The organism is Alsobacter soli (genome assembly GCF_003004785.1).
Lineage (GTDB): Bacteria > Pseudomonadota > Alphaproteobacteria > Rhizobiales > Beijerinckiaceae > Alsobacter > Alsobacter soli.
In genome coordinates, this window is the sequence record NZ_PVZS01000025.1 from 1 (window position 1) to 56,053 (window position 56,053).

Annotated in this window: 53 protein-coding genes (1 of these 53 cut by a window edge); 23 read left to right on the forward strand and 30 right to left on the reverse strand. The window is 68.0% G+C overall.

Going from position 1 to position 56,053, the window contains the following annotated elements:
* Nucleotides 1-503: 503 nt before the first annotated feature.
* Nucleotides 504-1,892, forward strand: a complete 1,389-nt coding sequence (locus SLNSH_RS18690; protein WP_106338797.1) for a homospermidine synthase — start codon at nt 504-506, stop codon at nt 1,890-1,892.
* On the opposite strand, the gene SLNSH_RS18695 is transcribed toward SLNSH_RS18690, so the two are convergent.
* The 10 genes from SLNSH_RS18695 to SLNSH_RS18735 form a co-directional block, all read right to left on the reverse strand.
* Complete coding sequence (locus tag SLNSH_RS18695) at nt 1,889-2,389, reverse strand: DUF2937 family protein (protein WP_106338684.1); 501 nt, start codon at nt 2,387-2,389, stop codon at nt 1,889-1,891. The two genes, SLNSH_RS18690 and SLNSH_RS18695, sit on opposite strands and share 4 nt — an antisense overlap.
* Before the next feature lie 31 nt (nt 2,390-2,420).
* Nucleotides 2,421-2,699, reverse strand: coding sequence for a hypothetical protein (locus tag SLNSH_RS18700; RefSeq protein ID WP_425353020.1), 279 nt, complete (start codon nt 2,697-2,699; stop codon nt 2,421-2,423).
* 4 nt (nt 2,700-2,703) lie between these two features.
* Complete coding sequence (locus SLNSH_RS18705; protein WP_106338686.1) at nt 2,704-3,720, reverse strand: WD40 repeat domain-containing protein; 1,017 nt, start codon at nt 3,718-3,720, stop codon at nt 2,704-2,706.
* Nucleotides 3,721-3,878: 158 nt separating this feature from the next.
* Nucleotides 3,879-4,919, reverse strand: a complete 1,041-nt coding sequence (locus SLNSH_RS18710) for a CobW family GTP-binding protein (protein WP_106338688.1) — start codon at nt 4,917-4,919, stop codon at nt 3,879-3,881.
* A 65-nt stretch (nt 4,920-4,984) separates the two neighbouring features.
* Nucleotides 4,985-5,899, reverse strand: a complete 915-nt coding sequence (locus tag SLNSH_RS18715; RefSeq protein ID WP_106338690.1) for a metal ABC transporter substrate-binding protein — start codon at nt 5,897-5,899, stop codon at nt 4,985-4,987.
* A gap of 8 nt (nt 5,900-5,907) precedes the next feature.
* On the reverse strand, nt 5,908-6,732 hold the full coding sequence (locus tag SLNSH_RS18720) for a metal ABC transporter permease (RefSeq protein ID WP_106338802.1): 825 nt from the start codon (nt 6,730-6,732) through the stop codon (nt 5,908-5,910).
* 103 nt (nt 6,733-6,835) lie between these two features.
* Nucleotides 6,836-7,570 carry a zinc ABC transporter ATP-binding protein AztA gene (aztA, locus tag SLNSH_RS18725; protein WP_245422405.1) on the reverse strand — a complete coding sequence of 245 codons (735 nt, stop codon included), beginning with the start codon at nt 7,568-7,570 and terminating at the stop codon, nt 6,836-6,838.
* Complete coding sequence (locus tag SLNSH_RS24965) at nt 7,570-7,707, reverse strand: hypothetical protein (protein WP_158266822.1); 138 nt, start codon at nt 7,705-7,707, stop codon at nt 7,570-7,572. The genes aztA and SLNSH_RS24965 overlap by 1 nt, the downstream gene beginning before the upstream one ends.
* A 292-nt stretch (nt 7,708-7,999) precedes the next feature.
* Nucleotides 8,000-9,580, reverse strand: coding sequence for an OpgD/OpgG family glucan biosynthesis protein (locus SLNSH_RS18730; RefSeq protein WP_106338695.1), 1,581 nt, complete (start codon nt 9,578-9,580; stop codon nt 8,000-8,002).
* A 150-nt stretch (nt 9,581-9,730) separates the two neighbouring features.
* Entirely contained in the window at nt 9,731-11,305 is a 1,575-nt protein-coding gene (locus tag SLNSH_RS18735; protein ID WP_106338697.1) for an OpgD/OpgG family glucan biosynthesis protein, read from the reverse strand.
* Nucleotides 11,306-12,008: 703 nt separating this feature from the next.
* Between SLNSH_RS18735 and SLNSH_RS18740 the strand changes: the two genes are divergently transcribed.
* From SLNSH_RS18740 to SLNSH_RS18755, 4 genes are all read left to right on the forward strand, one after another.
* The gene (locus tag SLNSH_RS18740; RefSeq protein WP_106338699.1) at nt 12,009-13,139 is read left to right on the forward strand and encodes a type III PLP-dependent enzyme; all 1,131 of its coding nucleotides are present in this window, start codon (nt 12,009-12,011) and stop codon (nt 13,137-13,139) included.
* A gap of 173 nt (nt 13,140-13,312) precedes the next feature.
* On the forward strand, nt 13,313-13,906 hold the full coding sequence (locus SLNSH_RS18745) for a GNAT family N-acetyltransferase (protein ID WP_106338701.1): 594 nt from the start codon (nt 13,313-13,315) through the stop codon (nt 13,904-13,906).
* Between the two features lie 90 nt (nt 13,907-13,996).
* Complete coding sequence (locus tag SLNSH_RS18750) at nt 13,997-14,743, forward strand: ABC transporter ATP-binding protein (protein ID WP_106338703.1); 747 nt, start codon at nt 13,997-13,999, stop codon at nt 14,741-14,743.
* Nucleotides 14,744-14,858: 115 nt separating this feature from the next.
* A complete protein-coding gene (locus tag SLNSH_RS18755; RefSeq protein ID WP_106338705.1) occupies nt 14,859-15,749 on the forward strand; it encodes a DMT family transporter in 891 nt (296 codons plus the stop codon).
* A 233-nt stretch (nt 15,750-15,982) separates the two neighbouring features.
* Here the strand turns inward: SLNSH_RS18755 and denD are convergent, their stop codons facing one another.
* The 5 genes from denD to SLNSH_RS18775 all read right to left on the reverse strand — a co-directional run bounded on the left by denD (nt 15,983) and on the right by SLNSH_RS18775 (nt 21,164).
* Nucleotides 15,983-16,975 carry a D-erythronate dehydrogenase gene (denD, locus tag SLNSH_RS18760; RefSeq protein WP_106338804.1) on the reverse strand — a complete coding sequence of 331 codons (993 nt, stop codon included), beginning with the start codon at nt 16,973-16,975 and terminating at the stop codon, nt 15,983-15,985.
* Nucleotides 16,976-17,124: 149 nt separating this feature from the next.
* A complete protein-coding gene (locus SLNSH_RS18765; RefSeq protein ID WP_106338707.1) occupies nt 17,125-17,871 on the reverse strand; it encodes an SDR family oxidoreductase in 747 nt (248 codons plus the stop codon).
* A gap of 20 nt (nt 17,872-17,891) precedes the next feature.
* Nucleotides 17,892-18,350 carry a GNAT family N-acetyltransferase gene (locus SLNSH_RS25170; RefSeq protein ID WP_196240284.1) on the reverse strand — a complete coding sequence of 153 codons (459 nt, stop codon included), beginning with the start codon at nt 18,348-18,350 and terminating at the stop codon, nt 17,892-17,894.
* Nucleotides 18,347-19,084, reverse strand: coding sequence for a GNAT family N-acetyltransferase (locus SLNSH_RS25175; RefSeq protein ID WP_245422406.1), 738 nt, complete (start codon nt 19,082-19,084; stop codon nt 18,347-18,349). The genes SLNSH_RS25170 and SLNSH_RS25175 overlap by 4 nt, the downstream gene beginning before the upstream one ends.
* Before the next feature lie 157 nt (nt 19,085-19,241).
* Complete coding sequence (locus SLNSH_RS18775; RefSeq protein WP_106338709.1) at nt 19,242-21,164, reverse strand: IlvD/Edd family dehydratase; 1,923 nt, start codon at nt 21,162-21,164, stop codon at nt 19,242-19,244.
* A gap of 219 nt (nt 21,165-21,383) precedes the next feature.
* On the opposite strand from SLNSH_RS18775, the gene SLNSH_RS18780 reads away from it, so the two are divergent.
* From SLNSH_RS18780 to SLNSH_RS18790, 3 genes are all read left to right on the forward strand, one after another.
* Nucleotides 21,384-22,568 (forward strand): pyridoxal phosphate-dependent aminotransferase, encoded by a 1,185-nt coding sequence (locus tag SLNSH_RS18780; protein ID WP_106338711.1) that lies wholly within the window; start codon nt 21,384-21,386, stop codon nt 22,566-22,568.
* 167 nt (nt 22,569-22,735) lie between these two features.
* Nucleotides 22,736-23,677, forward strand: coding sequence for a hypothetical protein (locus tag SLNSH_RS18785; protein WP_106338713.1), 942 nt, complete (start codon nt 22,736-22,738; stop codon nt 23,675-23,677).
* A 30-nt stretch (nt 23,678-23,707) separates the two neighbouring features.
* Entirely contained in the window at nt 23,708-23,938 is a 231-nt protein-coding gene (locus tag SLNSH_RS18790; protein WP_106338715.1) for an alkylphosphonate utilization protein, read from the forward strand.
* 15 nt (nt 23,939-23,953) lie between these two features.
* On the opposite strand, the gene SLNSH_RS18795 is transcribed toward SLNSH_RS18790, so the two are convergent.
* From SLNSH_RS18795 to SLNSH_RS18805, 3 genes are all read right to left on the reverse strand, one after another.
* Nucleotides 23,954-24,517, reverse strand: coding sequence for a cysteine hydrolase family protein (locus tag SLNSH_RS18795; RefSeq protein ID WP_106338806.1), 564 nt, complete (start codon nt 24,515-24,517; stop codon nt 23,954-23,956).
* A 44-nt stretch (nt 24,518-24,561) separates the two neighbouring features.
* Complete coding sequence (locus SLNSH_RS18800; protein WP_106338717.1) at nt 24,562-25,521, reverse strand: tellurite resistance TerB family protein; 960 nt, start codon at nt 25,519-25,521, stop codon at nt 24,562-24,564.
* A gap of 80 nt (nt 25,522-25,601) precedes the next feature.
* Nucleotides 25,602-26,243 (reverse strand): bifunctional 4-hydroxy-2-oxoglutarate aldolase/2-dehydro-3-deoxy-phosphogluconate aldolase, encoded by a 642-nt coding sequence (locus SLNSH_RS18805; protein ID WP_196240285.1) that lies wholly within the window; start codon nt 26,241-26,243, stop codon nt 25,602-25,604.
* Between the two features lie 144 nt (nt 26,244-26,387).
* Here SLNSH_RS18805 and SLNSH_RS18810 point away from each other — a divergent pair, with 144 nt between their 5' ends.
* The gene (locus SLNSH_RS18810) at nt 26,388-27,125 is read left to right on the forward strand and encodes a fumarylacetoacetate hydrolase family protein (RefSeq protein ID WP_106338719.1); all 738 of its coding nucleotides are present in this window, start codon (nt 26,388-26,390) and stop codon (nt 27,123-27,125) included.
* On the opposite strand, the gene SLNSH_RS18815 is transcribed toward SLNSH_RS18810, so the two are convergent.
* Nucleotides 27,122-28,576 (reverse strand): UdgX family uracil-DNA binding protein, encoded by a 1,455-nt coding sequence (locus SLNSH_RS18815; RefSeq protein WP_106338810.1) that lies wholly within the window; start codon nt 28,574-28,576, stop codon nt 27,122-27,124. The two genes, SLNSH_RS18810 and SLNSH_RS18815, sit on opposite strands and share 4 nt — an antisense overlap.
* Before the next feature lie 36 nt (nt 28,577-28,612).
* A complete protein-coding gene (locus SLNSH_RS18820; protein ID WP_106338721.1) occupies nt 28,613-29,833 on the reverse strand; it encodes a putative DNA modification/repair radical SAM protein in 1,221 nt (406 codons plus the stop codon).
* Between the two features lie 141 nt (nt 29,834-29,974).
* Between SLNSH_RS18820 and SLNSH_RS18825 the strand changes: the two genes are divergently transcribed.
* A complete protein-coding gene (locus tag SLNSH_RS18825) occupies nt 29,975-30,493 on the forward strand; it encodes a DUF5872 domain-containing protein (protein ID WP_106338723.1) in 519 nt (172 codons plus the stop codon).
* 7 nt (nt 30,494-30,500) lie between these two features.
* Here the strand turns inward: SLNSH_RS18825 and SLNSH_RS18830 are convergent, their stop codons facing one another.
* Entirely contained in the window at nt 30,501-31,541 is a 1,041-nt protein-coding gene (locus tag SLNSH_RS18830; RefSeq protein WP_106338725.1) for a LacI family DNA-binding transcriptional regulator, read from the reverse strand.
* Between the two features lie 119 nt (nt 31,542-31,660).
* On the opposite strand from SLNSH_RS18830, the gene SLNSH_RS18835 reads away from it, so the two are divergent.
* A complete protein-coding gene (locus SLNSH_RS18835) occupies nt 31,661-32,572 on the forward strand; it encodes an NAD(P)-dependent oxidoreductase (protein WP_280954485.1) in 912 nt (303 codons plus the stop codon).
* Nucleotides 32,573-32,741: 169 nt separating this feature from the next.
* Entirely contained in the window at nt 32,742-34,091 is a 1,350-nt protein-coding gene (gene hemN, locus SLNSH_RS18840; protein ID WP_106338729.1) for an oxygen-independent coproporphyrinogen III oxidase, read from the forward strand.
* 3 nt (nt 34,092-34,094) lie between these two features.
* Here the strand turns inward: hemN and SLNSH_RS18845 are convergent, their stop codons facing one another.
* Together SLNSH_RS18845 and SLNSH_RS18850 are read right to left on the reverse strand one after the other, a co-directional pair.
* On the reverse strand, nt 34,095-34,793 hold the full coding sequence (locus tag SLNSH_RS18845; protein ID WP_245422412.1) for an AprI/Inh family metalloprotease inhibitor: 699 nt from the start codon (nt 34,791-34,793) through the stop codon (nt 34,095-34,097).
* 238 nt (nt 34,794-35,031) lie between these two features.
* On the reverse strand, nt 35,032-36,003 hold the full coding sequence (locus SLNSH_RS18850) for a 2-hydroxyacid dehydrogenase (RefSeq protein ID WP_245422408.1): 972 nt from the start codon (nt 36,001-36,003) through the stop codon (nt 35,032-35,034).
* A 262-nt stretch (nt 36,004-36,265) separates the two neighbouring features.
* On the opposite strand from SLNSH_RS18850, the gene SLNSH_RS18855 reads away from it, so the two are divergent.
* From SLNSH_RS18855 to SLNSH_RS18875, 5 genes are all read left to right on the forward strand, one after another.
* Nucleotides 36,266-37,330 carry an ABC transporter ATP-binding protein gene (locus tag SLNSH_RS18855; protein WP_106338733.1) on the forward strand — a complete coding sequence of 355 codons (1,065 nt, stop codon included), beginning with the start codon at nt 36,266-36,268 and terminating at the stop codon, nt 37,328-37,330.
* Nucleotides 37,331-37,492: 162 nt separating this feature from the next.
* Entirely contained in the window at nt 37,493-38,803 is a 1,311-nt protein-coding gene (locus SLNSH_RS18860) for an ABC transporter substrate-binding protein (protein ID WP_106338735.1), read from the forward strand.
* Between the two features lie 127 nt (nt 38,804-38,930).
* Nucleotides 38,931-39,905, forward strand: coding sequence for a carbohydrate ABC transporter permease (locus tag SLNSH_RS18865; protein WP_106338737.1), 975 nt, complete (start codon nt 38,931-38,933; stop codon nt 39,903-39,905).
* Complete coding sequence (locus SLNSH_RS18870) at nt 39,898-40,803, forward strand: carbohydrate ABC transporter permease (RefSeq protein ID WP_106338739.1); 906 nt, start codon at nt 39,898-39,900, stop codon at nt 40,801-40,803. The genes SLNSH_RS18865 and SLNSH_RS18870 overlap by 8 nt, the downstream gene beginning before the upstream one ends.
* 4 nt (nt 40,804-40,807) lie before the next feature.
* Nucleotides 40,808-41,683, forward strand: a complete 876-nt coding sequence (locus tag SLNSH_RS18875; RefSeq protein ID WP_106338741.1) for an NAD(P)-dependent oxidoreductase — start codon at nt 40,808-40,810, stop codon at nt 41,681-41,683.
* Between the two features lie 116 nt (nt 41,684-41,799).
* Here SLNSH_RS18875 and SLNSH_RS18880 read toward each other — a convergent pair whose 3' ends face one another.
* The 6 genes from SLNSH_RS18880 to SLNSH_RS18905 all read right to left on the reverse strand — a co-directional run bounded on the left by SLNSH_RS18880 (nt 41,800) and on the right by SLNSH_RS18905 (nt 47,739).
* Entirely contained in the window at nt 41,800-42,651 is an 852-nt protein-coding gene (locus tag SLNSH_RS18880; RefSeq protein ID WP_196240286.1) for a GNAT family N-acetyltransferase, read from the reverse strand.
* A 62-nt stretch (nt 42,652-42,713) separates the two neighbouring features.
* Nucleotides 42,714-43,454: an aspartate/glutamate racemase family protein gene (locus SLNSH_RS18885; RefSeq protein WP_106338743.1), complete on the reverse strand. Its 741-nt coding sequence runs from the start codon at nt 43,452-43,454 to the stop codon at nt 42,714-42,716.
* Nucleotides 43,454-44,344 carry an ABC transporter permease gene (locus SLNSH_RS18890; protein WP_106338745.1) on the reverse strand — a complete coding sequence of 297 codons (891 nt, stop codon included), beginning with the start codon at nt 44,342-44,344 and terminating at the stop codon, nt 43,454-43,456. The genes SLNSH_RS18885 and SLNSH_RS18890 overlap by 1 nt, the downstream gene beginning before the upstream one ends.
* Nucleotide 44,345: 1 nt before the next feature.
* Nucleotides 44,346-45,233, reverse strand: a complete 888-nt coding sequence (locus tag SLNSH_RS18895) for an ABC transporter permease (protein WP_106338747.1) — start codon at nt 45,231-45,233, stop codon at nt 44,346-44,348.
* A gap of 175 nt (nt 45,234-45,408) precedes the next feature.
* Nucleotides 45,409-46,704, reverse strand: a complete 1,296-nt coding sequence (locus tag SLNSH_RS18900) for an ABC transporter substrate-binding protein (RefSeq protein WP_210202541.1) — start codon at nt 46,702-46,704, stop codon at nt 45,409-45,411.
* Nucleotides 46,705-46,734: 30 nt separating this feature from the next.
* Nucleotides 46,735-47,739, reverse strand: coding sequence for an ABC transporter ATP-binding protein (locus SLNSH_RS18905; protein ID WP_106338749.1), 1,005 nt, complete (start codon nt 47,737-47,739; stop codon nt 46,735-46,737).
* A 294-nt stretch (nt 47,740-48,033) separates the two neighbouring features.
* Here SLNSH_RS18905 and pimC point away from each other — a divergent pair, with 294 nt between their 5' ends.
* Genes pimC through SLNSH_RS18920 form a run of 3 tightly spaced genes read left to right on the forward strand, consistent with a single transcriptional unit; the run spans nt 48,034 to nt 51,146 of the window.
* Entirely contained in the window at nt 48,034-49,230 is a 1,197-nt protein-coding gene (gene pimC / locus SLNSH_RS18910) for a pimeloyl-CoA dehydrogenase large subunit (RefSeq protein WP_106338751.1), read from the forward strand.
* Nucleotides 49,231-49,232: 2 nt separating this feature from the next.
* Entirely contained in the window at nt 49,233-50,381 is a 1,149-nt protein-coding gene (locus SLNSH_RS18915; protein WP_106338753.1) for an acyl-CoA dehydrogenase family protein, read from the forward strand.
* Nucleotides 50,382-50,396: 15 nt separating this feature from the next.
* Entirely contained in the window at nt 50,397-51,146 is a 750-nt protein-coding gene (locus tag SLNSH_RS18920) for an enoyl-CoA hydratase-related protein (RefSeq protein WP_106338755.1), read from the forward strand.
* A gap of 3 nt (nt 51,147-51,149) precedes the next feature.
* Here SLNSH_RS18920 and SLNSH_RS18925 read toward each other — a convergent pair whose 3' ends face one another.
* Nucleotides 51,150-52,859: an IlvD/Edd family dehydratase gene (locus SLNSH_RS18925; protein WP_106338757.1), complete on the reverse strand. Its 1,710-nt coding sequence runs from the start codon at nt 52,857-52,859 to the stop codon at nt 51,150-51,152.
* A 306-nt stretch (nt 52,860-53,165) separates the two neighbouring features.
* On the opposite strand from SLNSH_RS18925, the gene chvE reads away from it, so the two are divergent.
* The 3 genes from chvE to mmsB all read left to right on the forward strand — a co-directional run.
* A complete protein-coding gene (gene chvE / locus SLNSH_RS18930) occupies nt 53,166-54,230 on the forward strand; it encodes a multiple monosaccharide ABC transporter substrate-binding protein (RefSeq protein WP_106338759.1) in 1,065 nt (354 codons plus the stop codon).
* 97 nt (nt 54,231-54,327) lie between these two features.
* The gene (gene mmsA / locus SLNSH_RS18935) at nt 54,328-55,863 is read left to right on the forward strand and encodes a multiple monosaccharide ABC transporter ATP-binding protein (RefSeq protein ID WP_106338761.1); all 1,536 of its coding nucleotides are present in this window, start codon (nt 54,328-54,330) and stop codon (nt 55,861-55,863) included.
* Nucleotides 55,860-56,053, forward strand: partial view of a multiple monosaccharide ABC transporter permease gene (gene mmsB / locus SLNSH_RS18940; protein ID WP_106338763.1) — the beginning only. The gene runs 1,033 nt beyond the window's last position; 194 of the gene's 1,227 nt are visible here — the first part of the coding sequence; it begins with the start codon at nt 55,860-55,862; its stop codon lies off the right edge, out of view. Before mmsA ends, mmsB begins: the two co-directional genes overlap by 4 nt.

Sequence of the window (56,053 nt, forward strand, 5' to 3'; positions counted from 1 at the left end):
CGACATCTCCCCCGCTGCGCGGGAGAGAGTCCCCCGTCCTTGCGAGGAGCCCAAAGGGCGACGAAGCAATCCAGGGGGACCGGGCGCCATCCTGGTCACAACGGAGGGACACGCGCGCCTTGCCCCTGGATTGCTTCGTCGCTGCGCTCCTCGCAAGGACGGAGAGAAGGCGGCCCAACCCCACCGCCGTCATCCCCGGCCGGAGCGGCGAAGCCGCGCAGGGGAAGGGGATCCAGGGGCCATCCGCGCGAAAGTCGACCAGGAGTCAGCCCACGAAGGCTTGGCCGCCTCCGACAACCAATCCGCCCAGCGCCCCTGCCCGCCAACCCCGCCCCATTGACGCGGGGGCGTTCCCTTGATTTGAACAGCCGCTTCCGCCGGAAGGCGTCACACGCGTGTGGCGCCGACGCGCGACAAGCTGGCTTTCCCTCAAGGAGCCCACAAGGAGGTTCGCAATCGTGACCACGCACCCCGTGCACGGCCGCATCAACGGCCCCATCGTGATGATCGGCTTCGGGTCGATCGGCCGCGGCACGCTGCCGCTCATTGAGCGCCATTTCGAGTTCGACAAGTCGAAGCTCACCGTGATCGACCCGGTCGACACGGATCGCGCGCTGCTGGACAAGCACGGGGTGACCTTCATCCACCAGGCGGTCACGAAGGACAACTACAAGCACCTGCTCGGCCCGCTGCTGCAGGCCGGCCCCGGCCAGGGCTTCTGCGTCAACCTCTCGGTGGACACCTCCTCGCTGGACATCATGGAGTTCTGCCGCGAGATCGGCGCGCTCTACATCGACACGGTGGTCGAGCCCTGGGCCGGCTTCTACTTCGACAAGAGCAAGGGCCCGGAGAGCCGCTCCAACTACGCGCTCCGGGAGACCCTCCTGGAGGCGCGTCGCCGCAATCCGGGCGGAACCACCGCCGTGTCCACCTGCGGCGCCAACCCCGGCATGGTCTCCTGGTTCGTGAAGCAGGCGCTGCTGAACCTCAAGGCCGACATCGGCGTGCCCGGCGACGAGCCGACCACCAAGGCCGGGTGGGCGAAGCTCGCCCAGACGCTCGGCGTCAAGGGCATCCACATCGCCGAGCGCGACACCCAGCGCGCCAAGCAGCCGAAGCCGCGCGAGGTGTTCGTCAACACCTGGTCGGTGGAGGGCTTCGTGTCCGAGGGCCTGCAGCCGGCCGAGCTCGGCTGGGGCACCCACGAGCAATGGATGCCGGAGAACGGCCGCACCCACCAGACGGGCTGCGGCGCCGCCATCTACCTGCTGCAACCGGGCGCCAACACCCGCGTCCGCTCCTGGACGCCGACCGCCCAGGCCCAGTACGGATTCCTGGTGACGCATAACGAGTCGATTTCGATCGCCGACTACCTCACGGTTCGCGACGAAAGCGGCAAGGCCATCTACCGCCCGACCTGCCACTACGCCTACCACCCCTGCGACGACGCCGTGCTGTCCCTGCACGAGATGTTCGGCCAGGAGGGCGTGCGCCAGCCGGAGTGGAAGATCCTCGACGAGAACGAGATCGTGGACGGCGTCGACGAACTCGGCGTCCTGCTCTACGGCCACGCCCGCAACGCCTACTGGTACGGCTCGCAGCTCTCCATCGAGGAGACCCGCATGATCGCCCCCTACCAGAACGCCACGGGCCTGCAGGTGTCCTCCGCCGTGCTCGCCGGCATGGTCTGGGCGCTCGAGAACCCGAACGCCGGCATCGTCGAGGCGGACGACATGGACTTCCGCCGCTGCCTCGAGGTGCAGATGCCCTACCTGGGCCCGGTGGTCGGCGCCTACACGGACTGGAACCCGCTCACGAACCGCCCCGGGCTCTTCCCGGAGGACATCGACACGTCGGATCCCTGGCAGTTCCGCAACGTGCTCGTGCGCTAGACGCGGATCCCGCGCGCTCGCCGCCGCCTGAACGGCGCGGCGGCGAGCCGCACCAGGCCATAGCCGCCCAGGAAGCCGAGGCCCGCGGCCACCGCGCCTTCGCCCGTGGTCGGCACGGCCGGCTCGAAGCTCTGGAAAGCCCCGCGCATCACCAAAGTGTCCGTGTCTTGGACCATCGCCCCGATGCGTCCGAAAGGGCCCGCAGCCCTCATCCGGTCCCGCTGCCGCTCCAAGGCTTGCAGCCGCGCCGCGGAGCTCTCGGCATCGACTCCGCGCCGCCGCGCCAAGTCGTCCGGATTGCCCCGGAGCCGCGCGATCGCCTCCGCCCGGCCGAGCTGGGAGGCCCGCGCGTCGGCGTCGAAGCGCTCCATGGCGGATTGCAGCTCGTCGATGGCGCCGCCCAGCCGCTGCCGGTACTGCTGCCCGAACTCCGGCACCTGGGACGCCGCGACCGCGCCCAGGAGCCCCGTCGCGAAAGCCAGCGTGCGCGACAGCATCAGCGACCCTCCCTCCGGAGCGAACGCCCCCTCAGGAGCATTGTTCCTGGACCGCCTTCTCCACCAGAGGCCGGGTCAGGGCGACGAGGCTGCCGGCGATCTTCACCGCCCGGGTCTTCTCGCCGGCCCGCATCACCAGGATCACGGTCTCGAGCCCCGGGCAGGCCGGGTCCGTGCAGGCGATCTCGTTCACTGTGATCTGGTCGTCCTCGCCCAACCCGAGCGCCCCGGCGGCCCACGCCTTGACGCGGGCCACGTCCTCGGGATCGGGCCGCGGGGCCCGGAACCGGTCGAGGATCTCGCGCAGCACGGGCTCAGGCCGGCAGCGTGAGCACGCCGGCGGCCCCGCCTTCCGTGCCGAACACGAGGTGCTTGCCGCGCTTGTCCCAGGCCAGCGCCGTCACCGCCCCGCGCTCCGGATCGGCCTTGCGGACAAGCAGCTCGGCGCCGTCGTTCAGGCGCACCAGCAGAATGAAGCCGTCTTCGTAGCCCACGGCCAGCACCAGCGCGCCCGGGTGGAACGCCACCCGAGACACCTTCGCAGGCCGGATGCCGCACTCGCGCGGCGGTTTGCCCATCGGGCCTTCCTTGGACGAGAACGGCCACACGATGGCGGCGTCAGCGCCGGATGTGGCCAACCAGTTCCCGTCATGGGACCAGGAGAACGAGCGCGTCTTCGACGGGTAGCCCGTCATCCGCATGTCCGCCTTCTCGGGCAGCCGCCATCCGTGCAGCGAATTCTCCTGCATGGAGGTGACCACGAAGCGGCCATCCGCCGACCAGGTCACGTCGAGGTGGGAGCCCTTCCACTCGAGCTTCTCGGGCTCGGCCTCCGTGTTGGGGAACCACAAGCTCACGCCGTTGTAGTGGCTCACCGCCACCCGGTAGCCCTTGGGCGCGAAGCACAGGCCCTGCGGGGTGCTGGGCGCCTGCCAGGTGCGGAGCCGGCCCTTGTCGTCCCGCGCCGTCACGATTTTGCCCGCCGCCCAGGCCAATGCGCCGCTGGGGCTGACCGCGAGGGCGTCGATCCATCGCCCCTTGGAGTTCCCGACCTCCTCTGTGGCTCCGTCCGCGGTCGTGCGGACCACGCGGCCGTCGTCGCCGCCGGTCACCAGCGCAGCGCCGTCCGAGGCGGCCGTCAGGATGCCGGCGTCCGGATGGGCCTCCACCTTGCGGGCGGCGCCCTCGCCCACGATGAGCAGCACCGAACCATCGGCCAGCGCGAGCGTCGGCGTCTGCTTCAGGAACGCGGCCGCGACCACATGCTCGCCGGCGGCGTGCTCGACGACGAACTGGGTCAGGCTGGTGATGGAGGGAGTGGGCGAAGACATGCGGTGGTCTTAACGCTCGCAAAGGCGGAGGAGAAGAGCGGACAGGAAGGCGAAATCGGGATTCGATGCTCCTCGCCGTCATCCCCGGGCTGCCCCGGGGATCAACGTCCTGACCACGCCGTGGATGGCCGGGACAATCCCGGCCACGACGGAAGGCGTCAGGCCGCGCAGGCCTGGGCGCCGGCGCGGATCATCTCGGCGTCGAGGTCGCGGCCGATGAAAACGAGGCGCGACTGCCGCTCTTCGCCCGGCTTCCAGTCGCGCTGGAGGTCGCCATCCAGGATCATGTGCACGCCCTGGAAGACGAAGCGCTTCGGCTCGTTCTTGAACGCCAGGATGCCCTTGGAGCGCAGGATCTTCGGGCCCTCGCGCTGCGTCAGGTCGTTGATCCACGGCATGAACTTCTCGGGATCCACCTCGCCGAGCTTGATGGACACCGACTGCATGTGCTCGTCGTGATAGTGCTTCAGCCCGCCATGGTCGTGAGCGCAGCCCGGCCCGCACCCGTGATCATGGTCGTGATCATGATCATGGTGGTGGTGATGCCCCTCCCCTTCCTCCAGGAAGGCGGGCTCGATCGCCAGGATTCGGTCCAGGTCGAAGGCGTTCCGGCCGAGCACCGCGTCGAGCGGCACGGCCGCGCGCTGGGTCCTGTGCAGGGTGGCGTAGGGATTGATGGCGCGGATGCGCGCCTCCACCTCGGCCAGCTCCTCCGGCGACACCAGGTCGGTCTTGTTCAGGATGATCACGTCCGCAAAGGCGATCTGGTTCTTGGCCTCCGGCGCGTCCTTGAGGCGTTCGGTGAGCCACTTGGCGTCCGCCACCGTCACCACCGCGTCGAGGCGCGCCTTGTCGGAGACGTCCTGGTCCACGAAGAAGGTCTGCGCCACCGGAGCCGGGTCGGCAAGGCCGGTGGTCTCCACGATGATGGCGTCGAACTTGCCGCGCCGCTTCATTAGGCCCTCGATGATGCGGATCAGGTCGCCGCGCACGGTGCAGCAGATGCAGCCGTTGTTCATCTCGAACACTTCCTCGTCGGCCCCCACCACGAGGTCGTTGTCGATGCCGATCTCGCCGAACTCGTTGACGATCACGGCGTATTTCTTGCCGTGCTGCTCGGTGAGGATGCGATTGAGAAGCGTCGTCTTGCCGGCGCCGAGATAGCCGGTGAGCACCGTGACGGGGATCTTGTCGGACATTGGGTCTGTCTCTCGCGAACGGATGGCCTGGACTCGGACGAGCGAAGGCGTGGGCGGCCGGCAGGTCAGCTCGAAAGGGCCGCGCTCAGCTCTCTTATATTGTTGCGCATCATGTCGATGTAAGTCCCCGCGGGGCCGCCCTGCTCCGAGAGCGCATCGGAATAGAGCTTGCCGCCGATCTTCGCCCCGGTCTCCTTGGCGATCCGCTGCATGAGCCGCGGATCGGAGATGTTCTCAAGGAACACGGCAGGGGTCTTCTCAGCCCGCACCTGCCTGATGATGCGGGCCACGTCGGCGGCGGACGCCTCGGCCTCGGTCGAAACGCCCTGGGGCGCCACGAATGCGATGCCGTAGGCCCGGCCGAAATACCCGAAGGCGTCGTGGGTGGTGATCACGCGCCGCCGCTCCGGAGGAATCCGCTCCACCGCGGCCCGCACCTCGCGATCGAGAGCGTCCAGTCGGGCCAGGTAACCGGACGCGCGCGCCTCGTAGGCCGCCCGCTCGTCCGGATCCGCCGAGATCAGGGCGTCCCGAATGGCGGCCACGTAAAGCTTGGCGTTGGCGATGTCCTGCCACGCGTGCGGGTCGGCCCCGCCGTGGTCATGGCCATGGGGCTGTTGCCCTTGCCTCTCTCCGGGCGCGATCGGCTTGACGTCGGCGGCCGCCGTGACGACGGCGGCCTTGGAGCCGGACGACCTGATGAGCCGGTCGATCCAGCCTTCCAGGCCCAAGCCGTTGATGACGATGACCTTCGCCGCGCCGAGCGTCTTCGCGTCCGCCGGGGTCGGCTGGTAGACATGCGCGTCGCCGTTCGGCCCCACCAGGGCCGTCACTTGCACCCGATCCCCGCCGACCTCCCGGACGAAGTCGGCCAGGATCGAGAAGGTCGCCACGACCGGCAGCTTCGGTCCCTGCGCGAAACCGGGAACCAGGCTCGCTGCGAACAGGAGTGCGACCAGAAAGGCGCGGCCTTTGGGCATGGCTTCTCCTAGGCCTCCAGGTGCCGCCGCGGCAGGAGGCGCGTCAGCCATCCCCGCTCCGTACCGAACAGCAGCGAGGCCGCATACGCCCCGCCAGCCGTCAGGATGATCGCCGGCCCGCTGGGCAGCCCGGCATGGTAGGACAGCAGCAGCCCCGCAACGCTGGAACCGATCCCAATCCCGGTTGCTATTCCGATCAGGGCTGTGAGGTCCTTGGCCCAGAAGCGCGCGGCGATGGCAGGCAACATCATGATCCCGACCGCCAGCAAGGTCCCGAGGGCGTGGAATCCGGCGACGAGGTTCAGCACCACGAGGCCCAGGAACGCCAGATGGGTGGGGCCGCCCATGCGGCTGACGGACCGGAGAAACCCAGGGTCCACGCTCTCCATCACCAAGGGCCGGAACAGCACGGCCAGCGCGAGCACGGTGACGGAGGAAATGCCGGCCAGGAGCAGCAGGGTGGCGTCGTCCAGAGCCAGCACGCTGCCGAAAAGGACGTGGAGCAGGTCGATGCTGGACCCGCGGACCGAGACGAGCGTCACCCCGAGAGCCAGCGAGAGCAGGTAGAAAGCCGCCAGCGAGGCGTCCTCCTCCAACGCCGTGGTGCGCGCTACCGCGCCGGCGAGAAGCGCTACAGCCAATCCAGCGGCCAGGCCCCCCACCGTCATCCATCCGAGCGACAGGCCTGTGAGCAGGTAAGCCGTGGCGGCGCCCGGCAGGATGGCGTGCGCCATGGCGTCCCCAACGAGGCTCATGCGGCGCAACATCAGGAACACTCCAAGAGGACCGGCGCCCAGCGACAAGGCGATGGAGCCGGCCAGCGCGCGGCGCATGAACTCGAATTCCGCAAAGGGACCGATCACGGCGTCGTAAGGGGACACGGTCGCTCCTGGGGGCGGGCCTTGTGGATCGGGGGCCGCAAGCGGTGCAGTGCGCCTAGGCGGCCCGGCGGCAATCGGCGGCGGCCGGGTCCGGCGCCTCGATCATGCGGCGCGCCTTCAGCAGGTTTTCGGGCGTCAGCACGTCCGCAGTAGGCCCCCAGGCGATCGCTTCGCGCGCCACCAGCAGAGTTTCGGGGAAGACGGCCTTCACGATCTCGAAGTCGTGCAGCACGGCCACCACGGTGCGCTCCTCCGCGTTCCACCGGCGTACCAAGTCCAGCAGGTCGGCGGCCGTCTTGGCGTCGATCGCGGTCAGCGGCTCGTCCAGCAGGATCACCTTCGCATCCTGCAGCAGCAAGCGGGCGAACAGCGCTCTCTGCATCTGCCCGCCGGAAAGCGCGCCGATCGGCCGATCCTCGAATCCGGTCAGTCCGACCGCCGCAATGGCGTGCTCGATGGCGTCGCGGTCCTTGCGCCCGACGCCGCCTAGCCACCCGGTACGCCGCCACAGGCCCATGGAGACGAGGTCGAGAACGCTGATGGGAAAGCGCCGGTCCACGTCGGCCGCCTGGGGCAGATAGGCGATCCGGGTCGCTCCACGGTCCAGCCCGACGGAGCCGGACAGCGGCTCGATAGCCCCCGCGATGCCCTTGAGCAGGGTGGATTTGCCGGCGCCGTTGGGGCCCACGACGGCAAGCAGCGCGCCGGGGCGCACCTCGCCTTGGAGGTGGTGCACCACTGGGCGCCGGTCGTAGCCGAGCGTGAGGTCGTTGAAGCGGATCGCAGCCATCAGCGCATCGCCCATCCGACGAGGGCCCAGATCGCCATCACCACGCCGGCGGCGCCGAAAAGCCTCTGCGCAGCCGACAGCCGCAAGAGGGAGAACGGCGCGCGTGCGGCGATGGCGTGGGAACGACTGTGAGCCACAGGGAGAAACTCCAGCGGGCCCGGAGGCCAGCCAGGAAGTGTTACAACATAACAGTCCCACCGCCAAGCGGAACGTTATGTTGTAACGTTTCGGTCGGTGCAGCGGCCGGCTCGATTCTTCACGCGGTCATCCCCGGCCGGAGCCAGGCAGGGTCGGAAGGGAAGGCCAGGGCAGCGCGCGCCGAGCCTGCCGGTTCGCGCGCTGGAACAAAAGCGGGCACAGATCCCCTGCATCCCCTTGGCGCTTCGCGCCGGATGACGGCGATCGTGGAGAGAGGCCCAGCCTCTCGCCTCAGAATGGGTGATACTGGTAGAGCCAGGTCTCGCTCAGCACCTCGTCCCCGTGCTTGAGGTAGAGGCGCATCTCCACCGGATCCTTGCCATCCACCGTGAAGTCGAACTGCGCGCGCCAATGGCCGGGCACCTCGTTCGGCACCGCCTCAGCGTAGATGTAGGAGAACTGGCCGCGCGAGGCGGACAGCACCGGCTCGGGCTTCACGCCGAAGGGCAGCTTGGCCAGTACGTCGCCCTTGAACTCCACCATGAACTTGCGAACGCCCTTGGGGCGCGGCTGCCCCGGCTGCCCGCCGTTCCCGAGCCGGGTGGCCATGCAGCGCGCCAGCGGCGACGGATAGGGCTCGTCCGCCAGCCAGTGGAGGCGGTACCTGTAGTCGTAGGTCTTACCCGCCGCGGTGGGGTCCTTGGGCACCCACATGGCCACGATATTGTCGTGGATCTCGTCGTCGGTCGGGATCTCGGTGAGCTGGATGGCGCCTTCGCCCCAGTCGCTGAGCGGCTCGACCCAGGCGGTCGGCCGGAGCTGGTACTTCACGCCGTCCTGGTAGTTGTTGAAGTCCCGGTCGCGCTGGCACAGGCCGAAACCGCGGGGCGTCTGGTCCACGAAGCTCGACACCATGATGCGGCTCGGGTTGTTGAGCGGGCGCCAGATGTGTTCGCCCTTGCCGTTCCACATCGCGAGGCCATCCGAGTCATGAACCTCGGGCCGCCAGTCGACCGCCGTCGCCTTCACGGTTTCGGAGAACCAGAACATGGAGGTCAGGGGCGCGAGCCCCATGCGCTCGATCGGCTTGCGCAGGTTGAGGCTCGCCTCGATGTCCATCACCACGCCCTTGCCCCGCCGCATGGCGAAGCGGTACGCGCCAGCTACGCTCGGGCTGTCCAGCAGCGCGTTGACGATCACGGGGTCCGCTTCGGTCAGCGCCGGCTCGAACCAGAAGGCCACGAAATCCGGGAACTCCTCCGGGTTGGCCGTGCCCGGCCCGATCGCGAGGCCGCGGGACGACAGGCCCACCTGGCCGAGTTCGCCCACCGCCCGGAAATAGGAGGCGCCCAGGAAGGTGGCCCAGGGCTCCGCCTTCTTCCAATCGGGCCGGTTGCGGCTCTCATGGACCCAGAACCCCGCGAACGCGGACGGCTCCGGCCCGAGCTTCTTGGCCACGTGGCCCGGCCCGCCCATGAACAGGTTTGGATTGTAGAGGATCTCGCGGGCCGCGCCCTTCTCGATGAGGTGCATCCGCACCGTCTTGGGGAAATAGCGCCCAACGTGCTGGAAGCTGATCGGGTAGACGCTGCCGCCCTCGCCCCAGAGCGCGTTCTCAAGCTTGTAGCGGAGCTTGCCGTGCGCGTCATAGTCGATCTGCTGCACGATCTCCGGGTTCGGCCGGGGCGGGCTCTCATAGGGCTTGCCGGCCAGCTCCCTGGCGTGGCGCTTCAGGCCCTCCCAGCTGAAGGGCTCGGCGGGGCCGAAGGTGAGGCCCTCCGCCTTCTCGGCCATGGCGGGACCGATCCCGAGGGCGGAGGCGGCTTGGAAGGCGGCGGCGAGTTGCAGGAAGGTGCGACGATCGAGGCTCATGGGGCAGCCATATTGGGCGGGACCGGGAGTTCCGCAACGGGCCGGCGCCGCTCAGGGCGAGGAAAGGCGGGAGGCTTCATCCTCCACGAAGATGGCCGAATCGGGCCGGCGGAGGCGGCGTCCGGCGGAAGCCGCCTCAAGGGTCCGGGATCATTCGGCCTTCCACGGGAAGGTCCAGGTCTCAGTCAGCGCCCGGCTCCCGGCGCGGAGGAACGCGCGCAGGTCGGCGGTCTGGCCCTTGTCCAGCTGGACGTCGATGCCGGCACGGAACCCGTCCGTCTTCGGGTTCGGGACCAGGAAGGTGCGCACGATGCGCCCGGCCGAAGTGGTCGGCACGATCTGCACCTTCTCCGGGTCGTTCAGGTAGTAGGCCAGGTCGCCGCCCGCGAAGTCGATGATGAAGCGGCGCGAGCCCGGGGCCGGCGGCTCCGGCGCGCCGAGCGCCCGTGCCGAGGTCTGCCACGTGTTAAAGGCGGCCCCGCCGGCGTGAAGCTTGAAGTCGTCCGTCACCGCGGTGATGCGGTAGCCCCAAGCGAGCGTCTGCCCCGGCTCGGGCGCCGCATTGGGTGTCCAGTAGGCCACGACGTTGTCGTTGGTCTCGTCCCCGGTCGGGATCTCGATGAGTTCGATCCGCCCCTCGCCCCAGGAGCCGCGCGGCTCCACCCAGTAGCTGGGCCGCGCCTCGTAGCCGAGGTCGATGTCCTGGTAGTGTTCGAAGGTGCGGTCCCGCTGCATCAGGCCGAACCCGCGCGGGTTCGTGTCCATGAAGGCCGAGAAGCTGATCTCCTTGGGGTTGCGCAGCGGCCTCCACAGCCACTCGCCCGAGCCCGTCTGCATCAGCAGGCCGTCCGAATCGTGCAGCTCCGGCCGGAAATCGTCGTTGAAGCGGCGGTCGTTCTCGCCGACGAAGAACATGGAGGTGAGCGGCGCGATTCCCATGCGCTCGATCCGCTTGCGCGGGAAGAGCTGCAGGGAGACGTCCACCACGGTCTCGTTCGCCGGATAGACGTAGAACTGGTAGGCGCCGGTCAGCGAGGGGCCGTCGAGCAGGGCGTAGATCACGGCCCGGTCTGCGTCCGGGCCGGGCTGCTCCACCCAGAACTCGCGGAAGAACGGAAACTCCTCGGTCTCCTTCGCGCCAACCCCGATCGCGAGCCCACGGGCCGAGAGACCGTAGCGCTGCCGCCGGCCCAGGAATCGGAAATAGCTCGCGCCCAGGAAGGAGATCAGCTCGTCCTGCACGCGTGGATCGTTGAGCGGATAGTGCAGCCGGAACCCGGCGAAGCCGAGGTTCACCGGGAGATTCCCGAGCTTGTTGCGGCCGTAGTCGAACAGTGACGCCGAATAGGGCACCGGGGCGCTGACCCCGTCCCGAATCACGTTCACCACCACCGGCCGGGTGAACAGGAAGCCCGGATGGAACATGTGCATGCGGTACTGCCCGCCATTGCCCCCCAGCAGCGCCTTGTCCGGCCGGAAGCGGATGTCCCGGTAGGCGTCGTAGTCCAGCTTGGCGAGCGCCTCGGGCAGCGCTGGCGGATTGGCGTCGAAAGGCGCGCCCGAAAGGTCCCGCGCCTTGCGGATCACGTCGTCGAAGCCGAATCGCGGCTGGTTCGGTTGCGCCTGGGCGCCTGGCGCGGTCTGGGCGAAGGAGGGCCTGGCCGCGAGCAGGGCGGCCGCAAGGCCTCCAAGCCGCTCGATGAAGTGGCGACGGGAAAGAGACATCGGAGTGGGACTCTGAGGACCGGAGAGGCGTGCGAAGCGAGGGCTCGACGAGGGCGGAGGAGCGCCTCATGGCCCGGGGGTTTGGCCATTCGTGGGCGCCGGTCGCGCCAGCCTCTCCGGCCAGCTCTCCGGCGTCGCCCTCCAGGTCGTCTTCCCTCCTCAATATCAGAGACTTAATCCCCCTGTCAGCAATTTGCGGAAAGCGCAAAAAAACTATTGAAGAGGGGGGCGAACGCCCCTATGTATCGCCTCGCCCAATTTCGCACGTGCCTGTGGCCGCGTGCTGGTCGGTGGGCATCCGGACAAGAGGCCGGACAGCCGCCCGGGACATGGATCGGGACCAAACGGGGTGGGAACCCCAGTTGGCGATGATCCCGGCAGAAATGCCGCGTTCCGAACCCTGACCAGCAGCCGGAGGCGAAACCGGCGTACCCCGCTCTCCCCGGGGGACGTGGCTTAAAGCAACGACGGAACGGGCTTTTTTGGTCTCGTCCGGCCCTCCAAAGGTCGGGTCACCGAAGAGGCTTGTCCTTCTTGCCAGGCGTGCGGATCGGGGTCTCCCCAATCCAATCCAAGGCAGCATCATCGGGTGTCCTCACCCGACGTCGGCGTCTCCACAGCGCCGCGTCGTGGGACCGTCATCCGGGGTTCTCACCTTTCGAGCGCCTGACCGGCGTTCGGCAGACCTTGGGGAGATCGTGCCATGACTGCACGCATCCGCGAGTTCCTTCGTACGCGCCGCGAAGACGGGCCCTGCATGGTGCTCGACCTCGACGTCGTGCGGGACAACTACAACGCCTTCGCGCGCGCCCTGCCGGACACCCGGGTGTTCTACGCCGTCAAGGCGAACCCGTCGCCCGAGGTGCTGCACCTGCTCGCCACGCTGGGCTCCTGCTTCGACACCGCTTCGGTCGCCGAGATCGAGATGGCGCTCGCGGCCGGCGCGACGGCGGACCGGATCTCCTTCGGCAACACGATCAAGAAGGAGCGTGACGTCGCGCGCGCCTATGCGCTCGGCATCCGCCTCTTCGCCGTCGACTGCCTCGCCGAGGTGGAGAAGATCGCGCGCGCCGCGCCCGGCTCCAAGGTGTTCTGCCGCATCCTCTGCGACGGCGCAGGCGCCGAGTGGCCCCTGTCGCGCAAGTTCGGCTGCGTGCCGGAGATGGCGGCCGACGTGCTCGAGCATGCGCACCGCAACGGGCTGGAGGCCTATGGGGTCTCCTTCCACGTCGGTTCGCAGCAGCGCAACACGGAGGCCTGGGACCAGGCGCTCGCCTCGTCCGCGGCCATCTTCCGCGAGTGCGCCGAGCGCGGCATCACGCTCTCGATGGTCAACCTCGGCGGCGGCTTCCCGACGAAGTACCTGAAGGAGGTTCCGGCGGTGGAGCGCTACGGCGACTCCATCTTCCAGGCCCTCTCGAAGCACTTCGGCAACCGCCTGCCCGAGACCATCATCGAGCCCGGTCGCGGCATGGTCGGCAACGCCGGCCTGATCGAGGCCGAGGTCGTGCTGATCTCGAAGAAGTCGGAAGACGACGACGTGCGCTGGGTCTACCTGGACATCGGCAAGTTCGGCGGTCTCGCCGAAACGATGGACGAGTCGATCCGCTACCCCATCCGGACCCGTCACGACGGGGACGAGATGACCCCGTGCGTGCTCGCCGGGCCGACCTGCGACTCGGCCGACGTGATGTACGAGAAGGAGCCGTACCCGCTCCCGGTGAGCCTCTCGATCGGCGACAAGGTGCTGATCGAAGGCGCGGGCGCTTATACGACCACCTACTCGGCCGTCGCGTTCAACGGCTTCCCTCCGCTCCGATCCTACGTGATCTGAGCCTGCCGCCGGCCTCGCGCCGGCGGCTCCGGCTGGCCTGAACACACCAGGCCTCGGCGCGCACGTTCCCGCGCCCGCGTCCCGGGTCCGAACATCGGGCCCGGCTTCCCCACGAACCTTCACTGGATTCGGATCCGTTCCGGCCGTGCGCCGGGCGGGGAAGGAGCACGGCCATGATTCACCTATCCGACGCGGCCCTCACGGGCCTGACCCTTCGCGCCGAGACGGCCGCCGACGTGGACGCCCGCGAGGCGCTGCTCGACGCCGCCTTCGGACCTGCGCGATTGCTAAAGACCTGCGAGCGCCTGCGCGAAGGACGCCTGCCCGCGCTCGCCCTGGTGGCAGTGCGCGAGGGCGCTCTCGTCGGGACGGTCCGCCTGTGGAACGTCAGCGCCGGCCCCGGTCGCCCCGCCCTGATGCTGGGCCCGCTCGCCGTCGACGCGAGTGCGCGATCGGAAGGCGTGGGCGGCAAGCTGATGCGCGCCTCCCTGTCGCTCGCGGCGGTGACTGGCCACGAGGCCGTTCTGCTGGTGGGCGATGCGCCCTACTATGAGCGCTTCGGCTTCTCGGCTGAGCTCACGTGGGGCCTGTGGATGCCCGGCCCGGTGGAGCGCGAGCGCTTCCTCGGTCTGGAACTCACGCCAGGCGCCCTGGCCGGCGCGCGCGGGCTGGTGAGTCCGACTGGGGCGCCTGCGCCCAAGGCGGACCTCAGCCAGCTCGTGGCCGCCGCCATGGCCCGCGAGGCCGCGCTGCGCGCGGCCGCGTGACGGCTTGCGTCCGAAGCGGCTTGCCGTGATTGTCCGGACTGCGGGCGACGTCGCCCGCAGTCCGGCGAGAGCGCCGTCATAGCCGGTTTCATGCCTTCTCCTCTCCTGCAGCTGTTCGACGTCGGGAAGGTCTTCGAGACCGGCGCCGCAGCCCTGTCGGGGCTGACGCTCGATGTGCGCGAAGGCGAGTTCCTGTCCCTCCTGGGCCCGTCGGGCTGCGGCAAGACCACCGCGCTGCGCATCATGGCGGGCCTGGAGCGCGCGACCGCGGGGCGGGTCGAAGGACGGACGATCGCCGCCGGCGAGGGCGGCCTCTCCTTCGTCTTCCAGGATCCCACCCTCATGCCGTGGGCGAGCGCGGCGGACAATGTCTGGCTGCCGCTGCGCATTACGGGCCTGTCCCGCAAGGCGGCTGCCGGCCGGATCTCCGAGGCTCTCCAACTCGTCGGCGTCTCCGACTTCGCCGACGCTCTGCCGAGCCAGCTCTCGGGCGGGATGCGCATGCGCGTATCCATCGCGCGCGCCTTGGTGACCCGCCCTCGCCTCCTGCTGATGGACGAGCCCTTCGCCGCCCTCGACGAGATCACCAGGTTCCGCCTCAACGACGACCTCTTGCGCCTCAAGCGCGAGATCGGCTGCACCATCGTGTTCGTGACGCATTCCGTCTACGAGAGCGTCTACCTTTCCACCCGCGTGGTGGTCATGACCCGTCGCCCCGGCCGTGTCCTGGCCGAGATCCCGGTTGATCTGCCCGCCGATCGCAACGACGGCACGCGCCGCGAGCCCGCCTATCTGGAGCTGTGCCAGCGGGCCTCGGAAGCCTTGGCCCGGGCCTGAAGCGTCTCGCGCCAGCGCAGGGGTGCCCCGCCCAACAAGGGGCATCAAACGATTAGAATTATCCCGTATGGTGCGTCAAAGAGCGTGATGCGTCCGACTGGGCGCGGGGAGAAACATGCACCAGCGGGTGGACCTGACGCGCGATGCGAACGCGCGGCGCGAGCGGCTGACCGGCATCCTGCTGATCTGCGGCGCCTTCCTGTGCTTCTCGCTCCTGGACTGCACCGCGAAGTGGCTGAACCACTCCATCCCGGCGATGCAAACCACCTGGGCGCGCTACATGTCCAACGTGGTCCTGGTGTTCGCCGTCCTGAACCCCTGGACGAAGCCTGGCGTGAGCCGCACGGTGCGACCAGGGCTGCAGGTCGTTCGATCTCTGCTGCTGTTCGGCTCGACGGCCGCCAACTTCTTCGCCCTGCAATACCTGCAGCTCGCCCAGACGATCTCCATCGCTTTCGCGACGCCCCTGCTGGTCGCCCTGTTGGCAGGGCCCATCCTGGGCGAGCGTGTAGGCGTGCACCGCTACCTGGCCATCGTGGTAGGGTTCATGGGCGTGCTCGTCGTCACCCGCCCCGGCTTCGGCATGCATCCCGCCATCCTGATGTGCATGCTGAGCGTCACCTGCTACGCCTTCTACAACATCGCGACACGGAAACTCGCGGCCTACGACCCTCCCCACACCACGCTCTTCTACTCGGGCCTGGGCGGAGTCGTGATCCTGACGCCGTTCCTGCCGCTTTTCTGGAGCGCGCCACCCAGCGCGCTCGTCTGGGTGGGCATGGTCATAACCGGCGTCCTGGGCGGCTTCGGCCACTTCCTGCTGATCCTGGCCCACCAACGCGCCCCGGCGGCGGTGCTGTCGCCCTTCATATACACCCAGCTGCTTTGGATGATTGGCCTGGGCTACTTCGTCTTCGGCGACGTGCCGGATCGGTACACCGTGGTCGGCTCGCTCATCGTTGTCGCGTCCGGCCTCTACCTGCTCTTACGCGAGCGCCGGCGCTAGACGCGCTCTTCTCCACCGTCGTCACGTCCTCGCACGGACGGAAACCGATCCCCGTCATGGACGGGCTCGTCCCGACCATCCGCGCCGTCAAGCAAGGCGTGGATCCCCGGGACAAGCCCGGGGATGACGGCCATCGAAGCGCCTGGCGATGACCTGAAGAACAGTCCTCAGGATGACGCCGCGTCGTCCTGGATTGCTCTGTCGCTATGCTCCTCGCGAAGACGGCGAGTGGATCAGGCGATCTTGCCGCCCAGCTCGTCCTCGATGTGCACGCGGATGATCTCGTCGAAGCTGGTCTCGGCCTTGAAGCCCAGCGCCAGGGCGCGGCTCGGGTCGAGGTCGCGCGCCCAGCCGGAGACGATCTTGATGATCGCCGGATCCGGCTCGCGCTTGATCCGCGCCACGACGGCGTCCCCCGCCACGCGCCGCAGGGCCTCGATCTGCTCGCCCACCGTGCAGGACAGGCCCGGCATGCTGAGGTTGCGACGGGGGCCGACCTTGTCGCCGTCGATCTCCGCCGCGTGGATCAGGAAGCCCACGGCCGAGCGCGGAGAGGCGTGCCAGTGGCGCACGTCCTCGGACACGGGCAGCACCGCCTCCTGGCCGGCCAGCGGCTCGCGGATGATGTTGGAGAAGAAGCCCGAGGCCGCCTTGTTGGGCTTGCCCGGCCTCACGCAGATGGTGGGCAGCCGGATGCCGACGCCGTCGAAGAAGCCCTTGCGCGTGTAGTCGGCCAGCAGCAGTTCGCCCACGGCCTTCTGGGTTCCGTAAGAGGTCAGCGGCGTGGTCGCGAACTCGTCATAGATCTTGTCCGGGAACGGCGCCCCGAACACCGCGATGGAGGAGGTGAACACCACCCGCGGCTTGTAGGCGCCGCCGCTCTGCATGTTGAGCTGGCGGATGGCCTCGAACAGGTTCCAGCTGCCCGTGAGATTGATGCGGTAGCCCTTGTCGAAGTCCTGCTCGGCCTCGCCGGACACGATCGCCGCGAGGTGGAAGATGAAGTCCGGCTTGCCGGCGACCAGCTTCTCCGCCTCGCCGGGCGCCGAGAAGTCGGACGCCAGCGTGGTGACCGCAAAAGGCGCGCCAGCCGGCGCCGTGGGCTCGATCACATCGTGCAGCGTGGCCTTGGTGATTTTCTTGCCCGCAAGCGCGCCGTCCTTGGCCAAGCGCTCCGTGAGCTTGCGGCCGACCATGCCGGCCGCGCCGATGATCAGGATGTGCATGGTTTCCTCCCCTGTTTCTTCTTGGTCCACCAGCATAGGCCGCCGTCATTGCGAGCCGAAGGCGAAGCAATCCAGCTTACCGTTGAGAGCTGGCCCAGCGCCTGGATTGCTGCCGTCGCTGCGCTCCTGGCCATGACGGCGAAAGGCCTTCAGAGCGCGAAGCCGCCGTCGACCAGGAAGATCTGGCCCGTGGTGTAGGCCGCCTCGTCGCCGGCGAGGTACACCGCCATCGCGGCGATCTCCTCGGGCTTGCCCAGCCGACCGATCGGCTGGCGGTCGATGAAGGCCTGCCGGACCTTCTCCACCGGCTGCTTGGTCTCCTGCGCCAGCGTCTCGATGCGCTGGTCGAGCGAAGGCGACTCGATGGTGCCCGGGCAGATCGCGTTAGCGCGGACGCCCTTGCGGATGAAGTCTGCCGCCACCGCCTTGGTGAGGCCGATCACGGCCGCCTTGGTGGTCCCGTACACGTAGCGGTTCGGGATGCCGCGCACCGAGCCCGCGCCCGACGCGATGTTCACGATGGCGCCGTTCCCCTTTTCCAGCATGCCGGGCAGGAAGGCCTTGATCATGCGGTGCATGGAGCGGACGTTGAGATCGAAGGAGAAATCCCAGGCCTTGTCGTCCGTTTCCAGCACGGTGCCGTGATGCACGTAGCCCGCGGCGTTGCACAGGATGTCGATGGGGCCGACCTTCTCGGCGAAGTTCGCGACCTGCTTGTCCGACAGGACGTCGAGCTTGCGCTTCTTGGCCTTGGCGATGCCCTCGAGCTTGCTCACGTCGAGGTCGGTCGCGTAGACGGTCGCCCCCTCGGCCACGTAGGCCTCCGCGATGGCGCGACCGATCCCCTGTCCGGCCGCGGTGACCACCGCGACCTTGCCCTGCAGCCTCTTGGCCATTCTTCGCTCCCTGTCAGCTCTCAGAAATCTGTTTTGATCATGTGCACGATCGCGCGGTCGGGCATCGTCTCGACGCTCTCGACCCGGTAGCCATGGCGGCTGTACCAGGCGACGTTGTGGGTGAGCTTCTGGCCCGTGTAGAGCCGCACGGCCGGTCGCCCGATTTGGCGCGCCCGGTCCTCGGCCGCAGCCAGGAGCCGGTTGCCGACCCCGCTCTTCTGGGCCGTCGGCGACACCGCGACGCTCCAGATCAGGAGATCGTCCGGCCGCAGCTCCAGGATGAGCGCTCCGGCGAGCCCGTCGGGCCCGTCTGCGAGCCAGACCTCCCAGTCCCGAAGCACCTGGGCGTAGTCCGCCTGCAGCGGGATGGGCTCGACGCCCAGTTTGACGCGGTTGCCCGCATAGGCGGCGTGCTGGAGGGCGACCAGGGCGTCGAGGTCGCCGCTCGTGGCGCGGCGCAGGCTCGCAAGGGCGCTCACGCCGGACCGCTCCGCAGTTTCGTCAACGCCTTCTTCTGCCGTCCCTCGGCGTCGAAGTTGGCCGGGTCGAGCCAGCGCTCGAAGGCCGCCTTGCGCGACGGCCATTCGCTGTCCAGCATGGAGTACCAGGCCGTGTCGCGGTTGCGGCCGCGCACGATCACGGCCTGCCGGAAAAGGCCCTCGAAGGTGAAACCCAGTCGGTCGGCTGCGCGCCGGGACGGCGCGTTCAGGGCGTTGCACTTCCACTCGTAGCGCCGATAGCCGAGGTCGTCGAAGACGTAGCGGGCCAGCAGGTACTGCGCCTCCGTCGCCCCCGGCGTGCGCTGCAGGCCGGCCCCATACATCACGTTGCCGACCTCGATCACGCGGTTCGCCGGGTCGATGCGCATCAGCGTCTCGTAGCCCAGCGCCCGCCCCGTCGCCTTGTCCACGATGGCGTAGAACAGCGGATCCTCGGACGCCGCCTTGCGCTCGAGATGGGCCTTGAAGGCCGCGTAGTCGGGAAAGGGCGCCTCGAACAGGTACTGCCAGATCGCATCCTTGGTCGGCCCGTGCGAGTCCTCCCACAGCGACGGCCCATGCGCGTCCGGGTCGAGCGGAACAAGGTCGACGAAGCGCCCCGGCAGCACGCGGCGCTCCGGCCGCGGCGCCGGGTGGTCGGATACCTCGGCTCCGATAGGAAGGCCGGAGATGGGATCGGGGACGGAGGCGGGTTCGAACATGGCGGAGTTCATCGCTCAGGCTCCCTGCGAAGGGAGAAGGTTCGGTGGGCGGCTGCCTGGGAATCCCGGGGCCGGCGACAGCACGCCCGAGTGGGCCTGTTCAGCCGGGCGCCCAGCAGCCCTCACCCCTGCCCCTCTCCCGCGGCGCGGGAGAGGGTGATCGCGGGCGTCAGTGGTTGTCGCGCGGCACGCCCTGCGTCTGGGCGACCTTCTGGTATTTGACCGCGGGCTTCAGCACCATGCCGGAACCGAGCTGGTCGACCATGCCGCGCTGAATCTCCTGCCAGGGCGTCTGGCTGCCCGGGTACTTGTAGCCGCCATGGGCCTGCAGGTCGGCGCGGCGCTGGTTCAGCTCCTCGTCCGAGATCAGGATGTCCGCCGTGCCCTTGCGCAGGTCGATGCGGACGCGGTCGCCCGTGCGCAGCAGCGCCAGGCCGCCGCCGGCGGCCGCCTCCGGCGAGGCGTTCAGGATGGAGGGCGAGCCCGAGGTGCCGGACTGACGTCCGTCCCCGATGCAGGGGAGCGCATGGACGCCCTTCTTGATGAGGGCCGCCGGTGGCTGCATATTCACCACCTCGGCCGCGCCCGGATACCCGATCGCGCCCGCGCCGCGCATGAACAGCATGCAGTTCTCGTCGATCTCGAGCGCCGGGTCCTCGATGCGGTGGTGATAGTCCTCCGGCCCGTCGAACACGATGGCCCGGCCCTCGAAGGCCTCGGGGTCGTTCGGGTTGGACAGGTACCGCTGGCGGAACTCCTCCGAGATCACGCTGGTCTTCATCACCGCGTTGTCGAACAGGTTGCCCTTCAACACCACGAAGCCGGCGTTGAGCTTCATCGGCTTGTCGATGGGGAAGATCACGTCCGTGTCTTCCACGACCGTGTTGCGGCAGTTCTCGCCGATGCTCTTGCCGTTCACCGTGAGAGCGTTCTCGCGGATGAGGCCCTTCTTCATCAGTTCGTTCACCACGGCCGGCACGCCGCCGGCCCGGTGGTACTCCTCGCCCAGGTACATGCCGGCCGGCTGCAGGTTCACCAGCAGCGGCACCTCGAGGCCGACCTTCTGCCAGTCGAACACGTCGAGTTCGACGCCGATGTGGCGCGCGATGGCGTTGATGTGAATCGGCGCATTGGTGGAGCCGCCGATGGCCGAGTTCACCACGATGGCGTTCTCGAACGCCTCGCGGGTCAGGATGTCGGAGGGCTTCAAGTCCTCCCACACCATCTCGACGATGCGGCGGCCGGTCTCATACGAGATCTGCCCGCGCTCGCGGTAGGGCGCCGGAATCGCGGCGCAGCCGGGTAGGCTCATGCCGAGCGCCTCGGCCAGCGAATTCATGGTCGAGGCCGTGCCCATGGTGTTGCAGTGGCCGACCGACGGAGCGGACGAGGCCACGATGTCCATGAACTCGTTGTAGTCGATCTCGCCCGTGGCGAGCCGCTCGCGCGACTCCCACACGATGGTGCCCGAGCCGGTGCGCTTGCCCTTCCACCAGCCGTTCAGCATCGGCCCGCCGGAGAGCACGATCGCCGGGATGTTCACCGTGGCGGCCGCCATGATGCAGGCCGGGGTGGTCTTGTCGCAGCCCGTGGTCAGCACGACGCCGTCGAGAGGGTATCCGTACAGGATCTCGACCAAGCCCAGATAGGCCAGGTTGCGGTCGAGCGAGGCCGTCGGCCGCTTGCCGGTCTCCTGGATCGGGTGCACCGGGAACTCGAAGCAGACGCCGCCCGCCGCCGTGATGCCCTCGCGAATGCGCTTGGCGAGGTCGAGGTGGTGGCGGTTGCACGGCGAAAGGTCGGAGCCGGTCTGGGCGATGCCGATGATCGGCTTGCCCGACATCAGCTCTTCGCGGGTGAGGCCGAAGTTCAGGTAGCGCTCCAGGTAGAGCGCCGTCATGCCGGGGTTGTCGGGATTGTCGAACCAGAGCTGCGAACGCAGCTTGCGCTTGCCGGTCTCCAGCGCCGCGTCATGTGGAACGTGATCGGTGTGGACGGACTGGTCGTGCCGCTCCGGCCCGCGCCCTCCCCCGTGCGGCTCAGCCGCGATTCCGCCCGTGCCGTTCCCCTTGCCGCCCTGATCGCCGGCCATCGCGTCTTCTCCCGTCGCATCCTGGCTTGACCGACGCCAGACGCCGATCGAACCGATTTGATTTCGCGGCAGCATGGTCCCAAACGCCGGCGGAAATCAACGCCCGATCCATGCAACGGGCGCGGAGGCGCCCCTTGTCGGCAGTTGCGCTCGCTTAGCGCCTGGGGCATGCACGCGGGGTCGCAGCTCGAATGACGGCGCACGGGGGAGAGAACGTCGATGACCCTTCACATCACCGAGGCCTTCGGCCGCATCGGGGAAGAGAACGCCTTCGCGGTGCTGGCCCGCGCCACGGACCTCGCCGCCCAGGGCCGCGACATCATCAACCTCGGCATCGGCCAACCGGACTTCCGCACGCCTGACCACATCGTCGAGGCCGCCATCAAGGCGCTGCGCGACGGCCACCACGGCTACACGCCTGCGACGGGGATCAAGCCCCTCCGGGAGGCGGTGGCCGCCGACCTGCAAAAGCGCTTCGACGTAACCGTAGACCCCGACCTCGTGCTGATCGTGCCGGGCGGCAAGGTCACCATGTTCATGGCCATCTTGATGTTCGGCGAGCCCGGCGCCGAGATCCTCTATCCGGACCCCGGCTTCCCGATCTACCGCTCGATGATCGAGTTCACGGGCGCCAAGCCCGTGCCGGTGCCCATCCGCGAGGAGAACGGCTTCGCCTTCTCGGCCGAGGAGACCCTGTCCCTCATCACCCCGAAGACCCGGCTCCTCGTCCTGAACTCGCCCGCCAACCCGACCGGGGGCGTGACCCCGAAGGCCGAGATCGACAAGCTCGTGGCGGGCCTCGCCCGCTTCCCCGACGTGGCGATCATGTCGGACGAGATCTATGGGCAGATGACCTATGACGGGCTGGCACACCAGACGCTTCTCGCCTACCCGGAGATCCGCGACCGTCTGATCCTGCTCGACGGCTGGTCCAAGACCTACGCCATGACCGGTTGGCGCATGGGATACTCGGTCTGGCCGAAGCCGCTCTACGACGCAGCGCGCAAGCTCGCCGTGAACTCCTATTCCTGCGTCAACGCCTCCGCGCAGTATGCGGGGCTCGCCGCCCTCACCGGCCCGCAGGACGCGGTGCGCGCCATGGTGGCCGAGTTCGACCGCCGCCGTCGCGTGGTGGTGGAGGGACTGAACGCTCTCCCGGGCGTCTCGGCCGTGACGCCGAAGGGCGCCTTCTACGCCTTCCCCAACATCAAGAAGACCGGCTGGAGGGCCAAGGCGCTCGCCTCCGCCCTGCTGGAGACGGCGGGCGTGGCCACCATCGGCGGCCCGGATTTCGGCGTGTTCGGCGAGGGCTACATCCGCCTCAGCTACGCGAATTCCACCGAGAACATCCAGCGCGCCCTTGCGCGCATGGCCGAATTCCTGGAACAGAACAAGCCAGCCTGAGGCTTCGCCTTAGGCTTGGAGCCGATCTTCAGCCGTCTTGACCGGGCTTGTCCTGCCCATCCACGCCACCCCCCAGCGCGTGGATCCCCGGGACAAGCCCGGGGATGACGGTGGAGAGATCCGCGCATCCAGACTTTTCGCTCTGCTCCGGACGACCGTGGACCGCCATGCGCCCGATCTCTTCCCTGGTTCCGATCGCCGCCCTGGCGCTTCTTGCCGCCGCCCCGGCCTTGGCGCAGCAGCCGCTCACCGTCACGGTGCGCAACAAGTCCGTGCCGACGCTCTGCGCCGAGGACGACAACGTGTACCTGACCTTCCAGAACCCGAAGGTGCGCCACTTCCGGGTAGAGGCGCGCGCCCCGGCGGTGATCGGCTCGATCGCCGTCGACAGCCGCGCGCCGGACTTCACCAACTGCACCATCAAGGACCAGCCTCCCGGGCCGGAGGACAAGGTCGAGAAGCTCGTCCTGTTCGAGGACGACACGATGCAGCTGGTTGGCTACCGCCACTCGGAATTCTGGCGCAAGGGCGACGTGCCCCTGAAGGTCGGGGACCGCGAGGAAAAGGCGCTTTATCTCGTCCAGCTCTTCACCAAGACGCCCCGCGGCCCCTACGAGCACCTCGTGCTGTACCCGCTGGACGGCTACTGGCGCCTGCGCCCCCTGCCTCCGGCGCGGCTCGATGAGGTCGCCTACGGCACATCCGTGCTCATTGGCCCCATCGAAGAGAACGAGCGCCCGTTCGTCTCCATCAAGTCCATCAAGTTCACGCCGAAGTCGAAGACCTTCGACCTGACCTTCCCCAAGGGCGACCAGGCCAGCATCCGCGTCGCCGGGCTGTCCGAGCAGTCCACGGCGCTCGAAGTCACGTTCGAGAACGCGGTCAAGCGCCGCCCCTTTGCGGCCCTGCGTTCCATGTACGTCACGGACGTGAACGCCGATTCATCCCAGGTCGCCTGGCGCGCGCCCTATGACAAGGGCTGGCGGCAGAAAGGCGTCATGGAGTTCGGCTCCGGCCAGGCTCACGACGTGTGGCTCGGCCGCGCGGTCACGTCGAAACACAACACCAGCGCGCCCGACACGGCGCTGTTCGACTTCCAGCCCGAGTGATCGGGCGCACCAACGGCGAGGGGGCTTGCCATGAGCGACGACGAGGTGATCGTCAAGGACTGCAACGGAACGCGCCTGCAGAACGGCGACACCGTCCACGTCATCAAGGACCTGAAGGTGAAGGGCACGTCGTCCACCATCAAGCAAGGTACGAAGGTGAAGGGCATCCGCCTGACGGACGACCCGGAGCACATCGAATGCCGCGTCGACAACATCAAGGGACTGATGCTGAAGACGTGCTTTCTCAAGCGCGTGAACTGAGCCGCCGCGCTGGGCTCAGCCCAATGCCCCGATGATCGCGTCCGTCGACGCCACGGTTGCGAATTCGGCCGCCAGGGTCGCCAGGTGAACCGCCTGGACCGTTTCGGCCGGGATGACCGTACCGTCCAGGCCCGGCATGTCGAAGCAGGAGCACGCGTCGCCGGCGACGATCATGCGCCAGCCCAGGTTCGAGCCGACCCGCACCGTGGTGGAGACGCACTGGTCCGTGGTGATGCCGAAGGCCACGACCGCCGTGGCGCCCAGGCGCCGCAGCCGAAGGTCCAGGTCCGTGCCGATGAAGGACGCGTTCACGCTCTTGGCGACCAGCGGCTCGTCCCCCTGCGGCCCGAACCCCAGCCGAAAAGCGTTGCCGGGGGCGGCCGGGCTCAGCTTCGAGCCAGGCTCAACGGAATCGTGGCGCACGTGGATGATCGGCATTCCGCGCTCCCGCCAGGCGTCGAGCAACGCGAGCCCTTTCCGATCGCAATCCGGGTTGCACCGGCGCGGGAAGGCAGGGTCGTCAAATGCCTGCTGCATGTCGATGGGCAGCAGGACGGTGGTGGGCGGGAGCTGCAGCATGGCGTCTGAATAGACGCCATGCGCCGGGCCGGCAATCGGTCGGCTCACGCTACCTGCTGGACCTTCACGCTCTCCGCTGCAGCGTCGATATTCGCCACGAGTTGCGGATCAAGCTGCAACGCGCCAGCGAGTTCCTGCAGGAACGCCGTTTCCGTGGGCTCGTCCGGGTCGATCGTGAGCCGGGCCGCCGTGTAGACCTGCGCGGCGATCTCGGGCGAACCAGCGCCGGCGGCTAGGTCGGCCGCGCTGGCCGGGTTCGCGAACTGCTGGTCCAGGAACTGCGCGGCTTCCGGATTGGCCCCGAGTTGCTGCAGGTTGCCCGTGATGTGCGCACGTTCGGCGTCATCCACCACCCCGTCCGCCGAAGCGGCGGCGATCATGGATCGGATGAGCAGGAGCGAGGTGGCGTTATCCTGCCCGGCGTCCCCGGTCGTCCCGAACGGGCTCTCCACCGGGGCCTCGGCCACGGACGCTCCCATGCCGGGGATGTTCACCAGCGGTTTGCCTTGCTGATAGTTCTGCCAGGCCTGGTATGCGAGGCCCCCGACGAGCGCCAGCCCGCCGAGCTTGGCGGCGTCCACGGCCAGTCCACGGCCAGCCTTGCTGCCGAGAAACAGCCCGGCGAGGCTCCCCAGCGCGGCCCCGCCGGCGAGCTGGTTCTGGTTCAGCATGTCCTTCGCCCGGGCCAGCAGGTCTCCACCGCCCTGCCCACCCGTCAACTGGCCGAGCATCTGCCCGAGCGCGTCGCCTGCGCCAGTGGCCTGGTTCACCTGCTGGCCGGCGCCCTGCAGGCCCTGCTTGGCCTGCCCGAGAACGGAGCCGATCAGGTCGCCCAATCCGCCGCCGGGAGGCTGCGCCGGCTGCCCCGGCTGGGCCGCGCCTCCTTGCTGAAGCTGCCCGAGGACATTCCCCAGCAGCCCGCCGAGGCCTCCCTGCCCACCGCCCTGCGTGGGCGCTTGGCTGGCGGACATCATGGCGTCGAGCAACTTCTTGGCGTCAAACATGGCGGCTCCCTCCGCGGTCAATGCGGGGGATGTAAGCACGCCCTTGCCAAATGTGAATGACGCCGCGCAATCCGTTCCGCTCAGGCCCGCAAGGCCGCCGCCGCACGCGAGAGCGCCGTGATGGCGGACCAGTCGCCGGCTTTCACCGCCGATGCCGGGGCGATCCAGGAGCCGCCCACGCAAATCACGTTGGGGAGCGCGAGGTACGTCTTCGCCTTCTCGGCGTCGATGCCGCCGGTCGGGCAGAACTGGATTTGCGGGAGCGGCGCGCCCAAGGCCTTCAGGAAGGCTGCGCCGCCAGCTGGCTCGGCCGGGAAGAACTTCATGAGATGGTAGCCCATCTCCGCCAGCGTCATGGCCTCGCTCGCGGTCGAGGCCCCGGGCAGAAGGGGCGTTGAGCCGCGCGCCGCGGCTTCCGCCAGCTTGGTCGTGCAGCCCGGGCTTACGAGGAATTGCGCCCCGGCCGAGGTCGCCTCGCCCACCTGCGAGGGCGTCAGCACGGTGCCTGCGCCCACGATCGCGTCCGGCACGTGCTGGGCGATCTGCTCCATGGCGTCCAACGCCGCGTCCGTGCGCAGCGTGATCTCCAGGGCGGGCAGCCCGCCCGCGACCAGCGCCTGGGCGAGCGGCACGGCCGTATGGGGATCGTCGATGGTAAGCACCGGGACCACGGGCGCGCGGCGCAGGATGGCGAGGAGTGCGGATTGGCGGGCGTCGTTCACGGGAGAACCTCCTTGGCCGGCGCTCAGTGTTCGCCCCAAGCCGGTGCGGGTCAACGGCCTGGCGCGCGGCCGCGACGGCCCTTGGCGCGGGTTTAGTTTCGTGCGATCTCTGGCGCCTTCAAACGATTAAGTCGAGGGCGGAAAATGGCTGAGGATGTCGTCGCAACCCTGCTGGGCTGCTATCGCTCGAAATCGCGCGTCCCGAGCGCGAGCGTGGGCCCGCTGAGCCGTTCGCAGGGCTTCGCCGCCCAGGCGCGCATCGCGCGGGAGCTTGGCGTCGCAGCCGGCGGCTGGAAGGTCGCCCTGCCCAATGGGGTTTCAACCGCCGCCCCCATGTTCTCGGACGTGATCCTGCCCAATGGCGCGCGCTTTCCGCTCGCGCAGGGCCCGATCGTCGAGGTCGAGCTTGGCGTTCGCCTCGCGAAGGATTTGCCGCCCCGCGCGGGCCAGCCGTACACGCGGGAGGAGGTCGGCGACGCCATCGGCGACGCCCTGGTGGGCGTCGAGCTGATCGGCAGCCGCTATGAGGAGATGCCTCCGGCGGTCGATCCCAACGTCTGGCTCGCCGACAACATGGGCAACGCCGCCTATGTCGTGGGTGACGCCAAGCCCCTCGCCGCCATCGGCGATCCCGCGACCCTGCGCTGCCGCTACTGGGCCGACGGCGAGCTCAAGCACGACGTGGTCGGCGGACACCCGGCCGGCGACCCCATCGAGTGGCTGGTGCTCTGGGCCAACGCGCAGGATGACGCGCTCGGCGGCCTCAAGGCCGGGCAGGTGATCACCACCGGCAGCCTCATCGTGCCCGCCCGCTTCGACAGGCCGACCCGCATCGAGGCCGAGCTCGACCGCATCGGCCGCGTCACGGTCGACCTGGTTTAGCGCGCGCCGACGAGGCCACCCGCGGTTCGGAGGTCGTGGACCAGCGCCGCGAAGGCGGCCTCCTTCTCGGCCTCCGTCTGAAGCCGCAGGATGTAGGACGGGTGCGTGGCGATCACGCCCCAGCGCCCGTCCGGCAACCGGAACGGCCTCCCGCGCTCGCGCGTGACCGCGACCGCGCGCCCCAGCACCGCCTGCGCGGCCGAGGCGCCCAGCATCACCACAACCTCAGGGTCCACGGTCTCCAGTTCCCGCTCCAGCCAGCTGCGGCAGGCGTGGATTTCCCCGACGGAAGGCCGCTTGTGGATGCGCCGCTTGCCGCGCGGCTCGAATTTGAAGTGCTTCACCGCGTTGGTGACGTAGGCCCGCTCGCGTCCTACCCCGGCTTCGGCCAGCGCCCGGTCGAACACCGCGCCGGCGGGACCCACGAAGGGCTTGCCGGCGATGTCCTCCAGGTCCCCCGGCTGCTCGCCGACCACCATCAGTCTCGCGTCTGCGGGCCCCTCCCCCGGCACGGTCTGTGTCGCCTGCTCCCACAACGGACATGCCCGGCACGCGCGCGCCGCCTCGGCGATGGCGGGCAGGCCGGTGGGTCCGGCGGATCCCTGGTCGGGGGCGATCTCCACGACCGCGCCCCTGCGCTGCACCGGCAAGGTCGGCGCCGCCTCGATCATGGCGGCAGTGCGCGTCGCGGCTGTCGCCACGAGATCCGGGATGAGCTGTGCCTCCGGCAGGTTCTTCCAGAATCGCTTGGGCATCTCGGCCCGCATGGCCTCTGGGTTCAGCCGAGCCGGATTGAACACGTTGGCGTAATAGGAGCGCCAGAGGTCCTCCAGCGGATCGCCCTGCTGCGCCGCGCTGGGGTGTGCCCCGGGTCCGATCAGCAGGTCCTCGCCTGTCCAATGCGCCGAGCGCTCGGGAGTCAGGATGGTCCAGCGCAGGCTGGCGAAGCGCTTGACGAAGAACGGCGCAGCCGCCTCGAGGATGTGGTGGTCGGGCTCGTACCAGGCCACGAAGGCCTCGCCGTCCGGCCCCTGCACGTCGCGGAAGCGCACGAAGGCGTGCATCTTGTGGATGTCACGACGCACGGCCTTCGCCATCTCGCGAAACTGGATCACGTCCGGGTCGGAGGCCAGGTCCAGCAGGCGCGGCTCCTCCGAAAGCCGCCACAGCAGCCGATAGATCAGCCGAAACCGCTCCCGATCCCGGTGCAGCCCGACAGTGCGGGCGTCGTCGACGAAGGCGCGCGACACGCGCGGCGCCGGCCGCGCCGGAGCCGGGGCCGCACTCTCCGCAGAGCCGAGCCCGCCTCCCTGGCCGAACAGGTCGACCTCCGCTTCGTCGCCTGTCAGCCAGGTGGTCCGGTGCGGCGGAACGCCCTCGGCGAGCAGCTTCCGCGCGGCCTCGCGAAAGCCGTCGAAGTCCGTCTCCCCGGCCAGCTGGACGCGATGCAGATCCCCGTCGCGCGACACCGTACGGCTCCGCTTCGCTCAGGCCGCAAAAAGGTCGAGCTGCCGCGCCGGAGCCGGTTTCAGCCAGGCCTGCAGGTCGGCGCGATCCAGGAGCCGCGTGGGGCGATGGTCCGGCAGGACCAGGAAGGGTGACACCTTCCGCATGGGCACCTTCAGGCGCGCCAGATCGTCGCTGCGCAGGCTGCGCACGCGCCGCGAAGAGATGATGCGCTCGACGGTGCGCACGCCGAGCCCCGGCACGCGCAGGAGCTCCTCCCGGGTCGCCTTGTTGACGTCCAGCGGGAAGCGCTCGCGGTGCTTGAGCGCCCAGGCGAGCTTGGGGTCCATGTCGAGCGACAGCATGCCGGCCTCGCCGCCCGCGACGATCTCGTTGACGTCGAACCCGTAGAATCGCATCAGCCAGTCGGCCTGGTACAGCCGGTTCTCGCGGATCAGCGGCGCCGGCTTGAGCGGCAGCGCCTTGCTCGAATCCGGGATAGGGCTGAAAGCCGAGTAGTACACGCGCCGCAGCCTGTAGCCGCCGTAGAGGGCGGCGCTGGTCGTGAGGATATGCTGGTCGTTGGCGTCGTCCGCCCCGACGATCATTTGGGTCGACTGGCCTGCGGGCGCGAACACGCGCCCGTTGCTCCGCGGCGCCTCGTCGATCACGCCCCGCAGGTGACCCATGGAGCGCCGGATCGCCCCGATCTCCTTGCGAGGCGCAAGCCTTTCCAGGCTGTCCGCCTTCGGAAGCTCGATGTTGACGCTGAGGCGGTCCGCCCAGCGCCCGGCTTCCTCCACCAGCTTCGGATCGGCGTTCGGGATCACCTTCAGGTGGATGTAGCCCCGGAAGCCGTGCTCCTCGCGCAGCGTTCGCGCCACCCGGACCAGTTCCTCCATCGTGTAGTCCGGGCTCTTGATGATGCCGGAGGAGAGAAACAGTCCTTCGATGTAGTTGCGCTTGTAGAAGCCCAGCGTGAGTTTCACGACCTCCTCGACCGTGAACCGCGCCCGCCGCACATGGCTGGACGACCGGTTGATGCAGTAGAGGCAGTCGTAGATGCAGGAGTTGGTCAGCAGGATCTTCAGCAGGGACACGCAGCGCCCGTCTGGCGTGTAGCTGTGGCAAATGCCGGACCCTCCTGAGGAGCCGATGCCCTTGCGGTCGAGCGAGTCGCGCTTGGCCCCGCCGCTCGAGGCGCAGGAGGCGTCGTACTTGGCGGCGTCCGCCAGGATCTCCAGCTTGCTCTTAAGGTCCATGCTGTCCGTTCCCGAATGAGGCGGAAAGCTAGCGTGTTCCTTTTTCGTTCTCAATCCCACGACCTGCGGCAGACGGTCACGCAAGCCCGTTTCCGGCTGCATGCCGCGTTGAAGCCGCAGCGGATCTGAGGAGAGCGGACGATGAGCAAGACAGCGGAGAAGACGGATCCCAAGCTCTGGGACAAGGTGAAGCGCCAGGTCCAGAAGGGCGACAAGGGCGGGCGCGCCGGCCAGTGGTCGGCCCGCAAGGCTCAGATGGCCGTGCAGGAATACAAGCACGAGGGCGGCGGCTACGAAGGCCCGAAGACGACCGACAACCACCTGGTCGAGTGGACGCAGGAGGAATGGGGCACGAAGTCAGGCCGCAAGAGCGGCGAGACCGGCGAGCGCTACCTGCCGAAGAAAGCCCGCGAGCGCCTGTCCAACAACGAATACAAGCGGACCACCGCCAAGAAGCGTGCGGACACCCGCAAGGGCAAGCAGTTTTCGGCTCAGCCCCGGGACATTGCGCGGAAAGTCGCCCAGGATCGTCATCACGACGGCTCCGGGCGTCGCGAACCCACAAAGGCCGCCCTCTACGCGGAAGCGCGCCGCCGCGACCTTCCTGGGCGGTCTCGCATGAACCGGGATCAGCTTCAGCGAGCCCTCGCCCGAGGCTGAGACGGCTTCAGGCCGCGACCGTGGAGGCGCGGACGATCAGCTCGGGCCTGATGAGGACGCGGCGGGGCGGCAGGTCGGGCCGTTCGATTCGCTCGATCAGCAACTCGGCCGCGCGCCGGCCCATCTCGGCGTGGTTGTTCCTCACCGTGGTGAGCGCCGGATACCACTGCGCCGCTTCCTGGACGTCGTCGCAACCGACGATGGAGAAGTCGAGCCCGGCCTCCCGGCCGCAGCGGCGAAGCCCCAGCAAGGCCCCGAAGGCCGTCAGATCGTTGAAGCAGAACGCCGCCGTGGGCGGATCAGGCAGGGCCAGTACCTTCTGGATGCCGGCGAGGCCGGTCTGGCGCGTGCCGTAATCCATGTAGACCAGGTCGGGATCGAAACGCAGCCCATGCTTCTCGATGGCCTCGCGGTAGCCCCGATGACGGCACCATCCTGTCGAGGTGTCCTCCATGCCTCCGATCATCGCGATCCGCGTATGGCCGAGCTCGACCAGATGCGCGATCGCCAGATGGGCGCCCTGCACGTCGTCGGAGCCGACGAAGTCGAGACCCACGCCCTCGATCTCGCGCGAGATCTGCACGACCGGGATGCGCGCCGCCGTGAGGTGGGCCAGGCTTTCCGCCGTCGCCCCGCCAGCGGGGCACAGGATCATCCCGTCGGGCCGGTACTCCTTCAGCGTGCCGAGGACGCGCTCCTGTCTTTCCAGGCTTTCCCCGTAGGTGCCGAGCAGGATCGTGCGTCCCGCCTCCGCCGCCGTTTCCTCCACGGCGACCAGCATTTCGGCGAAATAAGGGTTGGTGATGTCGTGGAATCCCACCGCGATCATGTTGGTTCGCGCGGTGCGCAGGCTCGCGGCGCTGCGGTTGTAGATATAGCCGAGCTCCCTGGCCAGCGCCTGAACGCGGCTCTTGGTAGCCTCCGCCACCACCGGGCTGTCACGCAGCGCCAGCGACACGGTCGCGGTGGACACGTCGAGCTTTTCTGCGATCACCTGCAGCGTGACGCGGCCCCGCTCGCCCCTGTCGATCACGTCGCCCATGCTCATGCGTTTTGACTTCCCGTTTCCCCCGCGGGCTCGCATGATGCCGCCGCCCTGGCGACCCGCGTCGCGGAATGTCCGCCGGGCCTGATCAGAATAGAAGCACAAGAGCGGGAGAGCGCACAGTGTCAACGGAACGCGAGCGGATCGGATTCATCGGCGTGGGGCTGATGGGCCACGGCATGGCCAAGAACATCGTCGAAAAGGGCTATCCGCTCACCGTCATGGGTCACCGCAATCGCAAGCCCGTCGAGGACCTCCTCGGCCGCGGCGCGCGCGAAGCGAAGTCGGCCCGCGAAGTCGGCGAAGCCTCCGACATCGTCTTCCTCTGCGTCACCGGCTCGCGCGAGGTGGAGGGCCTGGTGCGCGGCCCGGATGGCCTCGCCGCCGGCCTCAAGTCCGGCTCCGTGATCGTGGACTGCTCCACCTCCGACCCGAACTCGACGCTGGCCCTGGCCGCCGAGTTGGAGCCGCACGGGATCACCTACGTGGACGCGCCCCTGTCCCGCACGCCCAAGGAGGCGTGGGAAGGCATGCTCGACACGATGGTGGGCGCCTCGCCGGAGGTGTTCGCGCGCCTCAAGCCCGTGCTGGATGCGTGGGCCGGACGCGTCATCCATATCGGCGGCACGGGCGACGGCCACCGCATGAAGCTGCTCAACAACTTCATCGCCATGGGCTACGCCGCGCTCTTCTCCGAGGCGCTCGCTTTGGCCCAGAAGGTGGGCATCACGCCCGAACGCTTCGACAGCGTGATCCGCGGCGGCCGCATGGACTGCGGCTTCTACCAGACGTTCATGAAGTGGACGCTGGAGGGCGACCGCGAGGCCCACAAGTTCACCCTGAACAACGCCTTCAAGGACATGCGTTACCTCGAGTCCATGGCGGACGCCGCTGGCCTGGCCAACCCCATGGGCAACGCCGTGAAGAACGCCTACGCGGTCCCGGTCGCGACCGGCAAGGGCGAGGACTACGTGCCGATGCTCTCCACCCATGTGGCTGCGCTGAACGGCGTCGAGCTGAAGCGCAAGGTCTGAGCCCGGCCGCCGTCGTCCCGGACGCGCCCAAACGGACGGGGAAGGGATGACGGCGCAGCTCGTCGCTGCGGCGCCGCCAGGGAGAAATCGCCCGCACTTTGACCCGTATCAACGAGCGTCCTGCCCTGGCTTGAGACAAACGGCGTGTCATTCCCCTGGACACGCCGTCATGACCCTTCCGTCTTCCCTGATCCTCGCCGAGAAGTCCGTCCCCCGCTACACCAGCTATCCCACCGCGCCGCACTTCACGCCCGCGGTGGATGCTTCCGTGGCGAAGCATTGGCTGGGCGAATTGAACCGCGACGCCAGCCTCTCCGTCTACCTCCACGTCCCTTATTGCCGGGCCATCTGCAATTACTGCGGCTGCAACACCAAGGCGGCGCGGCGGGACGAGCCCCTGGACGACTACACCGAGACGCTTCTGGCCGAGATCGACGTCGTCGCCGACGCCACCCCGGCGCGCCGCATCACCCACATTCACTGGGGCGGCGGCACGCCGAGCCTGCTCGGCCCCGAGCGCCTGGCGCGCCTCGCCGACAAGCTCGCGTCCCGGTTCGACTTCGGCGCCATCGTGGAGCACGCCATCGAGCTCGACCCGCGCACGGTGGATGAGAACCTGGCCCGCGGCCTCGCCCGCATCGGCGTAAATCGCACGAGCCTGGGAGTCCAGGACCTGAACCTGCACGTGCAGAAGGCGATCGGCCGCGTGCAGCCCTACGAAACCGTGGCGCGCTGCGTGGACATGCTGCGCGCCGTCGGGATCGAGGCGATCAACCTGGACCTGATGTATGGCCTGCCCCACCAGGGCGTGGACGACGTCGTCCGCACGGCGGAGCTCGCCGCCGGCCTCGAGCCCTCGCGGTTCGCAATCTTCGGCTACGCCCACGTGCCGTGGTTCAAGCCGCATCAGCGCCTGATCGACGCCGCTGCCCTGCCGGGCGCCGCCGAGCGCCTGCAGCAGGCTGACGCAGCCCGGGCGGCCCTGGTCGGCCGCGGCTACGAGGAGATCGGCCTCGACCATTTCGCCCGCCCGGACGATCCCATGGCGGTGGCCTCCCGCGAGGGCTCCCTTCGGCGCAATTTCCAGGGCTACACCACCGACCTCGCGGACGCCCTGATCGGCCTGGGGGCCTCGTCCATCGGCCGCGTGCCCAAGGGCTACGTGCAGAACGCCGTGGACGTGCCCGGCTGGCGGCGCGCCGTGGAGGCGGGCCAGCTGTCCATCGTGAAAGGCGTCGCCTTCTCAGCGGACGACCATGTCCGGGCGAGCGTGATCGAGCGGCTGATGTGCGACTTCGCCGTGGACTTCGGCGAAATCGCCGCCGGCGCCTACGGTCGCCAGGAAGCCCTCGACGACGCCATCCCGCCCCTGCGCGACCTGGAGCGCGACGGTGTTCTCCATCTGGATGGCCGCCGTGTGACGCTGACGGACGAGGGCAAGCCCTTCATGCGGCTCGCCGCCGCCGCCTTCGACGCGTACCTGCGGAAGGGGACCGGCCGCCATTCGGCGGCCGTGTGACGCTCACTGCTTCTTGAGGTAGAGCTGGGCCCCGCTCACGGGGTCCTTCTGCCACGTCCCGTCCGGCATCACGGAGAAGCCTTGCTCGTGGCCCTTCTTGGCCACGAGGTAGAGGCGGCCGTTGCCGGTGCGCCACCCGACCGGGTCGAACACCTTCAGCCCTGAATCGATGCAGCCGCCGGAGAGCTTGGCGGGCATCCGGCCCTCTTTCCGCCCCTGCGCGAGGATGAGGTCGATCGAACAGATCGGCTTGTTCTTTTCGCGGGCCACGCCGTAGAGCCCGGCGAGCGACTGGGGAGTCACGTTCGGCGCGACGGAGGCCGGAGGAGGAGGAGGCGCTGCAACCCCGCCGCCCGCTTTCGGAGCGTGGGTCGCTGCCGGCCCGGCCGCCGTATGGACTGGCTCCGCGGCAGGCGCCCTGGCCTGGCCCAGCGGCTTCAAGGTGAGGCCTTCCGCCGCCGAGGCGAAGCCCGGACCGTTCGCTTCCCGCTCCAGCGAGACGAGCTTCTTGCCGGACGCGTCCACCATGGTGACCCTGGCGCCTTCGAGGTTCCAGCCTGCCGCCTGGCCGAGCAGAGGCAGGGCGGCGCGGCAGGCCGGCGGCGCGCCGAGCTGGCGCCCGTGCAGGCCTGCTTCGTCGCCCAGATGCACGCGACAGCTTCGGGCCGTCTTGGCGTTGGTGAACTCCCACGTGCCGGTCATGCCAGACACGTCGGCGTCTCCTTGCGCGGAGGCCGGAACGGCGCCTGCGGCCCAGAAAAGGGCCGCGCTTGCCGCGAGACCAAGCCCAAGCCGCGCCCAATAAGCGCCCATCAACCCACGCGCCCGCATCCGCCAGCCTCCCCGCCGCACGATTGTCAGCTGTCGCCCGTTTAACCGCGAAACGGGCGACGCTCAATCCAACATGCGGGGAACGCGCGAGCGCAAGAAGAGGATGCGCTCAGCCCTTCCGAGGCCAGGGCGTTTCCGCAACAGGCGTCAGCGGCCCCTTGCCGGACAGGAAGGAGGTGATGTTGTCCACCACGAGCTGGCCCATCAGGTTGCGGGTGTGGTGGGAGGCCGAGCCGACATGCGGCAGGAGCACGGCGTTCTCCAGCGCCATGAGTTCGGCCGGGACGTGCGGCTCCTTCTCGAACACGTCGAGGCCGGCAGCCGCGATCACCTTGTTCTGGAGGGCGTTGATCAGCGCGCCCTCATCCACCACCGTCCCGCGGCCGATGTTGATGAGCACGCCCTGGGGACCAAGCGCACGAAGGACTTCCGCGTCGATGATGTGGAACGTGTCCGCTCCGCCCGGCGCGACGCTGATCAGGATGTCGCAGGCCTCCGCCATCCCGACGAGCGTGGGATAGTACTTGTATGAGACGCCCTTCTGCTCGTTGCGGCCGTGGTACACGACCGTGAGGCCGAACGCCTCGCACCGGGTCGCGATCGCCTTGCCGATGCGCCCAAGCGCCAGGATGCCGACCGTCTTGCCCCGCAGCGTGTTGTGCGTCAGCGGATAGGGCCCCTGCTTCTCCCACTTGCCGGCCCGCAGATAACGCTCCGAGGCCGACAGTTCGCGAACCGTCATGAGCAGCAGCCCGAGGCAGGTGTCCGCGACCTCCTCGGTCAGCACGTCCGGCGTGTTGGTGACCACGATGCCGTGCTGGCCCGCCCAGGCCGCGTCCACCGTGTCGTAGCCGACGCCGAAGTTCGCCACGATCTCGAGCTTCGGCAGCTTCGACATGAGCGCCGCGTCCGTCTTCGCGTGCCCGCCGGTCGCCACCGCGCGGATGCGGGGGCCGAACTCCGCCAGGAAGGCGTCGCGGTCGCCAATCTCGTTGAGCTTGTGAAGGGTGAACCGGTTCTCCAGCTGCTCCATGACGAGCGGCATCATCTTGCCGGTGACCAGAACCTCGATGTCCTTCAAGACGTCCTCCCAAGCGCCTCGTTCGAGGCGTCATTCAAACAGATCACGGCTCAGCGCCGTTCGGCCGGCACTTCACACGCTTGGCGCCTGAATTTCAATCGATTGATGTTCGGCGGAAGCAGGCCTGCCTTGATTTCCGTGCAGCGCTTCGCGATGATGACGCCGCGCGCCGGCCGGAGCAAGGCTCAGCCCTGATCCGGCCGGCAAAATACAATGCTCGCCGACACGTTGGCATGGCCCGTGGCGAGACAGGGAGGACTTTATGGCGTCCGTGGAAATCCGCGACGTGCGGAAGGCGTTTGGCTCGACCCAGGTCATTCATGGCGTGAACATTGGGATCAACGACGGGGAGTTCGTGATCCTGGTCGGTCCGTCCGGCTGCGGGAAGTCGACGCTGCTGCGCATGATCGCGGGACTGGAGAACATCAGCGGCGGCGAGATCCGCATCGGCGAGCGCGTCGTCAACGACGTGCCCCCGAAGGAGCGCGACATCGCCATGGTGTTCCAGAACTATGCGCTCTATCCGCACATGACGGTGGCCGACAACATGGCCTTCTCCATGAAGCTGCGGAACGCGCCGAAGTCCGAGATCCAGGCGCGCGTCAGCAAGGCCGCGGGCATCCTGGGCCTGGAGAAGCTCCTGGACCGCTATCCGCGCCAGCTTTCGGGCGGCCAGCGCCAGCGCGTCGCCATGGGCCGCGCCATCGTGCGCGACCCGCAGGTCTTCCTTTTCGACGAGCCGCTGTCGAACCTCGACGCCAAGCTGCGCGTCCAGATGCGCACCGAGATCAAGGAGCTGCACCAGCGGCTCAAGACCACGACGGTCTACGTGACCCACGACCAGATCGAGGCCATGACCATGGCCGACAAGATCGTCGTGATGCACGACGGCATCGTCGAGCAGATGGGCGCCCCCCTCGAACTGTATGACCGTCCCGCGAACCTGTTCGTGGCCGGCTTCATCGGTTCGCCCGCCATGAATTTCGTGAAGGGCAAGATCCGCGCGGGCGCCCAGCCGAGCTTCGAGTCGGACGGTGGCGGCGTGTTCCCGTTGACCACCGCGCCGCAGGGATCGGACGGGCAGCCGGCCGTCTATGGCATCCGGCCTGAGCACTTCCAGCTCTCGGCCGCCGGACTGCCGGCCGAGGTTGTCGTCGTGGAGCCCACCGGCTCGGAGACGCAGGTCGTGGCCAAGATCGGCGGCCAGGAGTTGGTCTGCATCTTCCGTGAGCGGATCACGGCCGGACCGGGCGAGACGATCCGGATCGCCCCGGACCCGAACCTCGTCCACCTCTTCGACGCCCAATCCGGAAACCGGATGAGCTGATCTTCAAGCCGCGCGCGCCGACAGGTTCGCGCGGCTTTTTCGTTCAGGGCCATCGCAAGCGGACGTAGAGCCGCCCTGCCCGCCGAGCTCCGCCGCCCCGCGGCCAACGCCAAGACCGCCGCAGGCGGCCCAACAAGAAACGACGCAAGGGAAGGAAACCACATGTTCAATCTCGATCGCCGCTCGCTGATCAAGGGGGGCGCCGCCCTGGGCGCCATGGGCGCCACGGGGCTGCTCGACTTCGCCAAGGCCTGGGCCCAGCAGTCCCAGTGGAAGCCCGAACAGGGCGCCAGCCTCAACATGCTGCGCTGGAAGCGCTTCGTGGAGGCCGAGGACAAGCAGTTCATGGTCATGATCGACGCCTTCTCCAAGGCGACCGGCGTGAAGGTGAACATCTCCAACGAGTCCTTCGACGACATCCAGCCCAAGGCTTCCGTGGCGGCCAACACCGGCCAGGGTCCGGACCTGGTATGGGGCCTGTTCTCCCTGCCCCAGTTGTTCCCGTCCAAGTGCCTGCCTGTCGGCGACGTCGCCGAATACCTCGGCAAGAAATACGGCGGCTGGGTGCCTTCGGCCCAGGCCTACGGCCAGTTCGAGGGCAAGTGGGTCGCAATCCCCGTCGCGTTCAACGGCGGCTACATCAACTATCGCATCTCGTCGATGAACAAGTCGGGGTTCAAGGAATTCCCGAAGGACACCGGGGGCTTCCTCGATCTCTGCAAGGCCATGAAGGGCAACAACTTCCCGGTCGGCTTCGCCCTCGGCCACGCCACCGGCGACGGCAATTCCTGGTGCCACTGGGCGCTGTGGTCCCACGGCGGCTACCTCGTCGACAAGAACGACAAGGTCATCATCAACTCGCCTGAGACCGCCAAGGCGCTGGAATACGTGAAGGAGCTCTACGGCACCTTCACGCCCGGCACCGCCTCCTGGAACGACTCGTCCAACAACAAGGCCTTCCTGGCTGGCGACCTGCACCTGACGGGCAACGGCATCTCGATCTACGCCGCCGCGGTGGCGCAGGGGATGAAGAACATCGCCGAGGACATGGACCACGCGTTCTGGCCGATTGGGCCCGTGGGCAAGCCGACCGAATTCCAGCTGGCCTTCCCGCTCCTGGCGTTCAACTTCACGAAGTACCCGCAGGCCTGCAAGGCGCTGATGGCCTACATGCTGGAAGCGGAGAACTACAATCCCTGGCTGGAGGCGGCGGCAGGCTACCTCACCCATCCGCTCAACGCCTACGACAACAACCCGGTCTGGACGAAGGACCCGAAAAACACTGTGTTCCGCGAAGCCGCGAAGCGTACGCTCACGGCGGGCGGCCTTGGCTCCATCGGCGAAAAGGCGGCCGCCGCCCTGGCCGACTTCATCGTCGTGGACATGTTCGCGAACTACTGCACCGGCCGCGAGGACCTGAAGGGTTCCATCCGGGTGGCCGAGCGCCAGGCGCAGCGCCTGTTCCGTTCGTGACGGAGCGCGCATCCGCGCGACGGATCGAGAGAGCGAAGTCATCCCGGCGGTCGCATGACCGCCGGGCCTGACGGGTCTTGACCCGAGGCGGCCGGCGGCAGGGCTGGCCGAACCCACGGAGACAACGATGAGCGACAGCGTGGCGGGCCGCCTCACGGCCCCGGCCATTCGTCACACCACCCGGTGGGACAGGCTCCGCATCAACCGCAACTGGCTCGGCTTCTGGTTCATGCTGCCGGCGGCGCTGATCCTGGTGCTGTTCCTCGCCTACCCGCTCGGCAAGGGGGTCTGGCTGTCCTTCACGGACGCCAAGATCGGCCGCACCGGCGTCTTTATCGGCCTCGAAAACTACGAATGGCTCGGGCTTCCCTGGTGGGAAGACGCCGACGGCGTGTTCTGGCTCTCCGTGTTCAACACCGTTGTCTACACGGTGGTGGCGTCCGTCGTTAAGTTCGCCATCGGCCTCTACCTAGCGATCCTGCTCAACCAGCACCTGCCCTTCAAGGCGCTGATCCGATCGATCGTGCTGATCCCCTTCGTGGTGCCGACGGTCCTTTCGGCCATCGCGTTCTGGTGGATCTTCGATTCGCAGTTCTCGATCATCTCCTGGTCGCTGCGGCACATGGGCCTCATCGACCACAACATCAACTTCCTGGGCGACCCTAACAACGCCCGCGCGGCCGTCATCTTCGCGAACATCTGGCGCGGCGTGCCGTTCATCGCCATCACGCTGCTCGCCGGCCTGCAGACGGTCTCGCCCTCGCTCTACGAGGCCGCCACGCTCGACGGCGCGACGCGCTGGCAGAACTTCCGCTTCGTCACCTTCCCGTTGCTGACCCCCATCATCGCCGTGGTGATGACCTTCTCGGTGCTCTTCACCTTCACGGATTTCCAGCTGATCTGGGCCATGACCCGCGGCGGCCCCGTGAACGCCACCCATCTCATGGCCACCCTCTCGTACCAGCGCGCCATCCTGGCCGGGAACCTCGGCGAAGGCGCCGCCATCGCGACCGCGATGGTGCCCTTCCTGCTTTTCGCCATCATGGTTTCGTGGTTCGGCCTGCAGCGCCGCAAGTGGCAGCAAGGAGCGGACAATGACTGACGCCGCCGTCCGCGAGCATTCGCGCCCAGCCCTCACCGACGACCGGGAGGGCATGAGCTACCTCGACAGCATCGGGCGCCGGCTGGTGCACCTGTACCTGCCGCTCGGCCTCATCATGGTGGTGCTGATCTTCCCCTTCTACTGGATGGCCCTCACCGCCATCAAACCGGACAATCAGCTCATCGACATGGACACCTACAACCCGTTCTGGGTTGTCAGTCCTACCTTGAAGCACATCAACAAGCTGCTGTTCGAGACGAACTACCCGACCTGGCTCTGGAACACGATGTACGTGTCCATCCTGGCCACCGTGCTGTCGCTGTTCGCCAGCGTGCTGGCCGCCTACGCCATCGTGCGCATCCGCTACAAGGGGGCCCAGTGGGTGGGCGCGGCCATTTTCCTGGCCTACCTGGTGCCGCCGTCGATCCTGTTCATCCCGCTGGCCACGATCATCCAGGCCTATGGGCTGTTCGACAGCCCCATGGCGCTGGTGCTCTGCTATCCCACCATCCTGATCCCGTTCAGCACCTGGCTGCTGATGGGCTACTTCAAGACGATCCCTTACGAGTTGGAGGAGTGCGCCCTCATCGACGGCGCCTCGCGCTGGCAGATCCTGGTCAAGATCATCCTGCCGCTCGCTGTGCCGGGGCTGATCTCTGCCGGCATCTTCTCGCTCACGCTTTGCTGGAACGAGTTCATCTACGCGCTGACCTTCCTGTCCTCGACGACCAAGAAGACGGTGCCGGTGGCGATCGTCAGCGAGTTCGTGGACGGCGACATCTATCGCTGGGGATCCCTGATGGCCGGCGCCCTGGTGGGATCGCTGCCCCTCGTGATCCTGTATTCGTTCTTCGTCGAGCACTACGTCTCCGCCATGACCGGGGCCGTGAAGGAGTAAGCGCATGATCGTTGGTTTCGTCGGCCTCGGCGCCATGGGGCTCCCCATGGCGCAGAACCTCGTGCGGCGTCAGTTTCGCGTGCGGGGCTTCGACATGCGGCGCGAGGCCGTTGACGCCCTGGCGCAGGCGGGCGGCGTCGCGGCCGGCTCCGCCCGGGAGGCGGCCGAGGGCGCGGACGCGCTCGTCCTCATGGTGGTCAATGCCGCCCAGGCCGAGGCGGTGCTGTTCGATGCCAGCGCCCTGGAGGCGCTCGCGCCGGGCGCGACCGTCATCGTCATGGCGACCTGCCCGCCCGCGGCCGCCAAGGCGCTCGCCGAGCGCGTGGCCGCCACGGGCCGCAGCTTCGTGGACGCACCCGTGTCAGGCGGCGTGGTCGGCGCCATCGCCGGCACGCTCACCATCATGGCGTCCGCGCCGAAAGCGGTTTTCGAAGGCGCGAAGCCCGTGCTCTCGGCCCTGGGCGACAAGTTGTTCCATGTCGGCGAGGAGCCCGGCCAGGGCTCGGCCGTGAAGACCGTCAACCAGCTCCTCTGCGGCGTGCACATCGCCGCCGCCGCCGAAGGGCTCGCCCTGGCTGAGAAGGCCGGCATCGACGGCCGGATCTTCCTGGAGATCCTCGGCGGCTCCGCCGCCTCGAGCTGGATGCTCAAGGACCGTGGCCCGCGCATGCTGGAAGACGAGCCGCGCGTCACCAGCGCTGTCGACATCTTCGTGAAGGACCTCGGCATCGTGCTGGACGCCGGGCGCGCCTCCAAGAGCGCCACGCCGCTGGCGGCGGTTGCGCACCAGTTCTTCCTGTCCGCCTCCGCCCAGGGTCTCGGCGGCAAGGATGACAGCCAGGTGGTGGAGGTCTACCGCGCGCTGGCGGGGATGAAGTAGCCCTCCGTCATTGCGAGCGTAAGCGAAGCAATCCAGGGCCGTCAGGCTCGACCGGCAAGGGTTCCGCCCCTGCCCTTCTGGATTGCTTCGTCGCTGCGCTCCTCGCAAGGACGGATTCACCCCAGCTCGAACGTCGTCACCCCGAAGATGCGCCCGACCGGGAGTTCCGGCGCGGGCCCCCGATACATTCGCGCTGTCTCGAACACGGGAGACAGGTCGAAGCGCTCGGCCAGCTCAAGCGCCTCGTCGTTCGGCTCCGGTGGGTCCAGCGCCACCGTTTCGCCCTTCACCTCCGAGGCGAGAGCCCTGAAGATCAGCTCAGCGGTCTCTGGATCGTCCGCGAACAGCGGGCCGATCTTGTGCCCCTGCCGGCAGGGCCGGATGACGCCGTAGCCACGCAACTCCCCCTCGTCGATGAGGGCGTAGCCAATGCGGCCCTCGCCGCGGACCCAGCGGGTCACGAAGTCGTCCCGTGGCGCCCCGAAGCACGGGCGGTCGTAGGCCAGAACCGAAGGCAGGATCCCTTGCCCGATCCGCTGCAGCCGGGGATCCAGTGGCATGTCCGCCCTCGCCAGCCCTTCGTAGCGCACGTTGCGCCAGGCGAACTCGAAGCCGCTCTTCCTGTAATTGTCCTGCTGCGCCGGGACGCCGTCGAGGCCGACCCTGCGGCCACCTTGATGCGTCATGCCGGCCTGCCACAGCCGCCATCCGATTCCCTTGCCACGAAATGCCGGGGCGGCGATGTAGAGGCCCAGGAAGCCGAACGTCTCGCCATAGCGCACCACCGAAATGGCCGCGGCCGGCTCCTCGCCCACAAAGGCCGTGAGAAACCCGCCCGGGTCCGTCGCCCGGAACACGCCGGCGTCCGCCAGGCCCGGGTTCCAGCCCTCGGCCGCCGCCCAGTCGAGCGTGCGCTGCAGGTCGTCGTGCATCATGGGGCGGATGACGAGATCGGGCTGCTCAGTCATGAGGACTTCCATGTGACCGCCATGGCCGGGCCGGTCCCGAGCCGGGCCATGACGGCTGAATGCTACGAGCCTCCCGGCGCCCCCTCCGGCGCGCCGCCCGCGAAAGTCTTGCGCAGCGGCGGAGCGTAGCCCCCGATCTTGGAGGTGCGCAAGCCAAGCGCGGCGAGGCCTTCCGCGAGCTTCACGGCGGCCGCCACGCCATCGACCACCGGCAATCCGTGCTCCGCCGAGAGCCGAGCCGCGAGGTTCGCCATGCCGGCGCAGCCGAGCACGATGGCCTCGGCGCGGTCCTCCGTCTTGGCTCGCTCGATCTCGGCAGAAATTCGCGCTGCGGCGTCGGAGGCGGGGTTCTCCAGTTCCAGCACCGGAACCTCGGACGCCCGCACCCGCGCGCAGCGCCGGTCGAGGCCGTACTTCATCAGGTTCGTCTCGATGGCCGGGATGGAGCGCGACAGCGTGGTCACCACCGAAAAGCGATGCGCCAGCAGGCTCGCGACGTGGAACGCCGCCTCGCCGATCCCGACCACCGGAGCGCGCGCGGCGCATCGGGCCGCCTCAAGCCCCGTATCGTCGAAGCACGCGATGATGTGCCCGTCGACGCCCGCCTTCTCGGCGCGGGCGATCTCGACCAGCAGCCCGGGAACGGAATAGGCCTCGTCCCAATAGCCCTCGATGGAGACGGGCCCGCTCTCCGGATTGACAGCCAGGATCTCCGTGCCGGGCGCGGCCGCGGCCCGCGCGGCCGCGCCGATCTTCGCCGTCATGGAGGCCGTGGTGTTCGGGTTGATCACCGCGATGCGCATCACACCATCCCCTTGCCGGCGTCGGAGCCGTGCCTGGCTTGGCGTGCGCGCAACAGCAGGATGGCCCCTAGCGCCGCGCCGATCACCAGGAACGACACGCCCGTCGTCACTGTGCCGAGTGCGTAGATCTCGGGGGTCGTCACCGTGGTGGTGAGCGCCTGCAACTCCAGCGGCAGCGTGTTCTTCTCCCCCACGGCCTGCGAGGACCGGGCGATCTCGTCCCACGAAAGCGTGAAGCCGAACAGCCCTACGCCGACCAGCGAAGGCAGGATGATGGGCAGGACCACGTGCCGGAACGTCTGCCAGGGCGTGGCCCCGAGGTCGCGCGCAGCCTCCTCGAAGCGATGGTCGAAGCGGTTGAAGATGGCGAACATGATCAGCAGGCCGAACGGCAGCGTCCACGTGAGATGCGCGCCGAGCGCGGACGTGTACAGCCCCATGCCCGTCGTCCAGTCGTCCGCAATGAAAGCCGGCGCATAGGCCTTGATGGCGTCGTCCAGCAGACGAAACTGCAGCGCGATCCCCAGAGAGGTGATGATGGACGGCACGATCAGGCTCGCCACCGCCACGTAGAACAGCATGGCCTGGCCGCGGAACGTCTTGCGGAAGGCGAGCCCCGCCAGCGTGGACAGCACGACTGTCAGCCCCATCACCACCAGGCCGAGCTTGAGCGAGCGCACGAAGGCCGACTTGATGTCGACGATTCCTCCGCCGCTCCAGAGCTTTTCGAACCAGTGCAGCGAGACGCCGTTCATCGGGAACGTCAGCCCGCCGCTGGGCCCCTGGAAGCTGAGCGCCACGATGGCGATCATCGGGCCATAGAGAAACAGCAGGAACGCCCCGAAGAACGCTGCGAGCCAATAGAAGGAAGCCGGCCGGCCCTCGCGCATTTCAGAGCTCCTTCCGGATGTCGACGAAGCGGTTCAGCGCCGTGATGATCAGTAGCGTAATCGCCAGCAGGATCACCGCGTTGGCCGCAGCCGGTGGAAATTGCAGGGCATTGAGCCGCGTCTCGATGATCTTGCCCGCCGAGGCGATCTGCTGGCCGCCCATGACGCCCACCGTGACGAAGTCGCCCATCACGATGGTGATGACGAAAATGGAGCCGATCACGATTCCCGGCTTCGCCAGCGGGACCACGACGTTCCACAGCGTCTGCCAACCGCTCGCGCCGGCGTCGTAGGCCGCCTCCAGCAGGCGCTTGTCGATGCGCGCCATGCTGTTGAAGATCGGGATGACCATGAAAAACGTGAACAGGTGAACGAAGGCGAGCACCACGGCGAAGTCGGAATAAAGGAGCCACTCCACCGGCTCCCTGACCACCCCGAGCTTCACGAGCCCCTGGTTCACCAGCCCGTTGCGGCCGAGCAACGGGATCCACGAGATCATGCGGATCACGTTCGACGTCCAGAACGGGATGGTGCAGACCACCGCCAGCGTCATCTGCGTCGTGACGCTCCGGACGTGGAAGGCCAGGAAATACGCGATCGTGAAGCCGATCAGGAGCGTGATGAGCCAGACCAGGAAGCAGAACTTCACCGTCGACAGGTAGGTCTTCAGGATCGTGCACAACCCGGGCAGCTGGTCGTAGCAGCCCTCAAAGGTCTCGACGTAGCTTCTGAAGGTGAAACCCGGCACGATGGCGTAGTCGTTGTAATCCCAGAAGCTCACCATCACCACGAAGGCGAGCGGGATCAAAAAGAACAGCGCGAAGACGAGCCCGAAGGGCGCCGCCTGGGCCCAGGCCGGGAGAGCGAAGGGACGATCCTTTTTCGCCATGAAGCGAGCAGGCTCCGGGTTGATCCCTTCGCCCCGGGCGCGCCTTGCGCGCCAAAACGGGGAGAAGGTGGTGCGAAGCGCCGGATGAGTGGCCGTCCGTCGGGCGAACAAGCCCCTCAGCCCAGCCCTCTCCCCGTGGCCGGGGAGAGGGGGCGCAGTCAGCTTTTGGAGACGATCAAGCGGCGATGAACTCGTTCCACTTGCGGACCATGTAGTCGTTCTCGTCCATGACGGCGTTCCAGCACGCGACGTTGCCCATGCGGTCGTCATAGGAGCCGCCGTCGCGCACCGCGCCAGCCTTCTCGAGCAGCGAGCCGTCCGGGGCCTTGATGTCGCTCTTGGCCGGCTTGCCCTCCATCCAGTAGCCCCACTCGTCCTCGCTCATGAACTTCTTGGCCGTGGGGAGCACGGCCGAGTAGTAGCCCTGGCGGTTGAGGTAGGCGCCGGCCCAGCCGGACAGGAACCAGTTGACGAACTCGTAGGCCCATTCGGCCTTCTTGCCCGAGACGCCCTTCGACATGCAGAAGCCCGAAGCCCAGGAGCGGTAGCCTTCCTTGAGCGGCTGGAACACGCACGGGATGCCCTTCGAGCGCACCGCCGTCACCGCCGGCGACCACATCGACTGGATCACCGTCTCGCCCGATGCCATCAGGTTCACGGACTCGTTGAAGTCCTTCCAGAAGGCGCGGAACTGGCCGGACTTCTTGGCTTCGGTCAGCACCTTGATGGTGAGGTCGATCTCGGCCTTGGTCATGTTCCCCTTGTCGGGGTACTTGTAGAGGCCGGCGGCCTCCACGACCATGGCGGCGTCCATGATGCCGATGGACGGGATGTTGAGGATGGAGGCCTTGCCCTTGAACTCGGGGTTCAGCAACTCCTTCCAGCTCTCGATCGGGCGCTTGATCAGGTCGGGCCGGATGCCCAGGGTATCGGCGTTGTAGACGGTCGGGATCAGCGTCACCCACTCGGTGACGCCCTTGGCGAAGGTCGTGGAGTCCTTGCCTTCCAGGAACATGACCTTCTTGGGCGCGGTGCCCTGATCGCCGATCTTCTTGCCGTTCGGCAGCTCACCCTTGGTGAACACCGGGGTGATGTTGTCGAACTCCTTGATCTTCCTGGCGTCGAGCGCGAGGATGTTCTTGGAAGGAATGAGCTTCTTGAGGCTGAAATACTCGGTGTCGAGCACGTCGAACGAGTTCGGCTGCGTCACGACGCGCTTGGTCACGTCGTCGGTGGTCACCGAAATGTATTCGAGCGTGATGCCCGTATCCTTGAACAGCTGCTTGTTGATGTCGTCCGACTGGTTCACGGCGGTGCCGAGGTAGCGGAGGACCTTCTTTTCCTGCGCCCATACAGCCGGGAAGCCCGTGATGGCGCCAGAGCCCGCCACGGACCCAATGGTGGCGCCGGCGCTCTTCAGCACCGAGCGCCGGGAAAGGCCCTGGGCTCCGTCCTTCTTATTCATCGTCATCCCCTCACCCCTTCAGAAAACGGCCGCCATTCAGGCGACGGTTGAAAGCCTGTGCACGTCCGCCTCGCGCCAGCTCACGGCCACCCGGTCGCCCGGCTGGAGGGGAGCGGCGTCGAAAATGGATTCGCTGAGTTGGGCGGCCAGTTCGTTCGCCTGGCCGGCCTCGAGGCCGACCTGCACGTAGGAGCCCTGGTATTCTACGTCCCTCACGATAGCCGCGAGGGCCGAGCCCACCGGCGCGGTGGCCCCGTCGAGGGGCGTGAGCGACAGCCGGTCCGCCCGGACGGCGATCTGGCCATCCGGAACGCTGATCACATTGTGCCCGCCCATGAAGCGCGCCACGAAGGCCGTCGTGGGCGCGTTGAACACCTCCCGCGGCGTTCCCGCCTGCTCGATGCGGCCGCCATTCATCACCACCACGAGATCGGCCAGCGCCATGGCCTCGTCCTGCCCGTGCGTGACGTGCACGAAGGTGATGCCGAGTTCCTTCTGCAGGCGCTTCAGCTCGGCGCGCATCTTGACGCGCAGGAACGGATCGAGCGCCGACAGGGGCTCGTCCAGAAGCAGCACCTGGGGCTCCGTGATCAGAGCACGCGCCAGCGCGACGCGCTGCTGCTGGCCGCCGGACAGCTGGGCCGGAAGCCGCTCGGCATAGGGCGCCATGGCGACGAGCTCCAGCAGTTCAGCGGCCTTGGCCCGCCGGGTCGCCTTGTCGACCCCCCGCATCTTCAGCGAGAAGGCGACATTGTCGACGCAGCTCAGGTGCGGGAACAGCGCGTAGCTCTGGAACATCATCGCCGTGCCGCGTTGCGCGGGCGGAAGGTCCGTCACGTTGTGCGGCCCGAGGATGATGTCGCCCTCGGTCACGGACTCGTGCCCGGCGATCATCCGCAGCGTCGAGGATTTGCCGCATCCTGAGGGGCCGAGCAGGCAGCAATAGGCGCCCGCCGGGATCTTGAGGTCGATCGCGTCCACGGCCGTGGTCTGGCCGTAGCGCTTGGTCACCTTCACGAGTTCGAGCGTCGAGCCCTTCACGCGGATCTCCCGTGTTCCGGGCGATCTCTTTCAAGGCGCGTGCCAAGCCGCACAGGCGCGCGGCGCAGGCGCGAATATGACAGTGCCGACGCCCGGCTCGAGCCTTACTGCAGTCGAAGGCGGCGCGCGGCGCTGCGAAGATTTGGGCACCCACGCGCTTGGCGCCCAAAATTGCGGCGCTTCAATCCTCTGGCCATGGCTCCTTCGCCGAGTCCCGCCGGGCTCCCCTTCCCCTCCCCCCTCGCTCCCACCTAAACTCACGGAAAGAGGTCAGCCCGACCCAGGGGAAACGCCATGGACCTGCGCTTAACGGACGAGGAACTCGCCTTCCGGGACGAAGTGCGCGCCTTCTTCAGGCAAGCCCTGCCTGCCGGAATCCGCGGGCGGCTTGAGGCCGGCCATCACCCCACGCGCGACGACATCGTCACCTGGCAGCGGATCCTGAACGCGGAGGGCTGGGCCGTCCCGCACTGGCCGGTGGAGTGGGGCGGCACGGGCTGGAGCCCGGTGAAGCAGTACATCTTCATGGAGGAGATGCAGATGGCGCCCGCGCCGCAGCCGCTGCAGTTCGGCGTCAGCATGGTGGGGCCCGTCATCTACACTTTCGGCAGCGAGGCGCAGAAGCGGCGCTTCCTGCCCCGCATCGCCAACATCGACGACTGGTGGTGCCAGGGCTTCTCGGAGCCCGGCGCCGGCTCCGACCTCGCCTCGCTGAAGACGCGCGCCGAGCGGCAGGGCGACGTGTATGTGGTCAACGGCCAGAAGACCTGGACCACACTCGCCCAACACGCCGACTGGATCTTCTGCCTGGTGCGCACCGACCCGGCGGCCAAGAAGCAGATGGGCATCTCCTTCCTGCTGATCGACATGAAGACGCCCGGGATCACGGTCCGCCCCATCCAGACCATCGATGGCGGCTGCGAGGTGAACGAGGTCTTCTTCGATGATGTGCGCGTCCCGGCCGAGAACCTGGTGGGCGAGGAGAACAAGGGCTGGGACTACGCCAAGTTCCTCCTCGGCAACGAGCGGGTCGGCATCGCCCGCGTCGGCGTCTCCAAGGAGCGCATTCGCCGCATCAAGCAGCTTGCGGCCATCGAGCAGGCTGGCGGCCGCCCGCTGATCGAGGACCGCCGTTTCCGCGAGAAGCTCGCCGCCGTGGAGATCGAACTGAAGGCCTTGGAGATCACCCAGATGCGCGTGGTCGCAGCGGAAGGCAAGCGGGCGCCGGGGAAGCCCGATCCGGCTTCCTCCGTCCTCAAGATCAAGGGCTCCGAGTTGCAGCAGGCGACCACCGAACTGCTCATGGACGTGATCGGGCCCTATGCCCTGCCCTACGACCCGCACGAGGAGGGCGCCAACGAGGAGCCGATCCTGGAGGACTGGGCCGCCACGATCGCCCCCAGCTACTTCAATAACCGCAAGGTCTCGATCTACGGCGGATCGAACGAGATCCAGAAGAACATCATCGCCAAGGCCGTGCTGGGGCTCTGACCATGGACTTCGATCTCACGGACGAGCAGCGGCTCCTGAAGGACAGCGTCGAGAAGATGCTCGCCGACGCCTACGACTTCGAGGCGCGCAAGCGCATCGTGGCCTCAGGCCAGGGCTTCAGCCCTGAGATCTGGGCCAGCTTTGCGGAATTGGGGCTCCTCGGTCTTCCCTTCGCGGAGGAGCACGGCGGCTTCGGCGCAGGCCCGGTGGAGACCATGATCGTCATGGAAGCCTTCGGAGGCGCCCTTGTGGTCGAGCCCTATTTGGCGACCGTGATCCTGGGCGGCGGCCTTGTCCGGCATGCGGGCTCACCCGCCCAGCAATCCGCCATCCTGCCCGCCGTCGCCGCCGGCGAGCGCCGCCTGGCCTTCGCCCATGCGGAGCGGCAGGCCCGCTACGACCTCTTCGACGTCGAGACCGCTGCCCGTCGCGACGGCGACGGCTGGACCATCAACGGGCGCAAAGGCCTCGTGCTCGGTGGCGACACCGCCGACACCTTGGTCGTATCCGCCAGGACCGCCGGAGCCTCGCGCGACCGCCACGGCATTGGGCTCTTCGTTGTTGACGCCGATGCGCCTGGCGTGGCCCGCCGCGGCTACCCCACCCAGGATGGCGCGCGCGCGGCCGAAATCACGCTGGAGAACGTGCGCGTCGAAGCCGGCGCCGTTCTCGGCGACCCGGCCGGCGCCCTGCCCGTCATCGAACGCGTCGTCGAGGAGGCCATCGCAGCGCTCTGCGCAGAAGCCGTGGGAGCGATGGAATCGGCCCTCGCAAGCACGGTGGAATATCTGAAGACCCGCCAGCAGTTCGGAACGCCGATCGGCGCCTTTCAGGCATTGCAGCACCGGGCGGCCGACATGCTGGTCGCGCTCGAACAGGCCCGCAGCATGGCCCTGTTCGCGACGATGATGGCCGGCGCCGCGGACCCGCGGGAGCGCCGCGCCGCGATCTCGGGCGCCAAGGTCCAGGTCGGCCGCTCGGCCCGCTTCATCGGCCAGCAGGCCATTCAGCTGCATGGGGGCGTCGGCATGACCATGGAGTTCCGAATCGGACATGTCTTCAAGCGCCTGACCATGATCGATACCCTGTTCGGCGACGCCGACCACCACCTCGCGCTCGCCGCCGAGGCCGGCGGCCTGATCAACGCCTAGACCCGAGAGCTCGCCATGTCCGACCCCATCCAGCGCTCAACCCCGGCTCCCGGCCTGCTCCAGCTCACGATTCATCGTCCCGAGCGCCGCAACGCGCTGAACGAGGCCGCCTATGAAGGGCTGATCGCCGCCCTCAACCACGCTGCGGCGGACGAGGGCGTCAAAGTCGTCGTCCTCACCGGGGCCGAGATGTGCTTCACGGCCGGCAACGACATCGCCGACTTCATGAGCCGCGCCGATGGCCCGGCCGACCACGCCGCCATCCGCTTCCTGCGCGCCATAGCGGGCTTCGACAAGCCGGTCGTGGCCGCCGTGGAGGGCTTCGCCATCGGCATCGGCACGACCATGCTGCTGCACTGCGACCTCGCCTATGCGGGCCGCTCCGCGCGCTTTAAGCTGCCATTCGTGCCTCTCGGCATCTGCGCCGAGGGAGCCTCGACCCTGCTGCTTCCTCTCGTGGCTGGCGCGAAGCGCGCCTCCGAGTTGTTGCTACTGGGCGAGGAGTTCTCTGGCTCGGACGCGGCGCGCGACGGCCTCGTGAACGAGGCGGTAGAGGACGGCCAGGCGCTCCCCCGCGCCCTCGAGCGGGCGCGGGCGCTCGCCGCTCTGCCGGCGGCCTCCGTCCTCGCCACGAAGGCCTTGCTGCGCAAGGCTCGGGGCCCGGCCGTGCTGGCGACGATCGAAGCCGAGGCCGCTGAGTTCGACCGCCTGCGCCGCCTTCCCGAGACCCAGGCCCGCTTCGCCGCCTTCGTGGGCAAGAAGTGAGCCTCAGCGCGGCAGAGGCTTCGCCCGGAGGAAGTTGAAGTCGCAGCCGTGCTCCGCCTGGAGCACCTCGTCGAAGTAGAGCTTGGCGTAGCCGCGCTCCGGCGTGGCCGCCGGCCGCTTCCACTGCGCCCGCCGGCGCGCCAGCTCCACTTCGTCGACGAGCAGGTCGATCCGGCCTGCGGCGACGTCGAGCCGGATGCGGTCGCCGGTCTGGACCAGCGCGAGCGGTCCGCCTTCCGCCGCCTCCGGGCTGATGTGCAGCACGATGGTGCCGAAAGCGGTCCCGCTCATGCGCGCGTCCGAGATGCGCACCATATCCTTCACGCCGGCCGCCGCGAGCTTGCGGGGAATGGGGATGTAGCCCGCCTCCGGCATGCCGGGCGCGCCCTTCGGTCCGGCGTTCTGCAGCACGAGCACGTCGTCGGCGTTGACGTCGAGCTCCGGCGAATCCAGCCGCTCCGCCATGTCGGCCAGCGACGTGAACACGACGGCGCGTCCTTCGTGCTGCAGCAGGTTGGCCGTGGCGGCCGCCTGCTTGATCAGGGCGCCGTTCGGCGCGAGGCTCCCGCCTAGCACCCGCAGCCCGCCGCCCGCATGCACCGGGTTCGAGGCCGGCCGCACCACTTCCTGGGCCCAGGCTGGCGGCGCGCCTTCCAGGTTGTCGGCGAGCGTCCGCCCCGAAACCGTGAGACAGGAAAGATCCACCTGGTCGCGGATCTCGCGCAGGATGGTCGCGAGCCCGCCCGCGCGGTGCAGATCCTCCATGTAGTGCTGCCCGGAGGGCTTGAGGTCGACGAGAACCGGCGTCTCCTGCCCCATGCGGTCGAACTCTGTCATGTCGAGCTCGATCCCGAGCCGCCCCGCCATGGCGACCAGATGCACCACGGCGTTCGTCGACCCACCAATCGCCTGCAGGACGCGCAGCGCGTTTCCGAAAGCGGCCGGCGTCATCACCTGGGAAGGCTTCAGCTTCTCCTGCGCGATCGCCACCGCTCTCGCGCCCGTGGCCTCCGCATGCCGCAGCCGGTCCGCATCTACGGCCGGAATCGCGGCCCCGCCCGGCAGCATCATGCCCAGCGCCTCGGCGCAGAGCGCCATGGTGCTGGCGGTGCCCATCACCATGCAGGTGCCCGGCCCCGGCGCCAGCTTGCCGCTGATCACCTCGATCTCGTCCCCGTCGATCGCTCCCGCTCTGTGCTGAGCCCAGAGCCTCCGGCAATCGGTGCAGGCGCCGAGCCGCTCGCCCTTGTGCGACCCGGTGATCATCGGACCGGTCACGGTCAGGATGGCCGGCACGTCCGCGCTCGCGGCCCCCATCAGCAGCGCCGGCACAGTCTTGTCGCATCCCCCGATCAGCACCACGGCGTCCATGGGCTGGGCGCGGACCATCTCCTCCGCGTCCATGGACATCAGGTTGCGCAGGAACATGCTGGTCGGATGCGAGAAGCTCTCATGCATCGAGATGATGGGGAACTCGAGAGGCATGCCCCCGGCCAGCATCACCCCACGCTTGATGGCGTCGATCAGGTCCGGGACGTTCCGGTGGCAGGCGTTGTAGGCCGAATAGGTGTTGGTGATGCCGATGATCGGCCGCGACAGCGCGTCGTCCGAGTATCCCATCGCCTTGATGAAGGCCTTGCGCAGGAACAGCGAGAACTCCGCGTCGCCATACTGGGCGAGGCCCTTGCGCATGCCCGTCTGCTCGTCGCTCATCCCCGCGTCTCCCCGTCGTGGCGTCTGTCGCGCCGGTCGCAGCCATAACGCGCGGAGGCGCGCCGGGACAGCGAAAACGGCCCGGAGTCGCAGCCCGTGCGGATGGCTCGGGGGCATGCAGCCCCTTATCCGAGGGTTCCGGACAAAGTAAGTTGCAGGCCATGCGGGCCTCGGTACTATCGGCTTGATCGATGCGCTGAAATCGGCCGCCGCGGGACGGACAGCCCGGCTCTTGATTTTTGTTGCAGAGGCATGCTCCACAGGAGCGACGGGCTTGGCCCGCAGAAAGTCATTGGGAGGAAACGGATGAGGGACTTTGCGTCCATTCTCGGCGCGCTCGCGCTCGGCGCCACCTTGTTCGCCGGCGCCGCGGCGGCGCAGGACAAGGGCACCGTTGGCGTGTCCATGCCCACCAAGTCGTCGGCGCGTTGGATCGACGACGGCAACAACATGGTCAAGACCCTGACCGCCAAGGGCTACAAGGTCGACCTGCAATACGCCGACAACGACATCCCCAACCAGCTCGCCCAGATCGAGAACATGATCACCAAGGGCGAGAAGGTGCTGGTGATCGCCGCCATCGACGGCACCACTCTCTCCGGCGCCCTCCAGAAGGCCGCCGACGCCGGCATCAAGGTGATCTCCTATGACCGCCTGATCCGCGGCTCGAAGAACGTCGACTATTACGCGACTTTCGACAACTTCCAGGTCGGCGTCCTGCAGGCCCAGAGCATCGAGAAGGCGCTCGGCCTGAAGGAGGGCAAGGGCCCCTTCAATATCGAGCTGTTCGGCGGCTCGGCTGACGACAACAACGCCTACTTTTTCTACAACGGCGCGATGTCGGTGCTGAAGCCCTACATCGACAGCGGCAAGCTCGTCGTGCAGTCCAAGCAGATGGGCATGGACAAGGTCGCGACTCTGCGCTGGGAGGCCTCCAACGCCCAGGCCCGCATGGACAACCTCCTGAGCGCCTACTACACGCAGAAGAAGGTGGATGCCGTCCTGTCCCCCTATGACGGCCTTTCCATCGGCATCATCGCCTCCCTGAAGGGCGTCGGCTACGGCTCCAAGGACATGCCCATGCCGGTGATCTCCGGCCAGGACGCCGAAGTGCCATCCGTGAAGTCCATCATCGCGGGCGAGCAGACCTCGACGATCTTCAAGGACACGCGCGAGCTCGCCAAGGTGGCCTCGAACATGGTCGACGCGGTGCTCTCCGGCAAGGAGCCCGAGATCAACGACACCAAGACTTACGAGAACGGCGTCAAGGTGGTCCCCGCCTACCTGCTGAAGCCCGTTGCTGTCGACAAGTCGAACTGGAAGGAAGTTCTGGTCGACAGCGGCTACTACAAGGCGGACCAGTTTAAGTAAGGACTTCGGCCCGCCCGCTCGTTCCGGGCGCGGGCTCAGGTACTCGCCGCCGCGGCCTCCGCGGCGGCGCCGATCCCCCTCCGGCCGGGCGCGCGACATGGATGCCATCCTCGAGATGCGCGGCATCTCCAAGAGCTTTCCCGGTGTGAAAGCTCTCAAGAACGTGAATCTCGTGGTTCGGGCCGGCGAGATCCACGCCATCTGCGGCGAGAACGGCGCCGGCAAGTCCACCCTCATGAAGGTGCTGAGCGGGGTCTACCCCTACGGCTCCTATGAGGGCGACATCGTCTACCAGGGCGAGGTGCGCCGCTTCGCCTCCATCCGCGACAGCGAGCATCTGGGCGTCATCATTATCCACCAGGAGCTGGCGCTGGTTCCGCTCCTGTCCATCGCCGAGAACATCTTCCTCGGCAACGAGCCCGCCCGCATGGGCGTGATCGACTGGAACGAGACCTTCGCACGCACGCGCGAGCTGCTGCGCAAGGTGGGCCTGAACGAGTCGCCCAACGCCCTCATCACCAACATCGGCGTCGGCAAGCAGCAGCTCGTCGAGATCGCAAAGGCCCTGGCCAAGCGCGTGCAGTTGCTGATCCTGGACGAGCCGACCGCCAGCCTCAACGAGACCGACAGCGCCGCCCTGCTGGATCTGCTGCTCGAGTTCAAGAAGCAGGGCCTCACCTGCATCATCATCTCGCACAAGCTGAACGAAATCGCCCGCGTGGCGGACAGCATCACGATCCTGCGCGACGGCAGCACGGTGGAGACCATTGACTGCCGCACCGAGGCGATCAGCGAGAGCCGCATCATCAAGAGCATGGTGGGCCGCGAGATGTCCGATCGCTACCCGCCGCGCACGCCAAGGATCGGCGATACGCTCTTCGAGATCCGTGACTGGCGTGTCGATCATCCGCAGCACGCCGGACGGGAGGTTATCAAGGGCGTGAACCTCTCCGTGCGCGCCGGCGAGGTCGTCGGCATCGCCGGCCTCATGGGCGCAGGCCGCACCGAACTCGCCATGAGCGTCTTCGGCGGGGCCTATGGACGCAACATCCGCGGCCAGGCCTTTATGCGAGGCCAGCCTGTCGACGTCAGCACCATCCAGAAGGCGGTGGCCGCTGGCCTGGCCTATGTCACCGAGGACCGGAAGGGCCTTGGCCTGATCCTGAACGACGACATCAAGCACAACATCTCGCTGGTGAACCTGCCGGGCGTCGCCCACCACGGCGTCATCGACGACGCGCGCGAGACGGAGGTCGCGGCTCGCTACCGCAAGCAGCTCAACATCCGCTCGTCCTCCATCCTGCAGAAGACCCTCAATCTCTCCGGCGGCAACCAGCAGAAGGTGGTTGTGAGCAAGTGGCTCTTCGCCGACCCGCAGGTGCTGATCCTGGACGAGCCCACCCGCGGCATCGACGTGGGCGCCAAGTACGAGATCTACACGATCATCAACGACCTTGCCGCCAGCGGCCGCGGCGTGGTCGTGATCTCCTCCGAGATGCCAGAATTGCTGGGCGTCTGCGATCGCATCTACGTCATGAACGAAGGCCGCTTCGTGGACGAGATGCCAGCGAAGGACGCCAGCCAGGAAAAGATTATGGCCGCGATCATGCGCCAGTACAGGGTGTCGGCATGACCGAAGTATCGACCGCCAAGGGCCCAGCCTCCCCCGCCGGCGCCGGCACGGGCACGTCGTGGAAGAGCCACGTGCGCGAGTACGGGCTTCTCGCATCCCTGCTGGTGATCATGGTCTTCTTCCAGATCACCACGAACGGCGTGCTGCTGCAGCCCGTCAACATCACGAATCTGATTCAGCAGAACAGCTA

Bases quoted from the DNA above. Each gene is read 5' to 3' on its own strand.
- SLNSH_RS18875 (WP_106338741.1), top strand. From the start codon at position 40,808: ATGATCGTTGGTTTCGTCGGCCTCGGCGCCATGGGGCTCCCCATGGCG.
- hemN (WP_106338729.1), top strand. From the start codon at position 32,742: ATGACCCTTCCGTCTTCCCTGATCCTCGCCGAGAAGTCCGTCCCCCGC.
- SLNSH_RS18705 (WP_106338686.1), bottom strand. From the start codon at position 3,720: ATGTCTTCGCCCACTCCCTCCATCACCAGCCTGACCCAGTTCGTCGTC.
- pimC (WP_106338751.1), top strand. From the start codon at position 48,034: ATGGACCTGCGCTTAACGGACGAGGAACTCGCCTTCCGGGACGAAGTG.
- SLNSH_RS18775 (WP_106338709.1), bottom strand. From the start codon at position 21,164: ATGGCCGGCGATCAGGGCGGCAAGGGGAACGGCACGGGCGGAATCGCG.
- SLNSH_RS18735 (WP_106338697.1), bottom strand. From the start codon at position 11,305: ATGTCTCTTTCCCGTCGCCACTTCATCGAGCGGCTTGGAGGCCTTGCG.
- SLNSH_RS18855 (WP_106338733.1), top strand. From the start codon at position 36,266: ATGGCGTCCGTGGAAATCCGCGACGTGCGGAAGGCGTTTGGCTCGACC.
- SLNSH_RS18900 (WP_210202541.1), bottom strand. From the start codon at position 46,704: ATGACGATGAATAAGAAGGACGGAGCCCAGGGCCTTTCCCGGCGCTCG.
- SLNSH_RS18925 (WP_106338757.1), bottom strand. From the start codon at position 52,859: ATGAGCGACGAGCAGACGGGCATGCGCAAGGGCCTCGCCCAGTATGGC.
- SLNSH_RS18785 (WP_106338713.1), top strand. From the start codon at position 22,736: ATGCGCCCGATCTCTTCCCTGGTTCCGATCGCCGCCCTGGCGCTTCTT.
- SLNSH_RS18845 (WP_245422412.1), bottom strand. From the start codon at position 34,793: ATGACCGGCACGTGGGAGTTCACCAACGCCAAGACGGCCCGAAGCTGT.
- SLNSH_RS18830 (WP_106338725.1), bottom strand. From the start codon at position 31,541: ATGAGCATGGGCGACGTGATCGACAGGGGCGAGCGGGGCCGCGTCACG.
- SLNSH_RS18870 (WP_106338739.1), top strand. From the start codon at position 39,898: ATGACTGACGCCGCCGTCCGCGAGCATTCGCGCCCAGCCCTCACCGAC.
- SLNSH_RS18825 (WP_106338723.1), top strand. From the start codon at position 29,975: ATGAGCAAGACAGCGGAGAAGACGGATCCCAAGCTCTGGGACAAGGTG.
- SLNSH_RS18750 (WP_106338703.1), top strand. From the start codon at position 13,997: ATGCCTTCTCCTCTCCTGCAGCTGTTCGACGTCGGGAAGGTCTTCGAG.
- SLNSH_RS18740 (WP_106338699.1), top strand. From the start codon at position 12,009: ATGACTGCACGCATCCGCGAGTTCCTTCGTACGCGCCGCGAAGACGGG.
- SLNSH_RS18755 (WP_106338705.1), top strand. From the start codon at position 14,859: ATGCACCAGCGGGTGGACCTGACGCGCGATGCGAACGCGCGGCGCGAG.
- SLNSH_RS18810 (WP_106338719.1), top strand. From the start codon at position 26,388: ATGGCTGAGGATGTCGTCGCAACCCTGCTGGGCTGCTATCGCTCGAAA.
- SLNSH_RS18920 (WP_106338755.1), top strand. From the start codon at position 50,397: ATGTCCGACCCCATCCAGCGCTCAACCCCGGCTCCCGGCCTGCTCCAG.
- denD (WP_106338804.1), bottom strand. From the start codon at position 16,975: ATGCACATCCTGATCATCGGCGCGGCCGGCATGGTCGGCCGCAAGCTC.
- mmsA (WP_106338761.1), top strand. From the start codon at position 54,328: ATGGATGCCATCCTCGAGATGCGCGGCATCTCCAAGAGCTTTCCCGGT.
- chvE (WP_106338759.1), top strand. From the start codon at position 53,166: ATGAGGGACTTTGCGTCCATTCTCGGCGCGCTCGCGCTCGGCGCCACC.
- SLNSH_RS18690 (WP_106338797.1), top strand. From the start codon at position 504: ATGATCGGCTTCGGGTCGATCGGCCGCGGCACGCTGCCGCTCATTGAG.
- SLNSH_RS18800 (WP_106338717.1), bottom strand. From the start codon at position 25,521: ATGTTTGACGCCAAGAAGTTGCTCGACGCCATGATGTCCGCCAGCCAA.
- SLNSH_RS18710 (WP_106338688.1), bottom strand. From the start codon at position 4,919: ATGTCCGACAAGATCCCCGTCACGGTGCTCACCGGCTATCTCGGCGCC.
- SLNSH_RS18895 (WP_106338747.1), bottom strand. From the start codon at position 45,233: ATGGCGAAAAAGGATCGTCCCTTCGCTCTCCCGGCCTGGGCCCAGGCG.
- SLNSH_RS18795 (WP_106338806.1), bottom strand. From the start codon at position 24,517: ATGCTGCAGCTCCCGCCCACCACCGTCCTGCTGCCCATCGACATGCAG.
- SLNSH_RS18720 (WP_106338802.1), bottom strand. From the start codon at position 6,732: ATGCGCCGCGCGCTGGCCGGCTCCATCGCCTTGTCGCTGGGCGCCGGT.
- SLNSH_RS18730 (WP_106338695.1), bottom strand. From the start codon at position 9,580: ATGAGCCTCGATCGTCGCACCTTCCTGCAACTCGCCGCCGCCTTCCAA.
- SLNSH_RS18745 (WP_106338701.1), top strand. From the start codon at position 13,313: ATGATTCACCTATCCGACGCGGCCCTCACGGGCCTGACCCTTCGCGCC.
- SLNSH_RS18885 (WP_106338743.1), bottom strand. From the start codon at position 43,454: ATGCGCATCGCGGTGATCAACCCGAACACCACGGCCTCCATGACGGCG.
- aztA (WP_245422405.1), bottom strand. From the start codon at position 7,570: ATGGCTGCGATCCGCTTCAACGACCTCACGCTCGGCTACGACCGGCGC.
- SLNSH_RS18890 (WP_106338745.1), bottom strand. From the start codon at position 44,344: ATGCGCGAGGGCCGGCCGGCTTCCTTCTATTGGCTCGCAGCGTTCTTC.
- SLNSH_RS18880 (WP_196240286.1), bottom strand. From the start codon at position 42,651: ATGACTGAGCAGCCCGATCTCGTCATCCGCCCCATGATGCACGACGAC.
- SLNSH_RS25175 (WP_245422406.1), bottom strand. From the start codon at position 19,084: ATGAACTCCGCCATGTTCGAACCCGCCTCCGTCCCCGATCCCATCTCC.
- SLNSH_RS18715 (WP_106338690.1), bottom strand. From the start codon at position 5,899: ATGCCCAAAGGCCGCGCCTTTCTGGTCGCACTCCTGTTCGCAGCGAGC.
- SLNSH_RS18780 (WP_106338711.1), top strand. From the start codon at position 21,384: ATGACCCTTCACATCACCGAGGCCTTCGGCCGCATCGGGGAAGAGAAC.
- SLNSH_RS18765 (WP_106338707.1), bottom strand. From the start codon at position 17,871: ATGGCCAAGAGGCTGCAGGGCAAGGTCGCGGTGGTCACCGCGGCCGGA.
- SLNSH_RS18915 (WP_106338753.1), top strand. From the start codon at position 49,233: ATGGACTTCGATCTCACGGACGAGCAGCGGCTCCTGAAGGACAGCGTC.
- SLNSH_RS18790 (WP_106338715.1), top strand. From the start codon at position 23,708: ATGAGCGACGACGAGGTGATCGTCAAGGACTGCAACGGAACGCGCCTG.
- SLNSH_RS18860 (WP_106338735.1), top strand. From the start codon at position 37,493: ATGTTCAATCTCGATCGCCGCTCGCTGATCAAGGGGGGCGCCGCCCTG.
- SLNSH_RS18865 (WP_106338737.1), top strand. From the start codon at position 38,931: ATGAGCGACAGCGTGGCGGGCCGCCTCACGGCCCCGGCCATTCGTCAC.
- SLNSH_RS18820 (WP_106338721.1), bottom strand. From the start codon at position 29,833: ATGGACCTTAAGAGCAAGCTGGAGATCCTGGCGGACGCCGCCAAGTAC.
- SLNSH_RS18695 (WP_106338684.1), bottom strand. From the start codon at position 2,389: ATGCTGTCGCGCACGCTGGCTTTCGCGACGGGGCTCCTGGGCGCGGTC.